At 50.5% G+C, this 57,671-nt stretch carries 45 protein-coding genes and 1 pseudogene (2 of these 46 only partly in view); 6 read left to right on the top strand and 40 right to left on the bottom strand.

What is annotated here, in order from left to right:
• From KZE55_RS00830 to deoC, 3 genes and pseudogenes are all read right to left on the bottom strand, one after another.
• Positions 1 to 628: pseudogene (locus KZE55_RS00830) on the bottom strand (pyrimidine-nucleoside phosphorylase) (it extends 633 nt beyond the left edge of the window).
• Positions 629 to 657: 29 nt separating this feature from the next.
• Positions 658 to 1,851 carry a phosphopentomutase gene (locus KZE55_RS00825; protein WP_222258510.1) on the bottom strand — a complete coding sequence of 398 codons (1,194 nt, stop codon included), beginning with the start codon at positions 1,849 to 1,851 and terminating at the stop codon, positions 658 to 660.
• A 45-nt stretch (positions 1,852 to 1,896) separates the two neighbouring features.
• Entirely contained in the window at positions 1,897 to 2,574 is a 678-nt protein-coding gene (gene deoC, locus KZE55_RS00820; protein ID WP_222258508.1) for a deoxyribose-phosphate aldolase, read from the bottom strand.
• A 310-nt stretch (positions 2,575 to 2,884) separates the two neighbouring features.
• Between deoC and KZE55_RS00815 the strand changes: the two genes are divergently transcribed.
• Together KZE55_RS00815 and yicI are read left to right on the top strand one after the other, a co-directional pair.
• On the top strand, positions 2,885 to 4,189 hold the full coding sequence (locus tag KZE55_RS00815) for a glycoside-pentoside-hexuronide (GPH):cation symporter (RefSeq protein WP_261313262.1): 1,305 nt from the start codon (positions 2,885 to 2,887) through the stop codon (positions 4,187 to 4,189).
• Positions 4,190 to 4,292: 103 nt separating this feature from the next.
• The gene (gene yicI / locus KZE55_RS00810; protein WP_222258506.1) at positions 4,293 to 6,590 is read left to right on the top strand and encodes an alpha-xylosidase; all 2,298 of its coding nucleotides are present in this window, start codon (positions 4,293 to 4,295) and stop codon (positions 6,588 to 6,590) included.
• A 152-nt stretch (positions 6,591 to 6,742) separates the two neighbouring features.
• Here the strand turns inward: yicI and KZE55_RS00805 are convergent, their stop codons facing one another.
• From KZE55_RS00805 to serS, 13 genes are all read right to left on the bottom strand, one after another.
• Entirely contained in the window at positions 6,743 to 7,492 is a 750-nt protein-coding gene (locus tag KZE55_RS00805; RefSeq protein WP_222258504.1) for a DUF1129 domain-containing protein, read from the bottom strand.
• A gap of 68 nt (positions 7,493 to 7,560) precedes the next feature.
• Positions 7,561 to 8,658, bottom strand: coding sequence for a redox-regulated ATPase YchF (gene ychF, locus KZE55_RS00800; protein ID WP_222258503.1), 1,098 nt, complete (start codon positions 8,656 to 8,658; stop codon positions 7,561 to 7,563).
• A 47-nt stretch (positions 8,659 to 8,705) separates the two neighbouring features.
• Positions 8,706 to 8,909 carry a DUF951 domain-containing protein gene (locus tag KZE55_RS00795; protein WP_047768974.1) on the bottom strand — a complete coding sequence of 68 codons (204 nt, stop codon included), beginning with the start codon at positions 8,907 to 8,909 and terminating at the stop codon, positions 8,706 to 8,708.
• 12 nt (positions 8,910 to 8,921) lie between these two features.
• Positions 8,922 to 9,809: a ParB/RepB/Spo0J family partition protein gene (locus tag KZE55_RS00790; protein WP_222258501.1), complete on the bottom strand. Its 888-nt coding sequence runs from the start codon at positions 9,807 to 9,809 to the stop codon at positions 8,922 to 8,924.
• Positions 9,796 to 10,566 carry a ParA family protein gene (locus tag KZE55_RS00785; protein ID WP_222258499.1) on the bottom strand — a complete coding sequence of 257 codons (771 nt, stop codon included), beginning with the start codon at positions 10,564 to 10,566 and terminating at the stop codon, positions 9,796 to 9,798. The genes KZE55_RS00790 and KZE55_RS00785 overlap by 14 nt, the downstream gene beginning before the upstream one ends.
• 12 nt (positions 10,567 to 10,578) lie before the next feature.
• On the bottom strand, positions 10,579 to 11,532 hold the full coding sequence (locus KZE55_RS00780; RefSeq protein ID WP_222258497.1) for a ParB/RepB/Spo0J family partition protein: 954 nt from the start codon (positions 11,530 to 11,532) through the stop codon (positions 10,579 to 10,581).
• 13 nt (positions 11,533 to 11,545) lie between these two features.
• Positions 11,546 to 12,271 (bottom strand): 16S rRNA (guanine(527)-N(7))-methyltransferase RsmG, encoded by a 726-nt coding sequence (gene rsmG, locus KZE55_RS00775; RefSeq protein WP_222258495.1) that lies wholly within the window; start codon positions 12,269 to 12,271, stop codon positions 11,546 to 11,548.
• A 241-nt stretch (positions 12,272 to 12,512) separates the two neighbouring features.
• Positions 12,513 to 13,421, bottom strand: coding sequence for a ribonucleoside hydrolase RihC (gene rihC, locus KZE55_RS00770; protein WP_222258493.1), 909 nt, complete (start codon positions 13,419 to 13,421; stop codon positions 12,513 to 12,515).
• 83 nt (positions 13,422 to 13,504) lie between these two features.
• The gene (locus KZE55_RS00765) at positions 13,505 to 14,707 is read right to left on the bottom strand and encodes a NupC/NupG family nucleoside CNT transporter (protein ID WP_222258491.1); all 1,203 of its coding nucleotides are present in this window, start codon (positions 14,705 to 14,707) and stop codon (positions 13,505 to 13,507) included.
• Positions 14,708 to 15,777: 1,070 nt separating this feature from the next.
• Positions 15,778 to 17,136 carry an amino acid permease gene (locus KZE55_RS00760; protein ID WP_222258489.1) on the bottom strand — a complete coding sequence of 453 codons (1,359 nt, stop codon included), beginning with the start codon at positions 17,134 to 17,136 and terminating at the stop codon, positions 15,778 to 15,780.
• A 295-nt stretch (positions 17,137 to 17,431) separates the two neighbouring features.
• Positions 17,432 to 18,175, bottom strand: a complete 744-nt coding sequence (locus tag KZE55_RS00755; protein WP_222258487.1) for an amino acid ABC transporter ATP-binding protein — start codon at positions 18,173 to 18,175, stop codon at positions 17,432 to 17,434.
• 1 nt (position 18,176) lies between these two features.
• Positions 18,177 to 19,640, bottom strand: coding sequence for an ABC transporter substrate-binding protein/permease (locus KZE55_RS00750; protein WP_222258485.1), 1,464 nt, complete (start codon positions 19,638 to 19,640; stop codon positions 18,177 to 18,179).
• A gap of 276 nt (positions 19,641 to 19,916) precedes the next feature.
• A complete protein-coding gene (serS, locus tag KZE55_RS00745; protein ID WP_222258483.1) occupies positions 19,917 to 21,215 on the bottom strand; it encodes a serine--tRNA ligase in 1,299 nt (432 codons plus the stop codon).
• Positions 21,216 to 21,689: 474 nt separating this feature from the next.
• On the opposite strand from serS, the gene KZE55_RS00740 reads away from it, so the two are divergent.
• Complete coding sequence (locus KZE55_RS00740; RefSeq protein ID WP_222257689.1) at positions 21,690 to 23,300, top strand: IS1182 family transposase; 1,611 nt, start codon at positions 21,690 to 21,692, stop codon at positions 23,298 to 23,300.
• 83 nt (positions 23,301 to 23,383) lie between these two features.
• Here KZE55_RS00740 and KZE55_RS00735 read toward each other — a convergent pair whose 3' ends face one another.
• From KZE55_RS00735 to KZE55_RS00725, 3 genes are read right to left on the bottom strand one after another with little or no spacing between them, the layout of a single operon-like run.
• Positions 23,384 to 24,307, bottom strand: coding sequence for an FAD:protein FMN transferase (locus KZE55_RS00735; RefSeq protein WP_056962107.1), 924 nt, complete (start codon positions 24,305 to 24,307; stop codon positions 23,384 to 23,386).
• Positions 24,308 to 24,316: 9 nt separating this feature from the next.
• Entirely contained in the window at positions 24,317 to 25,552 is a 1,236-nt protein-coding gene (locus KZE55_RS00730) for an NAD(P)H-dependent oxidoreductase (protein ID WP_047768729.1), read from the bottom strand.
• Positions 25,552 to 26,127 carry an NADPH-dependent FMN reductase gene (locus KZE55_RS00725; protein WP_222258481.1) on the bottom strand — a complete coding sequence of 192 codons (576 nt, stop codon included), beginning with the start codon at positions 26,125 to 26,127 and terminating at the stop codon, positions 25,552 to 25,554. The genes KZE55_RS00730 and KZE55_RS00725 overlap by 1 nt, the downstream gene beginning before the upstream one ends.
• A 226-nt stretch (positions 26,128 to 26,353) precedes the next feature.
• On the opposite strand from KZE55_RS00725, the gene rlmD reads away from it, so the two are divergent.
• Positions 26,354 to 27,745: a 23S rRNA (uracil(1939)-C(5))-methyltransferase RlmD gene (gene rlmD / locus KZE55_RS00720; protein ID WP_222258479.1), complete on the top strand. Its 1,392-nt coding sequence runs from the start codon at positions 26,354 to 26,356 to the stop codon at positions 27,743 to 27,745.
• A gap of 63 nt (positions 27,746 to 27,808) precedes the next feature.
• Positions 27,809 to 28,213, top strand: coding sequence for a hypothetical protein (locus KZE55_RS00715; protein ID WP_222258477.1), 405 nt, complete (start codon positions 27,809 to 27,811; stop codon positions 28,211 to 28,213).
• A gap of 66 nt (positions 28,214 to 28,279) precedes the next feature.
• Here the strand turns inward: KZE55_RS00715 and KZE55_RS00710 are convergent, their stop codons facing one another.
• From KZE55_RS00710 to KZE55_RS00685, 6 genes are all read right to left on the bottom strand, one after another.
• Positions 28,280 to 29,011 carry a B3/B4 domain-containing protein gene (locus tag KZE55_RS00710; RefSeq protein WP_222258475.1) on the bottom strand — a complete coding sequence of 244 codons (732 nt, stop codon included), beginning with the start codon at positions 29,009 to 29,011 and terminating at the stop codon, positions 28,280 to 28,282.
• A gap of 20 nt (positions 29,012 to 29,031) precedes the next feature.
• Entirely contained in the window at positions 29,032 to 29,484 is a 453-nt protein-coding gene (locus KZE55_RS00705; RefSeq protein ID WP_222258473.1) for a MarR family winged helix-turn-helix transcriptional regulator, read from the bottom strand.
• 54 nt (positions 29,485 to 29,538) lie between these two features.
• The gene (locus tag KZE55_RS00700) at positions 29,539 to 30,165 is read right to left on the bottom strand and encodes a GyrI-like domain-containing protein (protein ID WP_047769870.1); all 627 of its coding nucleotides are present in this window, start codon (positions 30,163 to 30,165) and stop codon (positions 29,539 to 29,541) included.
• Positions 30,166 to 30,470: 305 nt separating this feature from the next.
• Positions 30,471 to 31,007, bottom strand: a complete 537-nt coding sequence (pyrR, locus tag KZE55_RS00695; RefSeq protein ID WP_047769868.1) for a bifunctional pyr operon transcriptional regulator/uracil phosphoribosyltransferase PyrR — start codon at positions 31,005 to 31,007, stop codon at positions 30,471 to 30,473.
• A gap of 171 nt (positions 31,008 to 31,178) precedes the next feature.
• Positions 31,179 to 31,970: a hypothetical protein gene (locus KZE55_RS00690; RefSeq protein ID WP_222258471.1), complete on the bottom strand. Its 792-nt coding sequence runs from the start codon at positions 31,968 to 31,970 to the stop codon at positions 31,179 to 31,181.
• A gap of 282 nt (positions 31,971 to 32,252) precedes the next feature.
• Complete coding sequence (locus KZE55_RS00685; protein ID WP_222258469.1) at positions 32,253 to 33,551, bottom strand: adenylosuccinate synthase; 1,299 nt, start codon at positions 33,549 to 33,551, stop codon at positions 32,253 to 32,255.
• Between the two features lie 196 nt (positions 33,552 to 33,747).
• On the opposite strand from KZE55_RS00685, the gene KZE55_RS00680 reads away from it, so the two are divergent.
• Positions 33,748 to 34,722, top strand: coding sequence for a GMP reductase (locus KZE55_RS00680; protein WP_222258468.1), 975 nt, complete (start codon positions 33,748 to 33,750; stop codon positions 34,720 to 34,722).
• Between the two features lie 60 nt (positions 34,723 to 34,782).
• Here the strand turns inward: KZE55_RS00680 and KZE55_RS00675 are convergent, their stop codons facing one another.
• The 15 genes from KZE55_RS00675 to KZE55_RS00605 all read right to left on the bottom strand — a co-directional run.
• Complete coding sequence (locus KZE55_RS00675) at positions 34,783 to 36,045, bottom strand: sensor histidine kinase (RefSeq protein WP_222258466.1); 1,263 nt, start codon at positions 36,043 to 36,045, stop codon at positions 34,783 to 34,785.
• Positions 36,046 to 36,051: 6 nt separating this feature from the next.
• Positions 36,052 to 36,711: a response regulator transcription factor gene (locus KZE55_RS00670; RefSeq protein WP_222259822.1), complete on the bottom strand. Its 660-nt coding sequence runs from the start codon at positions 36,709 to 36,711 to the stop codon at positions 36,052 to 36,054.
• An 8-nt stretch (positions 36,712 to 36,719) separates the two neighbouring features.
• Positions 36,720 to 37,328 carry a GTP pyrophosphokinase gene (locus tag KZE55_RS00665; RefSeq protein WP_222258464.1) on the bottom strand — a complete coding sequence of 203 codons (609 nt, stop codon included), beginning with the start codon at positions 37,326 to 37,328 and terminating at the stop codon, positions 36,720 to 36,722.
• 81 nt (positions 37,329 to 37,409) lie between these two features.
• Positions 37,410 to 39,191 carry a glycerophosphoryl diester phosphodiesterase membrane domain-containing protein gene (locus KZE55_RS00660; RefSeq protein WP_222258462.1) on the bottom strand — a complete coding sequence of 594 codons (1,782 nt, stop codon included), beginning with the start codon at positions 39,189 to 39,191 and terminating at the stop codon, positions 37,410 to 37,412.
• Between the two features lie 9 nt (positions 39,192 to 39,200).
• Positions 39,201 to 40,397: an MFS transporter gene (locus tag KZE55_RS00655; protein ID WP_047769853.1), complete on the bottom strand. Its 1,197-nt coding sequence runs from the start codon at positions 40,395 to 40,397 to the stop codon at positions 39,201 to 39,203.
• Positions 40,398 to 40,658: 261 nt separating this feature from the next.
• Positions 40,659 to 40,955, bottom strand: coding sequence for a cupin domain-containing protein (locus tag KZE55_RS00650; RefSeq protein ID WP_047769851.1), 297 nt, complete (start codon positions 40,953 to 40,955; stop codon positions 40,659 to 40,661).
• Positions 40,956 to 40,966: 11 nt separating this feature from the next.
• A complete protein-coding gene (locus tag KZE55_RS00645) occupies positions 40,967 to 41,833 on the bottom strand; it encodes an aldo/keto reductase (protein WP_222258460.1) in 867 nt (288 codons plus the stop codon).
• 114 nt (positions 41,834 to 41,947) lie between these two features.
• Complete coding sequence (locus KZE55_RS00640; RefSeq protein ID WP_222257956.1) at positions 41,948 to 43,297, bottom strand: IS4 family transposase; 1,350 nt, start codon at positions 43,295 to 43,297, stop codon at positions 41,948 to 41,950.
• Between the two features lie 429 nt (positions 43,298 to 43,726).
• Entirely contained in the window at positions 43,727 to 44,389 is a 663-nt protein-coding gene (gene pgmB, locus KZE55_RS00635; RefSeq protein ID WP_222258458.1) for a beta-phosphoglucomutase, read from the bottom strand.
• 19 nt (positions 44,390 to 44,408) lie between these two features.
• A complete protein-coding gene (locus KZE55_RS00630) occupies positions 44,409 to 46,661 on the bottom strand; it encodes a glycoside hydrolase family 65 protein (protein WP_222258456.1) in 2,253 nt (750 codons plus the stop codon).
• Positions 46,662 to 46,749: 88 nt separating this feature from the next.
• Positions 46,750 to 48,096 carry an SLC45 family MFS transporter gene (locus KZE55_RS00625; RefSeq protein ID WP_222258454.1) on the bottom strand — a complete coding sequence of 449 codons (1,347 nt, stop codon included), beginning with the start codon at positions 48,094 to 48,096 and terminating at the stop codon, positions 46,750 to 46,752.
• 190 nt (positions 48,097 to 48,286) lie between these two features.
• Complete coding sequence (locus KZE55_RS00620) at positions 48,287 to 49,462, bottom strand: thiolase family protein (protein ID WP_222258452.1); 1,176 nt, start codon at positions 49,460 to 49,462, stop codon at positions 48,287 to 48,289.
• 311 nt (positions 49,463 to 49,773) lie between these two features.
• Positions 49,774 to 50,712, bottom strand: a complete 939-nt coding sequence (locus KZE55_RS00615; protein ID WP_222258450.1) for a LacI family DNA-binding transcriptional regulator — start codon at positions 50,710 to 50,712, stop codon at positions 49,774 to 49,776.
• Between the two features lie 22 nt (positions 50,713 to 50,734).
• Positions 50,735 to 54,874: a helicase-exonuclease AddAB subunit AddA gene (addA, locus tag KZE55_RS00610; RefSeq protein WP_222258448.1), complete on the bottom strand. Its 4,140-nt coding sequence runs from the start codon at positions 54,872 to 54,874 to the stop codon at positions 50,735 to 50,737.
• Position 54,875: 1 nt separating this feature from the next.
• Positions 54,876 to 57,671, bottom strand: the 3' portion of a protein-coding gene (locus KZE55_RS00605; RefSeq protein ID WP_222258446.1) for a PD-(D/E)XK nuclease family protein. It continues 957 nt past the right edge of the window; only the last 2,796 of its 3,753 coding nucleotides appear in the window; its start codon lies off the right edge, out of view — the gene reads right to left on this strand; its stop codon occupies positions 54,876 to 54,878.

The raw sequence follows: 57,671 nt of genomic DNA, 5'->3' as shown, positions 1-57,671 counted from the left end.
TCTTCATGAAGGCCCCGGCACCGGTTTTAACGTCAATCACCAGGGCGTCTGTTCCCGAAGCTATCTTCTTACTCATGATTGAGCTGGCAATCAGGGGAATCGAATCCACCGTGTCGGTGACGTCCCGCAAGGCATAGATCTTCTTGTCCGCGGGCGCCACTTCGCCAGTGGCCCCAACAATGGCTAATTTTTCCCGGGCGACTTGGTCAATAAAGGCCTGTTCACTGATTTCAACCTTAAATCCGGGAATGGCTTCTAGTTTATCAAGGGTCCCACCTGTATGGCCCAGGCCCCGACCGGAAATCATTGGTACTGGGATGCCGGTAGCGGCAACCATCGCCGCAAGGGGCAGGCTGACCTTGTCACCAACGCCACCTGTTGAGTGCTTATCGACCTTCACTCCGGGAATCTTGCTTAAGTCCAGGTGTTCACCCGAGTGCATCATCTTCATCGTCAGGCTCGTCTGTTCTGCACTGGTCATCCCCTGGAAGTAGATGGCCATTAGCAGAGCTGAGACCTGGTAGTCAGGAATTGATCCGTCAACCACCCCGTCCACGAAGAACTGCAGTTGGTCATCAGTTAAGGTCTTCCCATTCCGTTTAGCGTCAATAACGTCGACCATTCGCATCGTCAGCGCCCCTTTCCTCTTAACCGCGTTTAGTCGTTACTAATTTCCTTGTAGAAGCTGGTCCCGCGTACGGCGTCCACGTTGAAGTTCTCTAAAATGGTTGCCCCGAGGTCAGAGAAGGTCTTCCGTAGGCCGAGTGACTGGTTACTCTTCTTCATCGATGGGGAGTAAACCAGCAGTGGGACGTTCTCACGGGTATGGTCGGTCCCCCGGAAGCCGGGGTCGTTACCGTGGTCGGCGGTGATCATCAGCAGGTCGTCCGGCTTCATTTCCTTGAGAACCGTTCCCAAGCGCTTGTCAAAGTCCATCAGGGCCTGACCAAAGCCCTTTGGATTCCGCCGGTGGCCGTACATGGCATCAAAGTCCACCAGGTTGGTGAAGCAGAAACCAGTGAAGTCCTGCTTCATTACCTCGTCAACGTGGTCCATCCCGTCCATGTTGCTTTCATTGTGGTAGCCCTTGTCAATCCCTTGACCAGAGAAGATGTCGTTGATCTTACCAACCCCGATCACGTCGTAACCAGCTGCCCGCAAGCGGTCCATGTCGGTCTCACCAATCGGCTTCAGACTGAAGTCGTGCCGGTTAGCGGTCCGGGTGAAGTGGTCTTTGTCGGGGCCGACGTATGGCCGGGCGATAATCCGTCCCACGGTGTATTCTGGGACGTTGACCAGGGTCCGAGCGTATTCACAGATCTTGTAGAGTTCCTTGACCGGAATCACGTCTTCGTGGGCGGCAATCTGCATCACGGAATCCCCAGATGTGTAGAGAATCAGTTCACCAGTCTTCATCTGCCGTTCACCGTAGTCGTGGATAACTTCTGTTCCGGAGTAAGGCTTGTTGACAATGACCTTTCGTCCAGAGAACTTCTCCAGCTTATCAACAATTTCCTGTGGGAAGCCGTTCGGGAATGTCGACAGTGGCTTCATTACTGGCAGCCCCATCATTTCCCAGTGGCCGTCCATGCTGTCCTTACCAGCGGAGATTTCTTCCATCTTACCGAAGTCCCCGATGGCGGGGTCAGCGACCGGTACCCCTTCAATTGGCGTATCTCGGAGGTTACTGATTCCCATCTTAGCCAGGTTTGGCAGGGCTAATTTGCCCTTGTAGTATTCACCAACGTGGCCTAACGTATCTGACCCAACATCATCGAACTTATCTGCATCGTGCGCCGCACCAGTACCAACCGAGTCCATTACAATAACAAATACACGTTTATATGACATCTTGACCCCTCCAGTATCCATTCACAATCAGGTCGACAGTAAAAGTTAGTCTTGCTTAGCAGCTTCTTCCAGAATTTTAACGGAAGCGGAAACCCCGAGCCGGTTAGCACCAGCCTCAATCATGTCGTAGGCTTCGGCCAGGCTGTGGATCCCGCCAGCAGCCTTGATCTTAAAGTCTGGACCAACGGCTTCCCGCATCAGCTTAACGTCTTGGGCCTTGGCACCGGAAGTGGAGAAGCCGGTCGACGTCTTAACAAAGTCTGCGCCGCCCTTAACAGTCAACTTGCATGCCCGGGTCTTCTCTTCGTTGGTCAGCAGGCAGTTTTCGATGATGACCTTTAATAGTTTGCCCTTTTCGTGGGTTGCTTCGGCCACAGCCCGGATGTCATCTTCTACGGCTTGGTCGTTCTTTCCCTTCAATTCACCAATATTGATTACCATGTCGATTTCATCAGCCCCGTCTTCAATTGCCTTCTTGGTTTCAAAGACCTTGCTGGCCGTTGAGGTGGCGCCCAGAGGGAACCCAATCACCGTGCAGGTATTGATGTCCGTGCCCTGTAGGCCTTTGTGAACACGCTTGACCCAGTATGGGTTAATACATACGGAAGCGGTATTGTACTTACGGGCTTCTTCAACCGCCTTGTCAATCATGTCAGCAGTGGCCTCAGGCTTCAGCATCGTGTGGTCCATGTACTTGGCTAATTGTGCTTGGGTTAATTTCATTATTTAGTCTCTCCTCTTTTTTGTGAATTCGCTTACATCAAACTACACTCCTAGTTTATCAGTTACTTGAACAATTGCCCATAATATTTGCAAACATTTTTTCAAAAAAGTAAAAGCTTTTATGTACTTCTTAGTAAAATTATTTTTTCCTTAGCAAAGTCTCGGTATCAGTAGTATTTGCTGCCCTCCCTAACCAATTGGCATTAAAAAAGCGTTTACATTTTCAAGCAGGGGTGGTATTCTCAGTTCGTTCGTATGTTAGACTAACTTACAACCCACGCAATCATTTAGTATTGAGGATGTGATTCTATTGAATAACGCTGCTACTGCAAGCGCTGACGTCAAATTACCATGGCGTCAGAAATTTGGTTGGGCAACCGGTGACTTCGCCCAAAAGCCTTATTTACACCACCATTTCAACGTATTTGTTGTTTTCTATACAAACGTCTACGGCTTACCCGCTGCCGATGCGGCAACGATGTTTCTGATTGTCCGCCTGATTGATGCCATCAACGACCCAATCGTCGGGACCTTTATTGATAAGCACACGACCCGTTTTGGTAAATACCGTGGCTACCTCCTTTACATGGGGCTGCCCCTGGCGGTAATGGCCATCCTTTATTTCCACGTGCCAAGCCTTGGCCAAATGGGCAAGCTTATCTACGCCTACGTTACTTACGTTGGCCTGTCTGTTATCTACACGACAGTTAACGTCCCATACGGCTCTTTGAACGCCGCTATGACCCGGAACAACAAGGAACTGGTTTCCATGTCCTCCATCCGGATGGTCCTGGCCAACTTAGGTTCCCTGACCGTTAGTTTCGGTGTGCCGGTCTTTGTTAAGTTATTCTCCGGTGGTCACTACTCTGGTGCCGCTTCTCAGACCGGTTGGTTCTTAACCATGGTCCTTTACGAGATTGCCGGGGCCTTAGTACTGGTATTCTGCTTTAGCCAATCCGTTGAACGAATCCACATGCCCGCCGATACCGAAGCATCGGTTAAGGTTTCTGACCTTTTCCACCAGTTGAAAATCAACCAACCACTGCGAACACTGGCCATCTTCTTCATCATCACCTTTGGTTTGATGTCCATCGTTAACTCCGTTGGGGCCTACTACATGACCTACAACGCCCACAATGCTGGCCTAATGCAATGGTACAACCTGCTGGGAACTCTGCCGGCCTTCATCACGGTGCCCCTCACTCCTTGGTTAAACCGTAAGTTTGGTACCCAGGTCCTAATGCAAGGGAGCCTGCTGGTCACGGTCATCGGCTTTTTAATTATGTTCCTCGTTCCCGCAACGAACATCACCTGGACCTTCATCGGCCGGACAGTTGAAGCCGCTGGGGTCACCCTTTCTACCGGGTTCCAGTGGGCACTGGTTCCCCAAACCATCACTTACGGTGAATGGAAGACCGGCAAGCGGGAATACGGGATTGTCAACGCCATTGTCGGTTTCTTCTTCAAGTTTGGGATGGCCCTTGGTGGGGTTGTTCCTGGCTATGTCCTGGCCGCATTTGGCTTCGCTGCCAACCACACCCAAACTGCCACAGCCTGTTCGGGATTCGGATGGTTACGACCATCATCCCAATCATCGTCACGGTTTTGGCCATGATTGTCTTCGCCTTCTACCGTCTCACTGATGAGAAAGTTGAAAAGATGAACGCCGAAATTGCTGTACGAAACCAAAATAATTAATCTAAGAAAGGAAATTTATAATGAAGTTTACTAATGGTTACTGGTTAACTAAGCCTGAGTACCAAATCAACCACCCCGAAGAAAGTTTCACTGCTAAAAAGGACGATCAACGAACAATGAGCGTCTTCGCCCCTTACAAGCGGATCAACAACCGGGGTGACGAATTAAATATTGGGATGACCACGATTAAACTGACATCCCCACTGGAAGACGTCATCGGGGTTAAGCTGACCCACTTTGACCAGGACACCCACGGGCCATCATTCAAGCTGACCGACCAGCAACCGGACGTCACAATGAACATTGGTGACCAGACCGCCACTTACCAAAGCGGGCGCCTGCAAGTCAACATCCCGCTCCACCAAGAATTCGCCCTCAACTTCAATGCGGACGGCAAGGAAATTACGGCCTCCCGCTACCGTGCCCAGGGTGAAATCACCAATATCAAGAACCACAAGCACTACATGCGTGAGCAGCTGTCCTTGGGCGTGGACTCGCACGTCTACGGTCTCGGGGAACGGTTTGGCAACTTTGTCAAAAACGGTCAAGAGGTCCGGACCATCAACAAGGATGGGGGAACCGGGTCTGACCAGGCTTACAAGAACGTTCCATTCTACATCACCGACGATGGCTATGGGGTGTTCGTCAACCAGCCAAAACCCGTCGACTTCGAAATTGCTTCAGAAAACGTTGACCGAGTCCAATTTAGTGTTGAAGGTGAATCCCTAGAGTACTTCGTCATCTACGGCCCAACCCCACAGGAGATTCTCCACAAGTACACTGAATTGACCGGGAAGATTCAACTGCCACCGGCCTGGTCATTTGGCCTTTGGCTGACAACTTCCTTTTTGACTGATTACAGTGAAAAGACCGTTATGAAGTTTATCAACGGGATGGCAGAACGGCATATTCCGTTGGACGTTTTCCACTTTGACTGTTTCTGGCAACGGGACTTCGAATGGAGCAACCTGACCTGGAACAACGACGAATTCCCCGACCCCGAAGGTTTAATCAAGGAAATCCATGACAAGGGAATCAAGGTTTGTGTCTGGATCAACCCTTACATTGCCCAGAAGAGTGAGATGTTCAAAGAGGGAAAGGCCAATGGTTACCTGGTTAAGCGGACCGACGGTAACGTCTGGCAGTGGGACCTTTGGCAAGCCGGTAACGGGTTCATTGACTTCACCAACCCGGCCGCGGTCAAGTGGTTCCAGGCAAAGCTCAAGGCCCTCCTTGACATGGGCGTTGACTGTTTCAAGACCGACTTTGGTGAACGAATTCCAATGGACGATGCCGTTTACTTTGACGGGTCCGACCCGAAGCGTGAACACAACTTCTACACTTATCAGTACAACAAGGCGGTCTTTGACGTCATCGCTAAGGAACGTGGTATTGACCAAGCAGTTGTTTTTGCCCGTTCTGCCACGGTTGGGTCTCAGCAGCTCCCGGTTCACTGGGGCGGCGACTGCCTGTCAACTTTTAAGTCTATGTCTGACACCCTCCATGGTGGCCTGTCATTCTTAAGTTCCGGGTTTGGATTCTGGAGCCACGATATCGGTGGCTTTGATGATGGTCCTGACACGCCAACGGCAGACCTGTACAAACGGTGGACCCAGTTCGGCCTGCTTTCCTCACATAGCCGGTACCATGGTAGTGATGTTTACCGGGTTCCGTGGAACTTCGACGACGAAGCGGTTGAAAACACCCGGAAGTACGTTGACCTTAAGCTATCGTTGATGCCATACCTCTACACCCAAGCTGCCCACAGCGCCGCCTTTGGTAACCCATTAATGCGGCCAATGTGGTTCGAGTTTGGCGCCGATTACAATACCCACACCATCGCCAACCAGTACATGTTCGGTAGTCAGATCCTTGTTGCTCCCGTCTTTAACCCCGAAGGCAACGTTCATTTCTACCTGCCCGCCGGCAAGTGGACCAGCATCGTCCAAGACGGCGAAAGCTATGACGTTCCCGAAGGTGGTAAGTGGCTCACCAAACACTACGACGAACTTGACCTGCCTGTCCTGGTTCGCGACAATACCATCCTGGTTAAGCACGAGAAGCCAGCCCACGCTGACTACGACTACACGAAGGACGTTGATATCCACCTCTACGATATGCACGAAGGGGCAACAACCATCAGCGTTGTGGACAACCACGGCAAGGATGCCGGCAGCGTCACCGTTAAGCGGGACGGCAACCAATTCAGTGTCACGACAAAGGGCCTGAGTGGCAAGTTAACCGCCTTCGTTCACGAAAACGGCAAGTTGGTTGCCCAAACCGATCTTAAAGAGGGTGAGGCCGAAATCAAACTTTAACCAATTGATATCCCTTAAAATAAATAATACACAGAGTAAGTTAGTGAAAACGACCACCAGCAATTAAATGTTGGTGGTCGTTTTTTAGTATAAAAAAGGCGCTGGTGTTTAAAAATTAAACACTAGCGCCTAGTTAATTCAATTATTACCAACTAACGGCGACGTTGCCGACGACCGTAAAGTCCCATCACGTGGAAGTGGTTTCTGAAGTAGACATCGCCACCGAAACCAGCAACCCCGAAGACAATGTATAACCAACCATTAAGTACTGGGTTGATTGCGTTTGGCAGCAGGCTTGCCAGCATGTACAGCAAAAGCCATGCCACCAGGGCAATTACAATAATCAGAATCCGCCAGATCAGTGGCCGTTTCTTCTTTGCCTGGGGCCGAATCTGCAGGAGAACATAGCTAAATAGCAGCCCCCCGATGATGGCAACCAACAGGATGGCTGTGATTCCGGCGCTTCCGTTACGACTAACTTTAAACGCAACTGGTGATAAGACGTACATCAGTCCGTACATAAAGGTAAAGATGCTGAAGAAGATCAGGGTGTTATCCACCGCTAAAAGCTTGAACGACTCTTTACGAACCGCCTCACTCGTTGGTTTAGGATGCTTCAGTTCGTTGGCGTACGCGGTGGGGGTTCCCAAGAGGGCCTTAGCGGTCTGCCCCTTCTTCTGTCCCGCCAGCAGCTTGTTGATGGTCTCCTGAATCATCGCCGGCTGCTTTTCCTTAGCAACCCCTTGCCGGTTTAGTTGCTTACTTAATTGATAAATAAATTCTTCGTTTTTACGAGTTAACCCGTACTTGGCAAATGCACTGCCGCTTTCCTGGCGCTGCTCTTTTGCGACCTGCTTTTGTCGCTGGCCCGCTTGTGCATTGCGTGGTTGTTCTTCACTCACAGTGAAACTCCTCTCATTTTTAACATTAACAAACGACGGTTAGCCGCACTGCGGTTCCGTCAGGCAAATTAGACATTGAAGCGGAATTCGACAATGTCACCGTCTTGCATTACGTAGTCCTTACCTTCCAGACGGAGCTTACCGGCTTCCTTAACGGCCGCTTCGGATCCCAACTTGTCAAGGTCATCAAAGCTCATTACTTCGGCCCGAATAAAGCCCCGTTCAAAGTCAGAGTGAATAATCCCGGCTGCTTGGGGAGCCTTCGTCCCCTTGCGGAAGGTCCAGGCCCGGGTTTCTGGGCCACCAGCAGTGAAGAAGGTTTCCAGCCCCAAGAGCTTGTAGGCCGCCCGAATCAACCGGTTTAGCCCTGGTTCTTTGACGCCTTCCATCTCCAGGAAGTCAGCCTTGTCAGCGTCATCCATTTCGGCAATTTGTTCTTCAGCGGCAGCAGCAACACCAATCACTTCACCGTCGCCCTTAACATGTTCCTTGATCTGGTCCATATACTTGTTGCCGTCTGGATTTGCCATGTCGTCTTCGGCAATGTTAGCAACGTACAAAACCGGCTTGCTGGTCAGCAGGAAAAGGCCCTTGACGATCTTCTTCTCGTCATCACTAAAGTCGATTGACCGCACACTCTTGCCGTCTTCCAAGACCGGCTTGATCTTGTTTAAAACGTCAAGTTCAGCTAAGGCGTCCTTATCACGGCCCTTAGCTGCCCGCTTAACCTTGCTGAGACGTTTGTTGACGGCATCCAGGTCGGCCATTACTAATTCCAGGTTGATGGTATCGATATCATCAATTGGGTCCACCTTCCCGGTAACACTGGTGATGTCATCATCATCAAATGCCCGAACAACGTGAACAATGGCATCCGTTTGCCGAATGTTTTCCAGGAACTTGTTACCAAGTCCCTCACCTTTACTGGCACCCTTAACAATTCCAGCGATGTCCGTAAACTCAAAGGTGGTTGGGACAATCTTTTTCGCAGGGATAATTTCATTAATCCGGTCCAGCCGGTTGTCGGGAACTTCCACCATGCCAACGTTTGGGTCAATCGTTGCAAATGGGTAGTTAGCCATTTCGGCACCCGCCTTAGTAATCGCGTTAAATAAGGTTGACTTACCGACGTTTGGCAAGCCGACAATTCCTGCAGTTAATGACATGAAAATTCACTTTCCTTTTTTAGTTTATTAGTTAAATTATCCAACATCTAATTATTGGTTTGTGCCGGTCCTTTTTCAAGGACTTTCTTAAAACCCTTATCAAATTTTTGCCGGGTCATCATTACCACATGGCCGCATCCTTCACACTGAATCTTGATGTCGGCCCCGACTCTGGTAATCAACCAGCGGTTCGTGCCACACGGATGAGCCTTTTTCATTAAGACAATGTCACCTTTATCGTAAGCTGCCATAACGAATTCCTCCTAGTCTAATGAAATGTCTAACACTTCTAGTATCCGGGTCAGGTCATCATTAGATGTGTAGGGAATCTCAATCTTCCCGGTCCCCTTCTTCCGGCTCTGGGCAACGGATACCTTCGTGCCAAATTTGCTTTGTAGCTGTGCCTCTGCCTCACGAATGTAAACGGGCTTCCGCCGGCTCTTCCGTTGAGCTCTCTTCTTGGCTGTCCCGTTCATCTCGGCAACAATCTCCTCAAGCTGACGAACCGTCAAGTTCTTATCCATCGCCCGCTTGGCCAGGGGAACCAGCTTCTTCTTGTCTTTCAAACCGAGAATCGTCCGCGCCTGGCCCATCGAGAGTCGGCCGTTGTTTAAGGCGTCCTTGATCATCTTCGGTAGGCCCAAAAGGCGTAAGTAGTTGGCGATATACGGGCGGCTCTTTCCTAACCGACTAGCCACCTGGGCCTGGGTCAGTGAAAGCTTATCCATCAAGGTCTGGTAGGCTTGGGCCTCTTCTAGTGGGGTCAGGTCTTCCCGCTGGAGGTTTTCCAAGACGGCCACTTCCATCATTTGCTCGTCACTCATGTTGCGGACAATTGCGGGAATCGTAGTCTGTTTAGCAATCTTGGAAGCCCGGAAACGCCGCTCACCCGCAATTAACTCGTAACGTTCGATTTGTGGGTCAGGCTGGCGGAGGATTACCGGCTGGAAGACCCCCGTCTTTTCAATCGACTTGGCCAGTTCGTTTAAGGCCGCCTTGTCAAAGGTCCGCCGGGGCTGGTAGGGGTTGGGCCGAATTAGCGTTAACTTAATATCCTGTACGTTTTCACCGTTTTGCGGCTCATCAATGGTATTTTCTTCAAACAGGGCCTCAATGCCGCGGCCGAGGCCACCCTTTTTACGCTTTGCCATTGTTAGCTAACACTTCCTTTGCTAGTTTCTGGTAAACATGTGCCCCCCGTGAACGTTTGTCATAGTCGACAATTGCGAGCCCGTGGCTAGGTGCCTCTGACAAACGGACGTTGCGAGGAATCACGGTCTTGTAAACCCGGTCACCGAAGAACTTCCGCACCTCCGCATTGACCTGCTGGCCGAGGTTAGTGCGCTTATCGTACATTGTGAGCAGCACCCCTTCAATTGCCAGGTTCGGGTTAAAGTGTTTCTGAACCAGCTTAATAGTATTCAGAAGCTGGCTAAGTCCTTCCAGAGCGTAGTATTCACTTTGGACTGGAATCAAAATCGAATCACAGGCCGTAAAGGCGTTGATCGTAAGCAGGCCCAAAGACGGTGGGCAGTCAATTAGGATAAAGTCGTAATTATCCCGGACATCCCCGAAAGCATCTTTCAGGCGAGTCTCTCGGGCCATCAGGTTGGTCAGTTCAACTTCGGCTCCGGACAAGGCAATCGTGGTGGGCGCAATGTCTAAGCCCTTGTGACTAGACGGGCGGATGACACTTTTAAGCGGTTCATCATTAATCAAGACATCGTAAACGCTCTTTTCAATATCCCGCTTTTCAATCCCCAGTCCGCTGGTGGCGTTCCCCTGGGGATCAAGGTCAATTAAGAGGACGCGCTGCCCCTTGTCTGCTAGGCACGCTCCCAGGTTGACACTGGTGGTGGTTTTGCCGACACCACCCTTTTGGTTAGCTAATGCAATTACAGAACCCATTTACAATGCCTCCTACTGTTTCTTCGGAATCTCAATCACCAACTGGTATGACTTGTCATCATTTTTTTCGTGGGTCGTAACCATGAACCCACTGTCCTTTGCCAGTTGAATTGACTTCTTAATCGTATTCAGTGCCAGACGGGCATCGTTGATCTGCTTAGCCGGCTTAGCCTTGCGCTTGGCGCGACTCTTTTTCTTTTTTGCCGAGGCGGATGACTGCTGGGTACCGACTGGTGGTAGGGGTTCGCCGCTTGGAGCAATCGGCGCCAGTTCCCGTTGACGAGCGGCCGCCTTTTGCTTGGCAATTTCCGACGGCAGTGGCCGGCCAAGGTTCTTGGCCACTTCATCTTCCGTTTGCCGAACCGTGAGTCGGTTATTGACGACCTTCATCAGCATGTCACGCTGTTGTTTCTCATCAAGGTCCAGCATTGCTCGCCCGTGCCGTTCCGTGATCCGGTGGTCAAGGATGGCCGTTTGGACCGGCTTGATGAGTTTCAATAGCCGGAGCTTATTAGCAACGAAGGACTGGCTCTTACCCATTCCCTTTGCCAGGGCCGCCTGGGTCAAGTGGTTAAGGTCCATTAACCGCCGGTAGGCCTGGGCTTCTTCTACGGAGCTCAGTTGTGACCGCTGGAGGTTTTCAACCAGGGCCAGTGAGGCAGCCTCATGGTCACTCATCTTTTCAATAATTGCCGGGGCGGTCTCCCATTCGAGGAGCTTCATTGCCCGGTAACGCCGCTCCCCAGCAATGATTTCGTACTTAGCGGGCTCGTATTCACGGACCACGATTGGCTGCAGTAAGCCATGTTCATCAATTGTTTGGGCCAGTTCCCGAATGCCATCCTTGTCGAATACCTGACGGGGCTGGTAGCGGTTAGGAATAATCTGGTCCAGTTTTACGTCAACCACCTTTTGCTTGGTGTCATTATTTTCACTTTTTCCAAAGTTAAATAACGAAAAAGCCATTGCTTATTCCTCCTTACTGAAGTGGTTTCTTATTGGGCAGTCCCGGGCGCCGGGGATACTTGGCTGGGGTTGCGGCTGCTTTTGCAATAATGATAATCTTGCGCTGTTCTGCTGTGCGGGGAAGGTTCAAACTGACTTCCCTTCGGACCCGGCCACCCAACTTTTTGATTGCCACCTGGGCCGCTGCTAGTTCGTCGTCGGCCGCACTCGCCTTATAAGCAAGCATTTCGCCACCGATCTTAACGGCAGGTAGGCACAATTCACTTAAAACCGTTAACCGGGCTACCGCCCGTGCGGTGACAACGTCGTACGCTTCTCGATGCTGACTCTTTTTGTTAGAGAAGGTTTCCGCCCGGTCATGGATCAGGGTCACGCCCCGCAGGCCCAAGCGGTTAACCAGTTCCTGTAGAAAGTTAATCCGTTTATTTAGTGAGTCCACAATCGTCACCTTAAGCTGAGGAAAGGCAATCTTGAGTGGTAATGACGGGAAACCCGCCCCAGCGCCGATGTCGCACAAAGTTAATTTCTCCGTCTGCAGGCGGGGCTCAGCTAGTGCGCCGGTAATTGAGTCATAAAAGTGTTTAAGGTAAACATCGTTTTTCTCGGTAATCCGGGTTAAGTTGACCTGCCGATTGGTGGTTACCAGCAGTTGGTAGTAGAGTTCAAACTGCGCCATCTGCTTATCGTTAATAGTAACCCCCTGATCAGCCAGGGCCATTTGAAATTGTTCTGGATTCATGAGTTAAGCGCTCCTTTTTCGTGAAACATAATTGTTTCACGTACTACTATACTGTAACGTAAAAAGACCGGTCTTTCAACTGTTTGACCTATATAATCACGAAATATTTCCCGGGAAATCACACTTAAAAATGTCCTTTACTTGGTAAATTGAGTCTAACAAAAATCAGTCTTTGGCACCCATCAAAAAACGCGCCAGGCGATTTTTTCGCCAGCGCGTCTGTAACTAATAAATCATATTATTAATTCATCTTGCTTACTTCATCTAAGAACCACTTATTGAAGTAATCTGCATCGATATCGAGACAAACTTCAGCGTTCGTCTTGCCATCATGGTAAGCACCACGAATATCAGCAACGGTTGCCCCAATTGCTGGGCCACTTGTCTGAACGTCGACCCACATCTTCTTCGTGGTAAAGGCTTCAGGATGAAGAAGGTAGAAGATGGTGTTGACATCGTGCATTGGCCGTCCTTCATCTGTTCCGTCATTATAGTGGGTAATTAGGGCGTGCAGCATTTCCCCGGTCTTGTTCATTTTACCCAGTTTTTCAATCGTCTCCTTGGTCAGCAGGGCCTTCAGGGTAACGTCCAGGCCGACCATTACGATTGGAATACCGGCATTGTACATAATCCGTGCAGCATCAGGGTCGGTGAAGACGTTGAATTCGGCAGCACTCGTCATGTTACCACCGGATACGGACCCACCCATGGCAACGATCCGCTTGATGTGGCTCTTAACCTCTGGGTACTCGCTGAACAGTAAGGCGATGTTGGTGTAGGAGCCGGTTGGGACCAGGGTAACCTCGTCTTCAGCAACGATGGCGTCATGGAGGGCTTCAACGGCGGTCTTGTTGATTGGCTTACCGTAGTCGTCCCCGAAGTCGTAACCGGGCATTCCTGATTCACCGTGGATCCGAGCAGCGTCTTCGAATGGCTTGATCAGTGGTTGTTCAGCACCGGCCGCAACCGGAATGTCCTTACCAAAGAAGTGAACTATCTTCAAAGCGTTAGCAGTTGTCTTGTCAACGGTGACGTTCCCGGCAACGGCAGTAACCAGCTTGAGGTCAATTGCCGGGTCGTTGATGGCCATCGTTAAGGCCGCAGCGTCGTCAATTCCGGGATCAGTATCCATAATAATTTTAGTGGTCATATCTATTTCCTCCTAAATATAGTTGCAAGCGTTTTCGAAAATATGGTTAAAAAAAGCAGCTCTTCCAAGCTGCTTTTTAATTTTTACCAAACGAACAGACCAACAAAGGCAGCGGACAGCAAGGATACCAGGATACCAGAAAGTAACAGGTAACCAATGTTGTGAGCGATGTAGTCATTATCTTCCTTGTTAGCCAAGCCCTTGAAGGCACCGATAATCATACCCAGGGTCCCGAAGTTGGCAAAGGAGGTAACGAAGACAGTTAATACGGCCTTCAAGTGTTCTGGGTAACTGTTGATTGAGCCAGAAACCTTACCCATAACAACGAATTCGTTAGTAACTAACTTCATCCCCATGTTTTGTGCCAAGTCCCATGCTTGGTGAACTGGGAGTCCCAGTAACCAGGAGAATGGGAACATGATGCAACCAAGGATACTTTCTAGTGACAGTGGCTTCCAGAATAAGCCTAAGATCTTATCGATTAATGCGGCTAAGGCAACGAAGGCAACAACGTTAGCAATGATGATTAAGATCAGCTTACCAGCGCCCAGGATGGAGTCACCCAAGAAACTGAAGAATGGTTCCTTCTTACCGTTGTCAGTTGCACCAACCTTTTCGATGGTATCTTCTTCCGGTGCTAACTTGACTGGGTTCAACATACTAGTGGCAATCAATGCGTTAATAATGTTGATTGGCACCGCCGTCAAGATGTATTGACCAGGCATCATTAAGATATAAGAACCAAGAATTGAGGCAGTAACACAAGACATTGACATCATGGCCAAAGTCAAGTTACGTTCCTTGCTCATCTTCCGAATCTGCATACCAGAAACGGCCAGCACTTCGGTGTTCCCTAAGAACATCATTTCAACAGCAAAGAAGGATTCGAACTTTGGTTGACCAGTGATGTAGGAAAGTCCCCGTCCAATCCACTTGATAATCCATGGCAAGAAACCAATGTAAGTCAAGATATCGAACAGCGGAACAATCATCAGGATTGGCATCAGTGCGGAACAAATAAAGTTCAGGTTCTTAGTATTGTACCAATCACCTAATGCAAAGACAGTCCCCTTTGCAGATACATCAACGATCCAAACGAAACCGTCGGCAGCAGCCTTAACTCCGGCACGTCCGGCGGAAGAACCCGTCAAAAGCCATGCCAAAATAAGGTTAATAACAATCATGATCCCAACCGTCTTCCAGTTAATGGCCTTGCGGTTCTTTGAGAACAGCCACCCAATAGCGAGGAACACGATCAGCCCAAGAATATTGATTGCAAGATACATGGTCGAAATACACCCCTTATAAAAAAATCCATGTAATAAACTCGTCAACCACACTACTAAAATCGAGAATAATAATTGCTTCTTGTAGTGGATTAACTTGACGATTTAAGGATATCTTAAATTTTGGTGCCTGTAAAGCGGCAAATATTTCAAAGTTTGTGAAATGGTAGCGTTCCCCTTTTAAAATAAAATTGTAAAACGTTTTATGTTTAACAACATTGAAACGTTTTACTAATCAAGAAAACGTTCACAAAGAATTTAAACTTTTTTGTAAGCGCTCACTTTGTTAGCGAAAATGTTTGTCTTATTTCACAAGAAAGGGCGAACCTGTTTAGCAGTTTTACCTGCCACCAAGTTCGCCCGTTAGTACTGAAGAAGCTGGAAAAAAAGCTTCAGAGTGCTCCGTATGGCTAGTATAGGACGATTATTGGCACGGTACGGCTCAATGATTGTCCGTAACTAGACACTAGGAGCACGCTTTTTTTCCGCGATTACTGTGTAATATTCGGAAAAGAGGCTGGTGAGAAAACAAGGTTTTCTCCCAGCCTCCTTGTGCCCCTGCCAAGGAACTCCATTATAGCAAATTCCCCGGGAAATATTTAAACCAAAAAGTGGAGACAACTTAATGTCTCCGTGCTCCCGATGAAGAGGATGATGGACCCAAACTTTTAATTAAGATTCGTTAACGTGTCTTTAATACCTGTTCTTCCGCCAAGGATGAAGAACTTAAAAAGCTTAATCATTTAAGGTTGTAGATATGGCCACTAATTTTTAGCTAACATACTTTTCAAGGAAACTAAAGCGTTTCATGTGGAGTGGGGTGTCGTTAATTATCGTGTTATTAATTAACTAGCTTCAAAGTAGTTTATTATGAGAAGATGTTCGTTCAAAATGACCCATATCCTCTTCACACTTTAAGTATAGTCTCTCCCGTTTTAAAGGTCAAACAAAGCGCGTCAGACCAACGATGAGAGTGGTTTTATAAAGTGGACATTTCCTAAAAAATTACCTAATTAAGAAAAACATTTTAAACTCTTTTTACCGCTTTGATTAATATCTGATGATAAAAATTATTTTTGCTTTTTCCCTTTAGCCGTGAAGTTAAATGCCACTGCCAAGATGGCGAAAATAATGATTGAGAGAATCAATGGAACCCGGGTCGTATCGACGAAGAAGAGGACCACTAAAACGCCTAAGAAAAAGATGATCGTCAGCCAGCTCGTCACTGGGTACCCCGGCATCGTAAAGCGATGAATGCCTTTCGGGTGGGCCTGACGGAACTTCACATGGGCAAAGAGGATGATCAGCCAGGTAAAGATGAAGAAAATCGTAGAAATCCCGGAAATGACGTTAAAGATTCCGGCGGGCATAACGTAGTTCAGGATAACCGTGATGAACAGGATGACCGTCGAAAAGGTCAGGGCCTGAGTCGGTACGGCCTGGGGGCTCAGGCTACCGAAACGTTGGGGCGCATTACCACTCTTTGCCAGGGCGTACAGTGACCGGCTTGTACTAAAGATGGCACTGTTGGTTGCCGACATTGCCGCCGTCAAGACCACGAAGTTCAAGATTCCAGCGGCTGCGGGGATCCCAATTGCCGCAAAGACCTGGACAAAGGGACTGGAGGTCTCCTTAACCCGGAACCACGGGTAAATCGACATCAGAGCAATCATCGAACCGATGTAAAAGAGACCAATCCGTACCGGCAGGGTGTTGATTGCGTTCGGAATGTCCTTTTGGGGGTTCTTTGTCTCCCCAGCGGTCAAACCAACCATTTCAATTCCGACAAAGGCAAACACAACCATCTGGAAGGAAAGGAGAAAGCCTGCTGGACCCGTGGGGAAAAAGCCCCCCTGGTTAACCAGGTTCGCCAGGGTCACGGTCCGGCCGCTCACCCGCGCGTGCATCACGATTAAAACTAGGCCGACGACGATTAGAGCCACGATTGCGAGGACCTTAATCATTGAAAACCAGCTTTCTAATTCCCCAAACAAGCCGACGTTAATCATGTTAATCACCATTAGAATAACCAAGATTAATAGGGGACCCACCCACTGGGGAAGGCTCGGGAACCAGTAACGGAGGTAAATCCCGGTCGCCGTCAAGTCGGCCATCGCCAGGGTCAGCCAGCAGGCCCAGTACATCCAACCGGTGATAAATTCCATCCGGTCACCAAGGTAATACTGGATGGCGTCGATGAACGAGTGCCGGGAAGTGTCCTCTAAGAGCAGCTCACCGAGCGCCCGCATCATGAAGAGAATGAAGACCTCGACAATTAAATACGAAAGAATAATCGAAGGTCCCGCTTCATGGATTGCTGAACCAGAACCCAGGAACAGCCCTGTTCCGATCGCCCCACCAATGGCAATCATCGTGATGTGACGACTCTTTAGTGACCGTTTTAGCTTCTGTTGTTGCTGCTTGTCCATTCTGTAACCTCCTTAAGTTAAATACTGACTATTCGTGGGGGGAAAATAAAAAACGCCCCTGGTAACACACCAGGGACGTTTCTTGACGCGGTTCCACCCATCTTCATAGCCTTACTAGACTACCTCTCGGTTGATAATGGAACCACCCATTTCACGTACATGCCATTTCGCTAGACTGGGCTTGCACCACCTGCCCGGTTCTCTAAAACTAGCGATTAATTAGAAGATGTTAATTATTTTATAATGTTATTTGGAAAATGTCAAACGATTTTCAAAATTAATTTTGAATTGTTCGTTAGACGTTCAGGACCTTGTCCAGGAAGTTCTTGGTGTCTTCTTGTTGCGGGTGGTTAAAGATTTGTTCTGGGGTCCCCTGTTCACGAATATTACCATCGTGGAAGAAGACGACCCGGTCCGCCACCTGCTTGGCAAAGCCCATTTCGTGGGTAACCACAATCATCGTCATCCCCTGCCGGGCAAGGTTCTTCATGACCTCCAGGACGTCCCCGACCATTTCGGGGTCCAGGGCACTGGTTGGTTCGTCAAAGAGCATCACATCCGGTTTCATGGCCAGTGCTCGGGCAATGGCCACCCGTTGCTTCTGCCCACCGGAGAGGGTCTTCGGGTTGACGTTAGCCTTTTCCTTTAAGCCGACCACTTCTAGGTAGTGAAGGGCGTCTCTTTCAGCTTCCTCCTTGGTCTCCTTCTTCAGTTGCACGGGAGCCAGGGTAATGTTTTCCAAAACGGACATGTTCGGGAAGAGGTTAAAGTGCTGGAAAACCATCCCGATATTTTCCCGAACCTTGTTGATGTTCACCTTCGGGTCGGCAATGTCGTAACCGTCAACGTAGACGTGCCCACCGTTTGGGATTTCTAGCCGGTTCAGGCACCGTAAAAAGGTACTCTTCCCGGAGCCAGAAGGACCAATCATGCAAACCACTTCACTCGGCTTAACATTCAGGTTGATCCCCTGGAGGACTTCATTCTTCCCGTAACTCTTGTGGAGGTCCTTTACTTGTACTTTATATTGTTTATCCATATTAAGCCATCCTCTTTTGAATGTAGTTTGATAACCAGGTCAGCAGGGTAATGATGATGATGTAAATTGTCCCAATGATCAACCACATCTTAAACCCTTCCATGTTTTGCGAAATGATCACTGTCCCGGTCTGCGTCAATTCCATGACCCCAATTGCCGAAAGAATGGAGGTATCCTTCAGGGTGATGATGAACTGGTTGACCAGGGATGGAACCATAATCTTGATTCCTTGCGGTGCCACAACCTTGATTAAGGCCTTCCGGTATGGCAAGCCAAGGCTCCGGGCCGCTTCCCATTGGCCAGGGTCAACGGCATCAAAGCCCCCCTTAACGATGGCCCCGATGTAGGCCCCTTCGTCAAGCATTAGTGTCATGATCCCGGCGAGAAATAGTGGAACCTTATGGCCAATCACGTTTGGCAAGCCCATGTAGATAAAGAAGGCCAAAACGATCATTGGTAATCCCCGGAAAATGTAGATGATGATGCTGGAGATTCCGTTGGCAAGTTTACTCTGCATAATTCCCAGGACACCGAGAATCAGGCCGAAGATCATCGCTAAGATAATCCCAACAATCGTCAGTTGGATAGTCATCCATAAACCGTTGAGCAGTGCCGACCGGTTAGCCTTCAGAAGGCCAGGGATTGTCCGGCTAGCAGTGCTGCTCTTGGTTGTCTTATCACTCTTTGTGTACTTATTGACGATTTGCTTCATTTGGCCGGTCTTGTTTAACCAGTCAATCCCATCATTAACCTTCTTTTGCAGTGCCAGGTTCTGGCCCTTTTGGAAACCAACCGCCACTGGCTGGGCATCAATTGGCTTCTTGGTGACGATCTTCAATGGGACCCCGGTCCGGATTCCGTATTGGAGAACCGGCCCGTCGTCAAAGGTGGCATCCGTGTTACCGTTCTTAACATCGTTCCACATCGTGTTTGAAGAGTCGAAGTAACGAATCTTGTACCCGTACTTCTTCTGGTTCTTCTTAACAAAGAGGGCGGCACTGGTCCCGGACTTAGCGGAAACCATCTTACCCTTTAACTGCTTCAGTGAGGTGATCTTACTGTTCTTGGCAACCGCCATCATAACACCGTCTGTGTAGTAAGGTTTGGAGAAGTCAAACTTCTGTTTCCGCTCGTTAGTAACACTCATCCCGGCGATGACGGCATCAACTTGACCGCCTTCCAAGGCTTGCAAGTCACCGTTGAAACTCATTGGCTTGAGTTTGTATTTAAAGTGTTCGTGCTTAGCAATCTTCTTCAACATTTCGATTTCAATTCCGGGATTTTTACCGGAATAGCCGCCCTTGCTATCTTGAATTTCGAAAGGCTCAAACGTGTTGTTCGTGGCAAAGGTGTAAGTCGGTTCGGCGGCAGACACACTCTGTGGTTCGACTAATGACCACCCGAGCGCAATCCCGAGGACTGCGATGAAGGTGGCTAGTATTTTTCTCCAACCTATTTTCCGCATTATCAACCGACTCCTTTTAATCAAATTTTAACGTTACTAAAACATTAGCACCCTACTCGACGAAAGTAAATAGGATTAAGGAAAAAGCGTGTATCTCAAAGATGGTAGCGGTTTAAACGAAATTTAAGTAAGAATTTTAGCCTATTTAACTTTATAAAATTAACGTCATTTTTATTTTGCAGCAATTATTATAATTTTCTTATTTAAATCAAAAAAGCACCGCACTTCCGGATGAAAATCCGGACGCGTGCGGCGCCTGTTAATCATATTAAAGCATTACTTATTACGGAATGGAACGGCGTTTTCCTTGGTAATCTTAGTTACCCCGTGCATGTATGGTACTAAGACATCTGGAATCGTTACAGAACCATCTTCGTTTTGGTAGTTTTCCAGGATGGCGGCAACGGTCCGGCCAACAGCCAAACCAGAACCGTTCAGGGTGTGAACGTATTGCAGGTTGCCGTTTTCGTCCCGGTATTGGGTGTGCATCCGCCGAGCTTGGAAGTCGGTACAGTTAGAACAACTCGATACTTCACGGTACTTGTTCTGAGCAGGCATCCACAGTTCGATATCGTGGGTCATCGCTGCCGTGAAACTCATATCACCAGTAGTTAAGGTGATAACGTGGTATGGAATATTCAACTTCTTCAAGATGTTTTCACCGTTAGCGGTCATCTTTTCAAGTTCATCCCATGAATCTTCGGCCTTGGTGTACTTAACCATTTCAACCTTGTTGAATTGGTGCATCCGAATCAGGCCACGGGTGTCACGGCCAGCGGCCCCGGCTTCAGAACGGAAGCAAGGCGATAAAGCAGTGACGTATACTGGTAGCTCTTCAGTTGGGATGACTTCACCACGCAGGTAGTTGGTCAAGGGCACTTCGGCAGTTGGAATCAAGGTCATATCTTCCCCGTTAACCCGGTAAACAGAGTCACGGAACTTTGGATATTGACCAGTTCCGTACATCGATGCAGCGTTCACGATGTATGGTGGCAAAACTTCGGTGTAGCCGTCCTTCATGTGTTCGTCCAGCATGAAATTGTAAACAGCCCGTTCCAGTTGGGCACCTAAACCAAGGTAGTAAACAAACCGTGCACCAGATACCTTGTGGGCCCGGTCAAAGTCCAGAATCCCCAGGTTAGTCCCAATGTCCCAGTGGTGCTTTGGTTCGAAGTCAAATTTACGGATGGTTCCGACCTTCCGTAATTCAGTCGCCCCTTCTTCCGTCAGGCTAACTGGCACGTCATCATGAGGGATGTTAGGAATTCCAGCCAGCAAGTCGTGCAGCTTCTCGTCATTGGCGTCGACCTTCTTGTCGAGTTCCTTGATATCGGCACCCAGCTTACGCGTTTGGGCAATTGCTTCGTCAGCATTTTCACCCTTCTTCTTGGCTTCACCGATCTTTTCGGAGGCTTCGTTCCGTTGGGCCTTCAGGGCTTCGGTCTTTTGCAGAAGGTCACGCCTCTTCTTATCAAGGTCAAGGACTTCATCAATTTCTTCCGACTTAACGCCACGGGTGGCTAATTTCTTCTTGTAGAAATCTGGGTCTTGACGCATCTTCTTAATATCTAACATAATTCTACCTCCGAATATAAAAGAGCCATTCCATCCTCAAATATTTTGGGACGAAATGGCTCTAGTTCCGCGGTACCACCCAAGTTTGACCTCAATAGTCACCCTCATGATGGATAACGGCCACCAGCCGTGCGGCATTACCCGCCCACAAATTTAACTGCACCGGAGTTTCGGTTAACTGCTCGCACCACCCGCAGCTTCTCTGGTAACCTACTTAAAATGCATTTCGTGTTTGATATTGATTATGATATTATTATATTTTTTCTTATTTGGCAAGGATTTCTTTAAATGTTTTATAAGAAAAATTTATCTCACCTTTAAGAAACGTAATAGAGGCTGGGAAAAAACTCCTAGTCCAAAGCAAAAACCGGATGATGAATTTTTTGAACAATTCATCATCCGGTTTTTATGTACACAGGAAATCGTTCCTGATATGATGTAATTACCACAAAACAACCCAAAGGAGCGATTTTCATGTATCAAAATTATACCATAGGACAAACCGAATTCGTACTAAGCTATAACTATGATTTACCACAAAATCATATTGCGCGGCTAATTAGTGATTTTGTCGACTCGATTCCACAAAATGTGCTATTAGAAGATTCAGGAGCGGCTACCGGCCGCCCTTCATCGCATCCAGCAATTATGCTTAAGATTCTCTTGTTTGCCTACGCACGTCAAACTTATTCTGGAAGAAAGATTGAAATGATGTTGGATGAGAACCTGCCAATGCGTTGGTTAGCTCATGATTATGCTTATAGCTACCATACCATTAATAACTTTCGACGCAGTCAGCACGCTAGTAAGCTAATTAAACATGCCTTTGTTTACTTTACCATGGCTTTGAAAGATCACGGACTAATTCAAAATGATGCAGTTTTTATCGATGGGACCAAGGTAGAAGCCGATGCCAATAAATATTCATTTACTTGGCGACGGGCAGTTGAAAAGTATCACGCTAAGTTAAGAGAAAAGACGAGTAAGCTTTATGAGGAACTAGTAGAAAAACAAGTGGTGCAAGAAATGGCACCCGAGCTGGTTACTTCTGCCGAAGGCATGGAAGTAATGGAACAAGAACTTGCGGAGAAAATCACTAAGTTAGATGAAGAGATTAAGCAAGAACCAAAAATCATCAAAGGTGGTTCAGTTAGAAAACGGCGCCGTCGTTTTCTAAAAAAACTTCGCCATCAATTAAGCAACGACCTAATTCCGCGTGCCAAAAAGTATGAACGTGCCGAAGATATCTTCCAAGGTCGTAATAGCTATTCCAAGACTGATCATGATGCGACTTTTATGTGTATGAAGGAAGATCCGATGATGAATCGGGAGTTAAAGCCCGGCTATAACCTGCAAATCGCTACACATAAGCAATTTGTCCTTGATTACGGGCTCTTTTCAAATCCAACTGACACCAGGACCTTAGTGCCATTCCTTACCCAGTTTCATGCTTTAGATTTCTTTAAGCATATCGTTGCCGATGCCGGTTATGGTAGTGAGTACAATTACACAATGATTCTTGATCAGTTTGAAAAGCAGCCTGTTATTCCATACACAACTTATCAAAAGGAACAGAAACATAAATTTAAAAACGATCCAACTAAATCACAAAATTGGCAGTATAATGCCGAAGATGATTACTACATCGATCATTTAGGAGTTCGCTTTAGCTTTTATCGGTATAGTAGGCGAACCGATAAATATGGTTTCGAACGTGATTTCAAACTCTACCGAGCGGATAAGCACCAACTGTCAGAACAATTGGATGAGTTGGCAAAAACACCAAGTGGTCGGCAACGCTATATGCAGGTTAACCCAACGTGGAATTATTACAAGGCTAAAGTAAAAGCAACCCTCTCAAGTGACGAAGGCAAGGCAATTTATCGTCGACGAAAGTTCGACGTTGAGCCAGTCTTTGGTCACATGAAGAGGGATTTTGGCATACGCCGAACTCATCTACGCGGACAACGGGCTGTGGAAAATGACATTGGGCTAGCCTTGATGGCATTAAATCTAACGAAATTTGGTCAATCAATTAGTCGATTGGCGACTAATTTTATAAATAATTTAAAATCCGGACTATGATTTTTGAATCGATCAAAAATTATAGTCCGGATTTTACTGTTAGAGAACCAAGAATTAATAGTTAATTCCCAGCCTCTATTTTTTTAAATATTGACGTTTACGATATGCTCGTCATTATGGATAAAAACAGCTCCCCGGTTACCCGGTTGTTCTTCCCAGCCGGCAACTGGTTCCTCGTTGAAGAAGAGCCGTTTAGCCTCCACTTCCCCCAGTACGGACCGGTCTGTAAAGACCGTCACACTATTCAGGTCCGTTTCCAAGGGATAACCAGTCCGCGGGTCCAGCAAGTGGTGGTAACGCTTGCCATTTTTCACCAAGAAGCGTTCATAAATTCCCGAGGTAACCGCCGAGCATGCGGACTGGCGAACCGTCTCCATGTTCTGCCCCCGCTTTAGTTGGGGGTCTTGAACACCAATGATCCACTGGCCATCCGGACGACGGGGCGATTTTCCCACAAAGAGGAGGTTGCCGCCTAGGTCAATGATTCCTGCCGGCACCCCGGCGCTTTGCCAGTAGTCACGCAGACGGTCCGCAATGTAACCCTTGGCGATCCCGCCTAAGTCGAGTTCCATCCCCGACTGTTCCAGGTATACCGTCCGGTTCTCATCGTCGAGTAGGACCTGGTAAGGGTCAATCAACCGCAGACGGTCCTTAATCGCGGCATCACTGGGCACATTGGCCCCGCTAAAACCAATCTTCCACAGCTTGACGAGGGGCCCAATCAAGGCGTTAAAGCCAAAGTTCTCCCGGCTGTAGTGAACTGCTAATTTGATGAGGTCGTAGGTCGACTGTGAAACCAACTTCGGTGTCTTACCGGCAGCCTGGTTGACCGACATGACCTCAGAAACCGGCCGGTTAACCGTCAAGCGGTCCTCGTAGCCGTCAATTAGTTTCATCGACTTACTAAGGATTGGGAAATACTGGTCACCGTAAACCGTTAAGACAATCTTGGTACCAAGAGCATGGTGGACCATACTATGCCGTTGGGCCATTAACTCGCTTGCCATCGTGCATTCCTAGTTTTCGGAAGCACCAGTCGTGGCGTCCGCACTTTCGTCGTCAGCGTCAACACTACCGCTTTCTGAAGCTGCAGAAGTGGCGTCACTATCGTCGGCTTGGACTGGTGCCGTTTTCTCTACTGAAGCATTGTCGGCATCGTCATTACCCGTTTCGGATGCCCCGGTTGAAGCGTCAACCGTCTCACTAGCAGCTTCGTTAGTATCGTCGTGCTTAGAAGCACCAGTCGTGGCGTCTGGCTTGTTGTCCCAGGCACCGTTTTCGAAGAGGTTAAGGATGTATTCAACACTTCCCGTGAACTCAATGGTTCCCAGGTAGTGGCCGTCAATGTCACGCAGGGCATAGTATTGGATTAGTGAACGGTGGCCGTTCATCCACAGTGGACGGGTAACGACGTCCTTCTCACCGTCACGGAAACTGTTGATAATCTTGGTGACAATCGGTACAGCCTTCGGTGGGTGGCACTCAGTAATTGGTTCATTTAAGGAAGCCACGCTCCGGACGTGTTCCCGGTTTGGCTTGTCCGAGTACCAGGCAAAGCGGTCAGAACTATCAACCAAGTCAATCTCAAATGGAATTGTACTGAAAATTTGTTGAACTTCTTTTAATGATAGGCGACCCGTTGGGAAATTAATATAGGCATCGCTAATCTTTGGGCGTTTGATTGGCATCTGAACTTCCTCCTCATCGATGTTTTTGAATACCTGAATATACTGAATAAAGTTAGTAAAGCACTTTTCTAGGTTGTCGCGCATGTCTTCATTGATCAGACGGCCATCTTTAGAAAATACGCGGCTAGCCCCACCAATTAATACTTCGTTGCCGGGTAATAAGTTAGCATCACAGTCCGGTGAAATCAGGATTTGCCGCATCTGGACTTGGGAGCGGGCAGATGCTTGACGACCATAAGAAACCCCCACGACCATGACTGGCTTGTGCTTTAGTACTTCAGTATGATAAGAAAGCCATTCCGTGGCACTCTTCAGTGCGGCCGGAATCCCGTGGTCATATTCTGGTGTTGAGAACACGACCCCGTCAGCGGCCTTAACCTTTTGCTTTAACTTCCAGACCTCGGTCTGTTCTTCCAGCGGAACGTCCACACTAAAGGCGGGGAGCTTGCTAATTTCATAAATTTCAATGTCGGCCATTTGCTTAAAGTGCTTCTTCATAAACTTAAGTAAGATCCGGTTGTATGAGAAGTTTGCGTTGGTCCCGACTAAAGCTAAAATCTTCATTAGTCCTTTGCCGCCTCCTTTTTAGCAACCATCCCGTTGATTGCTTCTGCGTATGGCTTAAACTCGCTAATGCACTTATTAAGGAAACTAACTGTCCCCTCATCAGTGATATTGCCATTTTCATCAATCATATCTGCAACGTTGCTCATAAAGAATTCATCACCTTGGAAGACATGGGCATTGACCCCAGGAGAGATCAAGATATCCCGCAATTGAACTTGGGAACGGGAAGAACCCTGCTCATGGGTCGACGCACCGATAATCATTACCGGCTTGTCTTCTAGTGGGTGGAGTTCGTATGACAGCCATTCAATCATGCTCTTCAAAGCAGAGGTGATCGAGTGGTTATATTCTGGACTGGCAATAATTACCGCATCGGCCGCGGCAACCCGGCGGTCAATATCAGCAACTACTTTCGGCGTCTTTCCTTTGTAGTTTTCGTTAAAGAGGGGAACCTTGCGAATGTCAATCACATCGACATCATCAGTATCGCGAAGGTCTTTCGCAATAAACTCTAACAGCATTCGGTTATATGAATGGTTCGCGTTGGATCCTGCAATTGCAGCAATCTTCAAGACATGTCACTTCCTTATAATAATTTATGCAACATTTCACATTGCCATTTTACTATATTTTGGTAAAGAGCGACACCAATCGGCAATAATTATTAGTTACTATTTAAATTATTAGATGATTTTCAAAGATTTGATTATAAAGTCACCCTTTCAATACAGGGCCGGCCGTCACATTCTTAACGGGGAGATGTGCTAAAATAGAGAAACTACTATAAGGAGAGTAAGCATGGCAAAAGATAAAGCTGCGTCACAAGTTGAAGTTAATGTTAGCGACCGTTTTCCCCTGACCATCCGGCGGCTGGGGATTAATGGTCACGGAATTGGTTATTTTAAGCACAAGGTCTGCTTCGTTCCCGGGGCCCTGCCCGGTGAAGTGGTCGTGGCAGAGGTCACTAGAGTTCACCCCCGTTTTCTTGAGGCCAAGATTCATCGGATCCGAAGAAAGAGCAAGTATCGTGTAACCCCCCGCGATAGCTATGCTAATGTGGCTGGTGGCTTCGAACTAGAAAATTTGGCCTACCCGGAGCAATTAAAGTTTAAGCGCCAGGTCGTTATTGATAGTCTGGAAAAATTCCAGCCCTACGGTTACCGCAACTACGAAGTGCGCCCAACCATTGCTGCACCGGAACAGTACCACTACCGGAACAAAGCCCAGTTCCCGGTTCGAATGGTCGACGGGCACGTGGTTGCGGGCCTATATAAGCCCAATAGCCACGACATTGTTGACATGCAGGAGTGTGCCGTCCAAATGCCCCGGACAATGAAAGTTGTCAACACGGTCGTTAAGCTAATTGAGGGCCTTCAAATCCCGGTCTATGATGAGGACCACAACAGCGGGATCATCAAGACAGTTGTGGTTCGCGAATCCTGGACAACCGGTGAAATTCAGCTGACCCTGATTACCAATACCCCTAAGCTGATTCACAAGCACCAGTTACTAGCAGGAATTAAGGACCAGTTGCCAGAAATCATTTCCGTAATGCAAAACGTCAATCCGGGCGACACACCGCTGGTCTGGGGTGATCAGATGATCCACCTGGCCGGTAAGGAAACGATCACCGAGAGCCTAATGGGACTGGACTTTAAGCTCTCTGCCCGGTCATTTTTGCAGCTCAACCCGGAACAAACGGAGACCCTTTATGAACAGGCAGCAGCGGCCCTGGAGCTCGACAAGAACGATACGTTGATCGATGCCTACGCCGGGATTGGGACAATCGGGCTGTCACTTGCCTCCCGAGTTAAGGAAGTCCGGGGGATGGAGGTCATCCCCGAAGCAGTGGCCGACGCTAACGCCAATGCCAAGCTTAACGGCATCACAAACGCCCACTACGAAGTCGGCAAGGCCGAAGACGTGATGCCTAAGTGGCTTGCCGAGGGACACCAGTTTGATGCCCTCGTTGTTGACCCGCCACGGATGGGCCTAGATGAAGCCCTCATCAAGCAAATTCTCAAGGTTAAGCCCCGCAAGTTTGCCTACGTTTCCTGTGGAATGGCATCGCTTGCCCGCAACCTCCGTCGGCTAAACAGTGTCTACCACGTTGATTACATCCAGCCAATCGATATGATGCCGCAGACTGCCCGTTGTGAAGCCATTGTCAAGCTATCATTACGGCATTAAATTAGTGTGACCTCGGCGAGTGTGTTATCATTAATATCTATAAGAAAGAAGTGGAAAAGAGATATGCAAAACCCGTTTGGCAACAACAATAACAACGGTCAAAACCCATTCAATTTAAACAATCTCCCCTTACCACCAAATTACGCAAAGATAGTTAATGATCAAGGTGACATCCGCATCTCCAAGGTGGGGGTCTCATGGACGACCTTGTGGTTTGGTCCGTTTCCGGCCCTCTTCCGGGGTGACTACTATAACTTTATCCTGATGATTGTCCTCGATATCGATTACGCCCTAGTTGCCATGTTCTTTGGTTTGAACTGGCTCTTAGATTTCCCATGGCCGTCACTGGCATTTGCCTTGCTGTACAATATGATGTACTTCAAGCACCTGTTCAACCGCGGCTACCGCCCAGCAGACCAGCGTTCTAAGCAGTTATTGATAAATGCCCGTTACTGGAAGGAAAAATAATTTCCCGGGAAATAAAGAGGCGCTCTAGTATTTGGAAAAATCAAAATACTAGAGCGCCTCTTTATTTTATTTTGTCATGCTATCTGGAACAACCGCAACCGGTTGGCCCTTCGTCAGGTGGAAAACCGGGCTTGGCTGAACACTGAAGTAGCGGTTGATAAGCTTACTTAGTTCTTCCATTGCCTCATTGGCCCGGGTCGACTGCTCCGGATTGACCGCTTCAATCACGGCCACAATGTTTTGTGAATCCGCCGTCAGCATTGTCCGCTGGGCATCCCGCCAGTTTAGACACCGGCAGACAGCACCCTGGTCGTCATAGTAGGCAACCTCACCTGGCAGGGTCGGTTCATCCCCGTCGGCCCCAACCGGCTGGAAGGATTGACCCCCATCAACCTGGCCCAGGTGCATGTCACCGGCAATTTTGTCCCGGTCCTCGATTCCCACCGGGACACCATAAGTCAGGGAAACACTGTTATACACGTCCACTAGGGGGTCAATCGGGTCAAAGTTGCGGCCCTGGTTAACCCGTTTCAGCAGCGCCTCAATCGAAGAACGGGCACCCTTTTTCTTTTTAAACTGCTGGAAGGCGCCCCGCCACTGGTCAACAACCGGGTTCAGGCGGAAGGTCTCGTTCGTTAGAAACTGACCCGCCGCAGCGGTGGCGTCCTTCAACAGTTGCTGACGCTCCGTTAGCTTGGCCTGATCATTGTGGTTATCAATACCGTTTGCATATAGGATATTGACCTGCGCATCTGGGAAGATTTCCCAGAAACTCTGGTCGACAACTACTTTTTGCACAATCTTGCACTCCTCGAACACTAGTATTTCCGTTTGCCACCATGCTTTACAAAGTCCCAGTCACCGTCAATATTGTGGCGGGCCCGACTAAGGAAGTCGTGCAACTGCTCGGCCTCTTTTTCCGTGAACCCCTTAAGGGCAACAGCATTCGAGTGTTCATTTTCCCGAATGATGAAGGGGTAAACCTGCTTTCCCTTTGCGGTAACGTAAAGGTGCTTGATCTTCTTGTTGTCGGGGTCCCGGCGCCGTTCGATCAGGCCGTTTGCCTCTAATTTCTTTACTGCCCGGGCGATGGTGGTACGATCAACTTTTATCAGGTTGGATAACTGTTCCGAAATGATTCCTGGGTGCTCGTAGATCCGAACAAGGTACAGGTACTGCCCCCGCGCCAGGTCAACCTTCTTAAACTCAATGTTGGCGATTGAATCCAGCGCCCGGTCAATCATTCCAATCTCGCGTAAAATATCAACCATGATAAAACTCCTTGCTCAAATACTATAACGATTTTGTTGCAAATGCAATAAAAACTATTTAACGGGTAACCGGAGAACTGTTTTCAGGTTTGCTTCCTGCGTCCGCCGGGGATCAGAAAGGTACAGTTCGTGGTGGTGACGGTGGTCATTAATGTCCAACTGGAGGCCTTTTTTGGCAATGAAGTCATGCAGCTTAGCCACCGTTTCCGGTTCATCATCGTAAGAGCCAATGTGGAGCGCCTGGACACACAGACCTTCGTGCTGAGGTAAAAACTCCACCTTAGAGAAGTCGCCGTCTTTTTTGGCCTGTGCCGTTTGAATCGCCCAGTCAAACGTTGCCCGATCAACAAAGTCAGGCAACCGAATCATCGAAATAAAGTTGAACCGTTCCTTATGCTGGTAATCGACCCCCTTAACACCTTCTTGCCACCAGTAACCCTCAAGTGGCGGGACTACGAAGTCAAAGTATCCCGGAATGTGGTGGTCACCCTTCTTGCTCATCTTAATGGTGTAAGCAACCGGGTACAGCAACTGCAGCGATTGTTGGTACTCACCGTTAGTCTCGTTAGGGTCACCGTGCTCCCGAACTGCCAAGTAATTCATGGCAGGAACATCAATTACCATCGGGCGCTTTCCCGGGTTATATAAGTCTTTCTGCTCTTTTTTAAAACTGTACGCCATAACTGCACCCCCACATCTTGTTGACTCTATTATAATTTAAAAATCACCAGCAAGTGAGCCTGCTGGTGATTTTTGATTTTCTCGGTAACGTGCTCCGGGCCGCCGGACCTACTGTCTAGCTACAGGCCGAACTCGACGCGTTACATAGTCGTTTCTTGGGTTTCATTTCTAATCTCTTTTCCTTCAAGGATAACGTGCTCTGCGGCCGCGCGTCTAGTGCTTAGCATGGCAAAAGGGCCGGACGCTTTTGCGCCCAGCCCTTTTGCCGTGCTAATCATACGGCCCGCTTTTTGGCCGCTCCGCACTCAGTTTCTTTCAATCGTTATATCCTCATGACCGTCATATTCCTCCACAGCAACGTGGACCGTCTCGTCCGCCGCCGTTGGGATGTTCTTACCCACAAAGTCCGGCCGGATTGGCAGTTCCCGGTGCCCCCGGTCTACCAAAACCGCCAGCGAAATCCGCTTCGGCCGGCCCATATCCATCAGGGCATCCAGAGCGGCTCGGACCGTCCGTCCCGTGAACAGTACGTCGTCAACCAGGATAACGTGCTTGTCGGTAATATTAACATCTAGCTGCTTCGTCCGTACAGTTGGCTCAACGTGGTTATCCGGAACGTGCCGGTCATCACGATACAAGGAAACGTCGAGTGCTGCCACTGGAACATCAACGTTTTCCAACTGGTCGAGCCGCTTGGCTAACCGCTTAGCAAGGTAGATTCCCCGGGTCTTGATGCCGACAAAGACCAGGTTCTCGACCCCCTTGTTTTGTTCAATAATTTCGTAGGTAATCCGGGTCAGCGCCCGTTGCATACTAGACCCATCAACAATTTCATGTGCCATTTTTCTGCTCCTCCTTTATCCATCCTCAATTCCATCTTAAAAAAGCCCTCCATCAGCATCGTAAACTAACGGAGAACTCAGTTACTTTCTTCATCGTTCCTTGCTGGTCTCACGGGGCCACTTAAAGGGTATTTACTTTATTTTAATCGGCCAAGAATTAACTGTCAATTATTAGTTGCTAAAGCGGTCGAGCCAGGAGGACAACTTCTGCGAAACCGCGTCCCAAATCTGGTCAAAGCCCGGCTGCTTTTTCAGGTTGTTCACCACGTTAACCCCGTCTTCTGGATCCTGGCGAACTTTGTTGACCACGTTCGTTACCTGAGTTAAGTGCTCCCGGGTGCTAGAATTCTGGGTCTGATCCTGGAGCTGCTGGTTCTGGGACTCAATCTTATCCAAACGGTTGTTCAAGGCCTGCTGGTCGTGATCCTTTTGGTACTGTTGGGCCGCCCCCTTCAGCTGGGCAACCTGGTTTGCCAGCTTCTGGTTATCCGAGCTTAGTTTCGAAATGCTGCTAGAATTCTGCTCAATCTGGCTACTTTGCTGATTATTATTTGCTGCCTGCTCCTGTTGCTGGGCCCGGTTGTGAGCACTGACTCCCCACCATACCAGTAGGAGGATAATCACAACCAGGGCAGCAATTGCCCAGTAGTGCTTCTTCTTGGTCGGTGCTTGCGGTGTTGCTTTAGCTGGTGACTCAACCTGACTGGCTGGCCGGATGTGCAGCGTCACCGACTCCTGGGCGGTCTGCCCGCTAGCATCCATGACGCTTAGTGCGACCGGGTACTCACCCTGCTGGTCAATGTTGACCTGGGTTAAGTTTAGGACAACCTTGTTTGTCAGGTCCTCACCATTGACGCCCGTGGCGTGCACGCCCAACTGGGTCATCAGGTCAGTCTGGTTGATAGTTTGGTGAAGGGGCCAGTCCAGGTAGTGACGGACCATAGTAATTTCAACTTTAGCCATTTATTTAATACCTCGCTTAGATTATTGCCCTAATTATACCGTGTTTATCATAGCAAAAGAAGAAGCTGGAAAAAAGCATCAGAATGCTCCGTATGGCTAGTATAGGGCGATTGTTGGCACGGTACGGGCCAATGATTGTCCGTAATCAATGGACTTGCTTCGCGGCGCTAGACACTAGGAGCACGCTTTTTTCCGCGATTACTATGTAATATTCGGAGAACTAAACGAGGCTGGTGAGAAAACAAAGTTTTCTCCCAGCCTCTTACTTATTAAAATCTTTAATTACTTTTCGGCAATGTCCCATGGGTCCTTAACAATAATTGTTTGGATCCGGTCAGCCCCAACCGAAACGGTGGCCAACGGAACATTGGATAATTCACTAACCCGCTTCAAGTAGTTTTGGGCATTTTCTGGCAGGTCTTCGAACTTCTTAACACCAGTGATGTCTTCGTCCCAACCAGGCAGTTCGTCGTAAACCGGTTCACAGCGTTCCAGCTCCTTCAGGCTAGCTGGGTAGTAGTCGATCTCCTTGCCGTCAAGCTTGTAGGCCTTGCAGATCTTGATGGTCTTCAGGCCGGTCAAGACGTCCAGCAGGTTAAGGCTCAGGCAGGAAAGGCCCGATACCCGCCGTGCGTGGCGCATTGCCACACTGTCGAACCAGCCAACCCGCCGTGGCCGCCCGGTAACGGTCCCGTATTCGTGACCGGTTTCCCGAATTTGGTCACCAACCTCATCAGTCAGTTCAGACGGGAACGGGCCGGCACCGACCCGGGTAGAGTAAGCCTTGCAGATTCCGACAACGGTGTCAATCTTGTTAGGGCCAATCCCAACCCCAGTGCAGACACCACCGGCGATTGGGTTAGAAGCAGTAACGTATGGGTAGGTCCCTTGGTCAACGTCCAGCATTACCCCTTGGGCTCCTTCAAAGAGGACCCGCTTACCGTCGTCAATTGCGTCGTTGACGATCCGGGCAGTGTCGGTGACGTACTTCTTCAGTTCTTGACCGTATTCATAGTAACTTTCAAAAATATCATCAAAGTTGATGGGGTCAACGTGGTAGAGCTTGGTGAACAGTTCGTTCTTTTTTGCCAGGTTCCGTTGTAACTTGATCTTGAAGGTGTCCTTTTCCAGTAAGTCGCACATCCGGATGCCGACCCGGGAAACCTTGTCCATGTAAGTGGGGCCAATCCCGTTCTTGGTCGTCCCAACCTTGTGGTCACCCTTCGCCTTTTCTTGGCACTTATCCAAAAGGATGTGGTACGGGAAGGTAACGTGTGACCGGCTTGAAATCCGGAGACCAGAGGTGTCAATCCCGTTGTCTTGGAGGTAATGCAATTCCTTCAACAAGGCCGGTGGGTTGATAACAACACCGTTACCAATAACCGCTAACTTGTCCTTTCCAAAAATACCAGATGGTACTAACCGCAGGGCAAACTTCTTACCATCAAAAGCGATGGTGTGACCCGCATTGTTTCCACCCTGGGAACGAACGACCACGTCCGCGTTTTGACTCAGGTAATCGGTCATCTTACCTTTCCCTTCGTCTCCCCATTGACTACCAACAATAACAACTGATGACATTATTTTCACCTCATCGTTTATTTTCGTAAAAAGACGTTTTTACTTCACTATCCTACCGAAATTGCCGGCGAAGGTCAATGCTTTTTCGAACAATTTTTAAAAATTACTCAAAAAATGTACGCTCTTATTATTGACGGGTCCCCATCTTTAGTGCATAATAGCATACGGTAATTTTTAACAAAAAGGAGTCATTGCCGTGGAAACGTTCGATTATGATGATATCCAATTAATCCCTAACAAGTGCATTATCAAGAGTAGGAAGGATGCCGACACCAGCGTCAAGTTTGGTCCGAAGACCTTTAAAATCCCGGTGGTTCCGGCCAACATGGAAAGTGTGATTGATGAGGACCTGGCCGTATGGCTCGCCCAAAACGGCTACTACTACGTAATGCACCGGTTCGAACCGGCCGACCGCCTTGGTTTCGTCAAACGGATGCACGAACGGCAGCTCTTTGCTTCCATCTCCGTGGGTATCAAGGATGCGGAGTACGACTTCATTGACCAGTTAAAAGCCGAACATTTACTTCCGGAGTACATTACAATCGATGTTGCCCATGGTCATTCGGATTTTGTCATCAAAATGATTAAGTACATTAAAAAGCAGCTTCCCGGTAGCTTTGTCACGGCCGGGAACGTTGCCACGCCGGAAGCGGTCCGGGACCTGGAAAATGCCGGGGCCGATGCCACTAAGGTGGGGGTCGGGCCCGGTAGGGCCTGCATCACCAAGCTAAAAACTGGTTTTGGAACAGGTGGCTGGCAGCTCGCCGCCATCCGTCTCTGTGCAAAGGCCGCCCGGAAGCCAATCATCGCCGATGGGGGGATCCGCCACAACGGCGACATTGCCAAGTCTGTCCGTTTCGGGGCCTCAATGGTCATGATCGGTTCAATGCTGGCCGGTCACCTGGAGTCCCCTGGCCACGTCATCACGATTGATGGCAAGCAGTATAAGCAGTACTGGGGTTCCGCCTCTGAAGTACAGAAGGGCGCCTACCGGAACGTGGAAGGCAAGCAGATGCTGGTTCCGTTCCGGGGCTCCATTAAGGACACCCTGCAGGAAATGCAAGAAGACCTCCAGTCCTCGATTTCCTATGCCGGGGGCCGCGATCTCGAGTCCATCCGCAAAGTTGACTACGTAATCGTCAAGAACTCCATCATGAATGGTGACTATTAGAAGCCGTGTTACTTAAACATCAAAGGTCCTCATACCAATTTCGGTGTGAGGACCTTTTAATTATTTCTTTTTATTATTGACCGCCTTAAACGCCGCCACAAAAGAAATTTTTCCATCAGCGTAGTGGGCGCTAATCTTGCCGCCAAAGTTACGAACGATCATCTGGGCCATCGACAAGCCGATGCCAAAGCCGGCCTTTTTGTTAACTGTCCGGGCCTTGTCTTCCCGGTAGAAACGCTCAAAGAAGCGGTTGAAGTCGACCTGGTCGCCCTTGGCATAGCTGTTGGTCACCGTCAGGATAACCCCCTTCTTCCGCTTGCTTAGCCGGAGGGCGACACTAACTTCGCCATCCGGGTCACAGTACTTGTTGGCGTTATCCAGGAGGATGCTGACCAGTTCATAGAAGTAGTTCTCGTCGGCGTTGATCATCAGCCCTGGGGCCACCTGCTTACTGAAGTGATGGCCATCCCCTTTGGCCACGTTGGCCATTCCATCAGCCACCTTGTTAGTAACCTGGCTGACGTTAACGGGCTCAATGGTAAAAGTTGGCTGCTCCTGCAGGCGGGCCAGGGAAACCAGGTGGTTGATCAACTCGGTCAACCGGCGGACCTGCTGCTTGGTGCTAGTCGTCAGTTCACTCTCCCCGCTGGTCAGCTCCTGCATCTCCGTGTTAGCCTCAATCACCGTCAACGGGGTCTTCAGTTCGTGCCCGGCGTTGGTGATGAATTCCTTTTGCCGGTGTTCGGCCTCAATGATTGGCCGGATTGCCCGGCGGGAGAAGAGGATCAAGATGGTGGTATAGATAACCAAGCTAATAACACCGAGCAATAGGCCGACATAAATAATTGCCCAGGTCTTGGCCATTAAGAGGCTTTCGTCCAAAAAGACAATCGTGGTCTGGCCCTTGACGTGCTTGCGCTTATAGGCATAGACCGTCTGCCGGTAGAGTACTTGTCCCTGGCCTTTTTGCCGCTCCTGCACCCGCTGGGCCAGGCGCTTAATTTCAGCGGGACTGACCGACAGGATATGCTGGTTATCAATCCTGATCGGTCCCTTGCCATCCGGGATGGTCGCGCTAAAGAAGCGGTACTGGGATAGGCTTTCCCGGGTAAAGTGCGGCTGGGGAATAATCGCCGGCTGGTTCTTCACCTGGCCCCGCGGCATCTGCCCTTCGTTATTGACCAGGATGGTCAGGACAGAATTAACTTCCCGCCGGGACTGAAAGTAAGTGATGGCACTCAGGCCACCGATGATGGGGATAATCACCAGGATTAGCGCACAGGTGGAAAAAACGATGAACCGGTTACGAAAGTGCTGAATCATTTAGCATCACTCCTTCAGCATGTAAAGGCCGCCCTTTTCACCCGCAATCTGGGCGTGCGACTGAATCGAGGATAGCTTCTGACGAAGGTAGGAAATGTTAATCCAGACGTCCTCTTCGTCCGCTTTCTCGTTTCCCCACACGTTATCAAGAATAGCGGCTGGGGACAGGGGCTTACCAGCATTACGGATCAAGTACGCCAGCATCTGCGTCTCCTCCCGGGTCAGACTGATGGAATTGCTGCTTTCCATCACCTGCTCCTCGCTATCCAGGGTGAGGTCGTCAAAGTGGAGGGCCTGTTTGCTCGTAGTCGTCCGCCGCTCCAGTGACCGCAAGCGCGCCAGGAGTTCCCTGAGCGAGAAGGGCTTGGTAATATAGTCATCCGCCCCGGAATCAAGGCCGTTGACCCGGTCATCGACTTCGGCCATCGCCGTCAGCATGATCACGTAGGTCTGGTTACCACTTTCCCGGATTTCCTTGAGGGCCGTGATTCCATCCTTAACAGGCATCATGATGTCTAAGATAATCACGTCATAGGCGTTCTCCTTTGCCAGGTCAACCGCCTTTTGCCCGTTATCAACGGCGTCCACTGTATAGCCGCTGCTGGTCATAGCCATCTTTAATACCCGGGCCAGCTGTTCTTCATCTTCTGCTAGCAGAATTCGCATGTCCTCACCTATCCTTCTTGAATTAGCTGTCGAATCGTCTGCATCTGGACATCGCAGGAGGCGAGCTGGTCGGCGCACCGCTTCAGCTCCTTGCCGATTCGTTCAGGATTCTTGATGTTGTGCTTGTACTTCAATTCGTGTTCCAGACTGGCCCACGAGTCCATCGCAATCGTCCGCAGCTGGATTTCCACATAGAAGTGCCCTGGTTGGTGGCCATCCACGTCTTCAAACGGGGCCACCACGTCCAAAATCAGGTGATAGCTCCGGTAACCGTTGGGCTTAGCGTTAGTAATGTAGTCCTTTTCCTTGACGACCGTGCACCAGTCCGCCTGCCGAATCTGTTTCAGGCAGCGGGTGATGTCACTGATAAAGTTACAGACCAGCCGGACCCCAACGGCATCATGGCACTGGCGAAGGGCCGCGTAGGTGGTCACCGGATAATCCTTCCGGTGGCACTTTTCCACCATGCTATCCGGGTCCTTCACCCGCCCAATCAGGTGCTCGTATAGTTTGGGCTGGTGGTCATCCAGGGTCTGCTGGTTCAGTTGTTGGATTTCCTGTTCGACCCGCGTCAAGACCGCGGACAGACTTTGTTCGTATGGTCCATAGATTGACACTGTAATCACCATTCCTTTTATTAACTACTAAATTATACCAGTGCTTTATTACAATCTGACGGTCCTTTTCTTAAGATTCCCTTACGGCGCGAATTCCGTGCTCGTCGGCACGACCATAATGTAGTTCAAAATCCGCTGAGCATAGCTTTGGTGTCCCTCGTAGCTGGCGATGGCCTGGTTGAGTTCCACCAGGTTGTCGGTAATGATGCCGTCGACGTTCTTGTACATCATCTGCTTCATCACCTGATCATCGTTGACCGTCCAGGCGTAGACGCACTTGTGCTGAAGGTGGGCCAGGGTGATGAAGTCGTAAGTCAAGGTCGAATACTCCATTGAGTAGCCGTTGGCAACCGTGTTCGGGTAGGTGAAATTATAGGGCTGAACGTAGAGGACGTCCAAGTGGGGGTCGTACTTCTTCAGGCCCGTAACCACGCTGTAGTCCAGGGAATGGAGCTGGTCGTGGTGGGCAACCAAAGTGGGCCCGTACTGCCGGACGAAACGCCGCAGCATCCCCGCCGAATCCTGCGGGGTCGTCTTAACTTCGACCAGTAGCTTCTGGTGGAGGCGGTCAGCTGTTTTCAGGTAGTCATCGAAGCTGGCAATCTTGGCCTGGTGACCGTTTTCCCGGGCAGTCAGCTTGGTCAGCTGGCGGAGGGTCAGCTGGTGGGGCGTCTTGTTGACCCCGGTCAGTTCCTTCAGATTTTCGTCGTGGAGGACGACAAACTGGTGGTCCTTAGTTTCGTGAACGTCCATTTCAATGTAATCCGGATGGAGGCGGTGGGTCTTTTCCATCGCCGGAATGGTGTTTTGGACCCCGTTTTCGTCCGCCACGCCCCGGTGGGAGACGGTCACTGGCCGCTGGTCCTCGCTACCGCTGAGGTAGAGGGCGTTACCAACAACGGTGATAAACGTAAGCAGGCCGACCGCAACAACGGTGACCGCCTTCAATCCCCGTGAGGTTGCAAAGTGGTCCCCACTGGCCGGGCCGACAAATTGCTTGAAGACAACGTTGATCGTGACGGTCCCGACCCAGGCCGCAAAGAGCTCACTGCCAAGTTGGACCACCAGCATGTCGAAGATTCCAAAGTAATACGCGCCCTTACCAAGGAAGTGGTCCGCGGCAAACTGAGCGCCCACCGTCGCGGCATACAGGATAGCAGCGATGATTGCTCCTGTCAGGCTCACCACGATGAGGCGGGCAATTGCCGGCCACCATTTACCGCGCCGGGTCTGTCGCCAGCTTGCCCTGAGGGCCGCTTTGGGCCGCTGGCCTCGGTAAACCATCAGGGGCAAGGCATAGAGAAAACGGACGCCCAGGATGATCATCACCGCGTAAAAGGCCAGGAGGACAGTGAGCAGCAGGTCACTTCGCGTCAGGTAGTCCAGGATAAACTGGGGGATTTGCACCTTCGCAAGCAGCGGGGTCCGAAAGACCAGGTCAGCGAAGGGAACCACCAAGACAAAATAACCCAGTAAGACCAGGAGGGAGCTCATGCGCAAGTCCTTCAGCCGGGCCAAGGTGGCCCTGATCAACCGGCGGGCCCCCAGCTGCTCCGTCCTAATCTCCTTGACTCCTAACAGAATCATGGCAAACTGGCCGTAAACTACCAGGAGGATAGCAACCAGCTCTGCCAAAAGGACCAGGACAACAATGGGGTGGTGGGTCACAATCGTCACCACATTTTGGTAGGAGACAAAGGGGATCTCCCCCGCCTGGAGGGCAAAGGTCGTAATCAGGCGAAAGATGGGAATCCAAATTAACTGGATGATTAGGTCCACGCTAATGAAGAGGGTCAGGTATGAAATCCAGTGGCGGTAAAACTGCCGGTTTGCGTGTTGAAGTTCTTGCCAAATCTTTTTCATCGTCGACCCCTACTCTATGTCCTGGTGCTTAACAACCGCCCCATTAAGCTTCTTGCGGTTGCCGAGGTAAATCAACAGGATCAGCGGAACAATGATTAGCATTACCGGATAGAAGAAGGCAACCGGTAGGAAGTCGTCGATTAACCCCCCGAGGATTGGGCCTAGTGACATCCCGATGTCCAGGCCCAAGAAGAAGGTCGCACTGGCCAGCCCCCGTTCGCTTTGGGGCGCGAGCATCATCGCCGTTGACTGGCAGACCGAATAAATGGTCCCGTAACCAAAGGCCATCCCCGCAGCGGCCAGGGCCATTTCCCAGTTCGTGTGCATTACTGCCAGCATTACCAGGTAAAAGGCGGTGGCCACTAAACTGGCAACCAGCCAGATCCCAAAGCGGACCGTGTCGAACTGGTTCCGCAAGAAGAGCCGGATGGCCAGAAGGACGATCGCGTAGATCAAGAAGTAGGCCCCGACAGCAATCGGCAGGTGGCGCTGTTCGGTGTAGCTGACGATATCCGCCTGGGTGGCGAAGTACGGGATGGCAAACAGGGCAATCATCGCCGCAATGGGGATAGAATCGTGTTGAATGATCTTCAGGTGGAAGTGCCCCTTATCGATTGGTCCCTTGGCGGTTGGCAGCGCCCGGTTGTGGACGAATTGGATGGTGACGACCACCATCAGGGCGGCCAAGGCGGAGATAATGATTGCGAGCCGGTAGCCAATGACCGGGTAGATATCAATTGAGATTGCCGGGGCCAGCGACATTGCCAGGGCGTTCATCAAGCCGTAGAAGCTCATTGCCTCCCCCACATGGGAGAAGGGTACCAAGTAGGAAAGCCAGGTCGTCATGCAGACTGTGCACAAGACGTAGCCCAGCCCGTTGACCAACCGACAAAGCAAAAGAACCACGCTATTTGGCGTAAAAACGTAGCCCAAGACCCCAATGAAACTCAGGGCCCCACCAACAAACGACAGTTGGTACTTGGAAAAATGGTCGGTCAGGTTCCCGGCAATTGGCCGCAGGAACATGGCAACGATACTCATCATCCCCACAATTACCCCCGCAAAGGCCCCACTGGCGCCAAGACTCTTCGCGTAGCCGTTGATCAGGGGGTTGCAATACATGTTACTAAACATAAAGAAAAACGATGCGGCCATGACCAGCACAACGTCCTTCGTAAAAATGTGCTCTTTCTTCTGCTTTGCCATTTAATAGCCTTCCTTACTCTGAAAATACTATTTCTACCATAGCACAGAAAAGAAGCTGGGAGAAAACTTTGTTATCTCACCAGCCTCTTTCATTTTTCCGAATATTATGCAGTAATCGCGGAAAAAAAGCGTGCTCCTAGTGGCTAGCGCCGCGAAGCAAGTCCATTGATTACGGACAATTGCCGGCCCGTACCGTGCCAACAATCGTCCTATACTAGCCATACGGAGCACTCTACTGCTTTTTTCCCAGCTTGTTTTTAACTATTGCAACTTCGACTTAATTACCATTACTTCGGTATCGTCGACTGCCTTAAGGTCGTGCCATTCACCGGGAGCCATCTTCACGATATCCCCGGGTACCAAGGTCTCATGGTGGTCGTGGTCAACGTCGCCAAAGATAACCTTCCCCTTGATGGGTACCACAATAACGTCGTACGGAACGTGGTGCTTAGGGACAGCCTTGCCCGCCGGAATCACCAGGTGGGTAACGGTTTGACTGGCTGTCTCGACGATGTTTTCCGCCAGGTCAACGTTGGCGTCGGTTTTAATAAACTGCATCGCGATTCCTCCTAGAAGTCCACGTCGTCAGGGTCAGCACACTGGCCGCCAAGGTTTGGCAGGGCCTCAATCTTCTTCATATCCTCATCGCTGAGTTCAAAGTCAAAGAGCTGGGTGTTTTGGACCATCCGTTCCCTGTGGGTGGACTTTGGCAGTGGGAGGACGCCCCGCTGAATCAACCAACGCAGGGAGATTTGGGCCGCCGTCTTACCGTACTTGTCGGCCAATTGGAGCATCGTCTTATTGGTCATGACCTTGGCGCCCTGACCACCCAGCGGTGCCCACCCTTCGACCAGGATGTTATGAGCTTGCAGGTACTTGACTTCCTCAACGTGTGGCCAGCCGGGGTGGACCTCAATCTGGTCAACCGCTGGGGCCACTTCTGCGGTCCGCATCAGGTCCACAATGTGGTGGGGCATGAAGTTACTGAGACCGAGGGCCCGAATCTTTCCTTCATGGTAAGCCTCTTCCATTGCCCGCCAGGTTTCGGCGTTAATTTCGGCCGCCTTGGTTCCAAATTGCTTCTGGTTAGCTGGCCAGTGGATCAGGTAGAGGTCCAGGTAGTCGAGCTGCATCCGCTGCAGTGTTTCGTCAATGGCCTGCTTAGCCTTCTCGTAGCCGCGGTGGTCGTTCCAGAGCTTGCTGGTGATGAAGAGGCGGTGCCGGTCAATACCGGAGTCCTTGATTCCCTTGCCGACCGCTTCTTCATTGCCGTAGACGGCCGCTGTGTCGATCAGCCGGTAGCCAACGTCAATCGCATCGGCAACTGCCTTTTCTGCAACGTCAGCGGGAGTTCTGAACGTCCCGTAACCAACGCAAGGAATCTTCACCCCATTGTTCAAGTGGTAAATAGAGTTAATATTCTTTAATTCGACCATAAGTACCATCCTTTCTCGTTTACTTGTATTATATAACTTTTGGCTGAAACTTGAAAGCACGAAAACTAGCCGGAGCTGCGTCAGCTTCGGCTTTTCTCAGCCTAAATTAGACTTTTAGATGCCAGTATTCAATGCTTTTTGGATCGTTATTGGCAACTGAGCTATGAATCGATTAATGATGTCATCAATGTGATCAGTTAGGCTGAGCTCAGCTCGACCCAGTTCATGAAATAAGTAGACCAATGCGTCCATAAAACGAATATCTGGCAGTGCTTGATTCATAATGTAAAAGAGTCCACCAATTGTGCGATCATCAGTATTAAGTCGTTCTTGCCAAGCCAATAAGTCATAAGTAATCATGGTGACGGCAATATAACCACATTGACCGTCGTAACTTTGAATTTGTGATCGATTAAGAGCTAAATACTGCTTAGCAGCTTTGAAATAGGTCTCAATTTGCCAGCGGCGTCCGTACAATTGAATGATTTCTTCTGGCCGCATAGCTAAGTTAGTGGTCGCTAAAACTAGGTAGTCCTGACGGTGCCCCTTTTTGGATACAAAAACCACTTTTAGCGGAAACTGATGGCCATGATATTGGGCTTGAATGACACTGCTGTAAAGATAGTGATGCCGACAATTCATTTTAGAAGCTGCTAAACGTTGATAAAGACCCTTAATGCTATAGTGACGACCACGATATCGATAATAGACTTTTGCGCTGCGTTTGAGCATACCCACACCAAAAAGCTGAAGCTGAGCGAGTTGCCAAAACATCTTCGGCGAACTGTACCAAGAATCAAAAAGGACGTATTTAGCTGACACGCCTAGTGTTTGCGCTTGTCTAATCAATTCTAGAGCCACTTGGTTCATTGGGCGTTGAGCTTGAGCCCTTCTTTGACCGGCAATTTGACGTTGGTCAGTAATCTGCGCTAAGCATCCAATCAGATTAGCAGGCTGGTGAGTTGACATTAAAGCAAAATTAATAGGCAAAAAAGTATTACCATCACTCCAACCGAGAGTTAAGCCACGGTAACCATTTACATACTCGTGCTTATCGTGGTCATAGGTCTTGGCTAATAATTCAGTCTTTTGGGACCAACGACGTGCTAACAGAGTATCATCAAGCACTAATGCCAAACGACGTCGACCATCAATAAACGGGGTTAAGATGCGAATTAATTGAATCGCTACTAAACAGACTAATTTCTGCCAGTTAATACGGCCATCATTCAAAACATTCCGTGCCGTTCTTGGGGTAAAATGGCAATCTGGATGAGCACGATTGATCGAAAGACGCTCAAAATGAGCTGTCATTAACCAAGCTACGATCATTTTCAATGAACATAATGAGTGACGCTTAAAATTCACCCTGTGAGTTAGCTTAGCTAGACCAATTAGGCTTAAGAAGTGAGAAATAATGTTTTGAGAATCGTTTTCAGTACTGAAATGGTTTATAATTTGCATAGCGCAAGACTCTTTTCTACTTTGATTTTGACACTTAAAGTATAGCGTAAGAGTTCTTGCGTTTTTTATTTTTTTCGTCCAAAAGCCCTGAACCACAATGATTTCATTGCAATTCAGGGCTTTCAAGTTTCAGACTTTTGGTTAGTAGCTTGGGTTATTTCTCGAATGTTACATAATAATCGCGGAAAAACCAAATAGGCTTGCTTCGCATCGAAGCGTGCTCCTAGTGGCTAGCGCCGCGAAGCAAGTCTATTTGATTACGGACAATCGCCAGCCCGTACCGTGCTAACGATCGTCCTATACTAGCCATACGGAGCACTCTGATGCTTTTTTCCAGCTTCATCAAAAAAGCCGACCAGGCAATGCTGGTCGACTTTTAGTTAAGAAGCAAACGGTAATAGTTAGATTGATAGGTTGTATAGAGAGTTGTTAGCCCATTTGCTTCTTAATAGCAGCCAGTGAAACTTCACCGGTTTGGTCAAACTTGACGTCAGCATCCTTTAAGGAAGCTCCAAAACCAATTGAAGTCTCACCCGCCCGGTTAATGGATTCAATCCCTGCTTGGGCATCTTCCAAACCAGTAACCTGGTTAGCCGGGAGGTTCATCAATTTAGCAGCTTCACTGTAAATCTCTGGGTCTGGCTTGCCATGGGTAAGCTTGGCAGGGTCAACAATCCCTTCAAAATAATCCGTAATCTGTAAGTACTTTAATACCTTAGGAGCGTTCTTGGATGCGGAAGCTAGCACGATGTGGTAACCGTTAGCCTTCAATTCATCCAAGAAGGCCTTCATTCCGGGTAGAATATCTGCCGGAGTTAGGGTTTCAACTAATTTAATGTAGTTATCGTTCTTTTCCGTTGCCAAGGCAACCTTTTCGTCCTGGCTGTAGTCATTTTCGTGGCCACCGGCCTTCAGGATTAGTTCCAAAGAGTCCATCCGGCTAACACCCTTCAAGCTGTCCGCCAGTTTTTGAGTCCACTCTGTACCAACCTTGTCTGCTAACTGGTGCCATGCTTGGCCGTGAAAACGGGCCGTATCGGCAATCACACCGTCGAGGTCAAAGGCAAAACCTTTTAAATCTTCAAAACTCATTCTTAACTGCCTCCCAGAATTACTTTAATTCCAGTTTCTTACCGTCAAGGTCAATCGTGATTGGGTCACCGGATACCAAGTCAATCTTGGTCCCGTTCTTATCAACAGTTACCTTCAAGATCCGGCCACGGAACATTTGACGGAATTGGTAGGAGTTCCATTTCTTTGGCAAGAATGGTGCGTAGTGGAGTTGTCCATCACGAACCCGCATCCCAGCAAAGCCTTGAACGATATCCAGCCATGAACCAGTCATGGAAGTAATGTGCAGACCATCGGCAGTATCGTTGTTGTAGTTGTCCAGGTCGAGCCGTGCGGAACGTTCGTACAGTTCAACGGCCTTGTCTTCATAACCAATGTCAGAAGCGATGATGGAGTAAACCGAAGCGGACAGGCTTGATTCGTGAACGGTGTATTGTTCGTAGAAGTCAAAGTTGTGCTTCTTCTGTTCCTTCGTAAAGTCATCGATGAAGTCCCAGAGGCCTTGGATGACGTCACCCTGCTTGACGTATGGTGAACGCAGGATCCGGTCCCATGACCAGTGTTGGTTCAGTGGCAGTTGGTCACTAGGGATTTCAGAAATGGGGGTCAGGTCCTTGTCCATGTAGCCATCGTTTTCTGGGAAGATGTCTCTTTGCTTATCATATGGCAGGTACATGTTGTCAGCAATACCCTTCCAACGCCGCTTCTCGTCTTCGGAAACGTTCAGCTTCTTAGCCACGTCGGCGTCAACTTCATCCAAAATTTCCAGGGTGTACTTCAGCGTCCACCGGCAAAGCAGATTAGTGTACCAGTCGTTGTTAACGTTGTTGTCGTATTCATCCGGACCAGTTACGGCGTGGAGCATGTACTTGTTCTTGTTTTGTGAGTAGTGAACCCGGTCAGCCCAGAACCGTGAAATTTCGGTCAGGACCTTAGCACCTTCGTGGAGAACGTAAGACTTGTCGCCGGTGTACTTCGTGTACAGGTAGATTGCGTAGGCGATGTCACCGTTCCGGTGAATTTCTTCGAAGGTGATTTCCCATTCGTTGTGGCATTCAATCCCGTTGAAGGTTACCATCGGGAAGAGGGCCCCCTTCAGACCTTGTTGTTGGGCGTTGACGTAGGCACCATCGAGTTGCTTGTAACGGTACATCAGCAGGTTACGAGCAATCTCTGGGTTAGCAACCCCCAGGTAAACCGGGATACAGTAAGCTTCAGTGTCCCAGTAAGTGGCACCACCGTACTTTTCACCAGTGAAGCCCTTTGGTGAAATGTTGAGGCGGTAGTCTTCACCGTAGTAAGTGGAGAAGAGTTGGAAGAGGTTGAAACGAATCCCTTGTTGGGCCCCTTCGTCACCATCAATTTCAACATCAGACTTGGTCCACCGGTCAGCCCATTCCTTCACGTGAGGGTCCAGCAGGTCGTCGTAGCTTTGGCCGTCGAACTGGTCGCTTAATTCGTCCAGGTGCTTTTCAATCTTTTCTTCGGTATCGAAGTCCCGTGAAGTAACAACCACGGTCCGCTTTTCGAAGTTAATTTCCTTACCAGCAGCCACCGTTCCGGCAAAGGTGTTGTAGGCGTCCTTTTCGTCCGTCCCGTCGCCTTCGTGGTCCAGGTCGGTCTTGGTCGTGCTTTGCATGCCGACGATGAACTGTGGCGTGCCGAAGTCGTTCTTCTTAGTCATGGAAGTTAATTCAGCACGTTCGCCCTTCGCTTTCTTGTTGAGGACGTTCCAGAATTGTTCGTCGTAGTTGGCGTCTTCGTTGTAGACGTCCGCATCAATCATGCTGGTAATTTCAACCTTCGCGTCACCGTTACCACGGTTCTTGATGTGGAGGCGTTGACCAACTAATTCCTTTTGAACGGCGGAAACAAAACGTTCAAAGTGGAAGTACATTTCCGTGCCACCAATTTCAACCGTGAATTCACGGGTCAGAACACCGCGCTTCATGTCAAGGTCCAGCTTGAAGTCCTTTGGCGTCTGCTTAGCCAGGTCCAGTTGTTCGCCGTTGACCTTGATGATCAGCTTCATGAAGTTAACCGCGTTGATCATCTTACCGAAGTACTTTGGATAACCGTTCTTCCACCAACCAACACGGGTCTTGTCAGGGAACCAAACTCCGCCAAGGTAAACCCCTTGCATGTGGTCTGCAGAGTACCCTTCTTCAAAGAAGCCCCGCATTCCGAGATTTTCGTTTGCCAAACTCGTCATGGATTCTTGGAGACGTTTGTCTTCTGGGTCCCACTTCTTCGTTGCAACGTGCCACGGAGCAATTTCGAATGTTTGTTTCATTGAATTCAAGTCCTTTCTCTATCAAAAAGGGGTGTATCATCTACGTCCCTATTATAATTTTTTGTTAATAAATTTACATTAATCAGGCTTATTCAGCGTAAGTTTCCTTGATTGCGCCAACAGCAAGGGCACCACAAGCCATCACAATCCCGGCAAGGATGAACATGTTAACTTGGGAACCACCCAGCAGTGGGAACAATGCGAAACTCAGCAGGGAAGCAACGATTTGTGGGAAACAAATGGAACCGTTGAAGAGTCCCAGGTAAGTTCCCATGTGCTTACCAGACAGTGCGTTTGTAACGATGGTCAGTGGGTAGGTGTTCATTCCGGCCCATGCAATCCCAATCAAGATGTATGAAACAATCAGCGCACCTTGAGAGTGAATGAAGAAGACGGAGAGAAAGCCCAGGGCACCGAGCAACAGACTACCAGCGTAACCCGCCTTGTGGTACTTGTTAGGAACCTTAGCCAAAACGTATGACCAGATAACGGCCGCAATTGATTGAACGGCGGCTAAAACACCGTACCAGTTACCGGCAGCTTGGTAGCCGGCGGAAGTAGCGTTGGTCGTGTTCCAGACGTTCTTGGCAATTGCCCCAGCGGAGTAAGTCCAGAGGTACTGGAATGCGAACCAGCAGAAGAATTGAACCAACGTAACGGTCCAGAAGGCCTTTGGGGCGTGCTTCAGCAGCGTGAACCAGTTACCACCCTTGGCGTTATCTTCTTCAGAAATACCGTGGTACATAGCATAAGTAGCAGGGTCATATTCGTGAACCCGGAAAACAGTGAACAGACTAGTAATAATTAACAGTGCGGCACCAACGTAGAATGAAATGATAACGGAGTCTGGAACAACACCCTTCTTGGCAGTGTTGGCTACCCCGAACCAAGTCAACAGGAACGGGAAAACGGCGGCCAAAACGGCACCAGTGTTTGATAAGAAACTCTGAATCCCGTAAGCATAACTCTTTTGGTCATCATTAACCATATCCCCAACCATCATTTTGAATGGCTGCATGGCAACGTTAGAGGACAGGTCCAAGAAGGCCACCGTAATGGCACCGAAACAGAGGGCCGCAAGTGACCCATACCCAAATCCGAAGCTACCAGAGTTAGGCAGCAGTAACATAACAATGACCGCAACAATCATCCCTAACAGGAGGTAAGGAAGACGACGACCACCAAGCTTTGGTGCCCAGGTACGGTCAGAGTAGTAACCAATGATTGGTTGAACAATGATCCCGGCCAGTGGTGGTAGGATAAAGAACCACCCTAAATTGTTTGGGTCGGCCCCAATAGTTTGGAAAATCCGGCTCATTTGTGAACTTTGCAAAGTGAACGCGGTCTGAACACCTAGGAAACCAAAGTTAATCATCCAAATGGTTGACTTTGATAGTGTAGGTAATCCAGCCGTAGCAGGCTTTTCTTGACTCATTACTAACAACTCCTTTAACTACACAACAATCTATCAACGCGTTTTGAAAACGCTTTATATATTATTACAATGTTAAATATACCAAATGAAATAATTTTGTGCAACCGTTTGCGCATAATTTATTTAACCGTTTTCATTATGAAAGCGAAGAAAAAGCCGTGGTCACAGGATTTTGGCCACGGCAAATTTTTTAATTTTTTATCAATGTTGCAACGCCCATGCCCCCACCAACACAGAGGCTAGCGATTCCAGTATGCTTGTGCAGGGCCTGCAGTTGGTGGACTAGGGTTACCAGTATCCGGGCTCCAGAACAGCCAAGGGGGTGTCCCAAAGCGATTGCCCCGCCATACGGGTTGACCTGTTCATCCCTTAGTCCCAAAAGGCGCTGGCAGACAATTGCCTGACTGGCGAAGGCTTCGTTCAGTTCAACCACGTCAACTGTGTCCGCGGTCAGCCCCGTCTGCTCCAGCAACCGACTAATGGCGTAATAAGGGCCTAATCCCATGACATGGGGATCTAAACCGACCAAGGCGGACGCTTCCCAACGGGCCAGGGGCTGGAGATTCATCTTCTTAACAGCTGTCTTGGAAGCCAGCACAACTGCCGCCCCACCATCGTTGAGGCCGGAAGAGTTCCCCGCCGTCACTGTCCCGCCAGCTTTAAAGACGGGTTTGAGCTTACCCAAAGCCGCCATGGAAGTGTCCGGCCGGGGAGATTCGTCCTGGCGAACAACCGTTGTCCCCTTCTTGGCCTTCACCGTGACGGGGACGATTTCCTTATCAAAGGAGTGATTCTGCTGGGCGGCCACCGCCAACTGGTGACTACGCAAGGCAAAACGGTCTTGCTCTTTCCGGCTAACCTGGTATTGGCCACTCACGTTTTCGGCGGTTACCCCCATCGGATAGCCGCCCCAGGCATCATTTAAGCCGTCTCTTTGCATGGCATCGACCAGGCGGCCGTCACCAAAGCGGTAGCCCTGGCGTGCCCGTTCCAGGAGGTAGGGGGCTCGGGACATGCTCTCCATCCCACCGGCAACGATGACCTGAGCCTGACCGGACTGGATTAAGCTCGCTCCGAGGTTAATACTTGACAGGCCAGAAGCGCACACATCATTCACAGTAATTGCCGGGATGGACTGGTCCAGGCCCGCTGCAATGGCTGCCTGGCGCGCTGGATTCTGTCCATTCCCCGCCTGGATAACATTGCCCATCAGGACCTGGTCAACAGCGGCCGGGTCGATAGTGGCGGCTTTGACTGCCGCACGGATGGCCGCTGCCCCGAGTTGAACAGCGGGCACCGCTGCTAAGGCCCCACCGAACTTGCCAATTGGGGTTCGCTGGGCCGCAACAATGTAGACTTCTTCCATTTTTCATTTCCCTCCAGCTAAATATCTGCCTATTAAGTTTAACGATTTAGTTGGGGGACTGCAAATGATTGCAATTGAAAATAAGCTGAGGCAGGGAAACGACTAAGCTTCTCAGCGTCCTGTCCGGCTAATATAGAACGGGGGTTGGCGCTAAAAGCGTCAGCCTTCGTTCATCAAGTAGACTTGCTGCGCTGCGTTAGACGCTAAGGACGTGCTTACGACGCGAAGCTCCACGGAACTATTGTTATAGCAAAAGAAGCTGGGGAAAGTATCAGTACGCTCTGGTGCTTTTTCCCCAGCTTCTCTAAACATTAATCATAAATCTTAAAATCCACAATCCGGTGGTGGTCATCTCGCTCAAATAACAGCTCCACGGCCGCCTGACCCAGCTTCCGTGGTTGCATGTCGACCCGTTCATTGTCTTTGAGTAGCATCCCCACTAGCCGGCTATTGTTGTAGCAAGCAATGGGGTAGCCCAGTGACTGCAATTGGTCATTGATTCGGACCAGTAACAGGTCATCCGAGCAGAGGAAAGAATCAATCTCCGGGTGCTTGGTCAAAAAGTCCTCAACCGTGGTCCCATTCTCCTGGTAATACCAGACTAGCGGCTTAATTCCCCGGCTTTCAAGGCATTTCTCGTAGCCCTGCCGCCGGGACTGCTCGTAGACCCAGTTGTCGGCAAACTGCAAGAAGGCCGGGCGCTTAGCAGGATGGTGGGCCAGCAGGTGGGCGGTGGCCTTTTCCCCCGCCGCTACGTTGTCGTTATCAACATAGCGGTCAGGGTGGTGGTCCGTTGGGTGCCCAATTACCACAAAGTCAAGCTTATTCTTGCGGAGGTAGCTGGTTACTGGATCGTTCTCAATTGTGTAAAAGACCAGGAACTTATGGACCTTTGACTGGGTAACCATCGACTTGACGCTCGCTAAGAGGTCATCAGCCGTTGGCGCGATGGCCACCACCATCTCATAGTGGCGGGGTTTTAGGGCCACACTGATCCCCCTCATCAAGTCGATATGGAAGGGGTTGGCCGGGGCTGTGTCACTCGTTACCGGGAAAATCAGCCCCACCATGTTTGACTCACCCCGGGTCAGATTTTGGGCGTTATAGTTTGGCAAGTAGCCCAGCTGGTCAGCAATCTCCTTTACCCGTTGCCGGGTCTTGACACTAATCCGCGGGTTATTGTTCAACGCCCGCGAAGCAGTTGAGACTGACACGCCTGCTGCTTGCGCAATATCCTTAATTGTTGCCACGGTTTACTACCCCCACCTAATTTCAAATTGCTATGAACTGTCCTGATTCTACCAGATACAGGCCCATTTCGACAACCGGCACCGGTTCCATCAGGTTGAGTGCCTGCTTGTAAAGGTTCAGCTGCCCCCGGTAACGGTCAACAATCTGCTGGGTCGCAATTGCCGGGTCACTGTCGGCGAGGTGGTCGGTCTTGTAGTCCACCAGGGTGATCCCGTCATCGGTCACCAGGTAGCCGTCAATGATCCCGTGAATCAGGACCTGTTCGTTATTCTGCGGTTTAATTTCCTTGAATAATTCAGCACCGTTCATCACCATCGCAAACGGTGCTTCCCGGTGGTAGCCGCCCGGTGTAGCAAGGATTTTCTTCCCAACGGCCGTTTGGAAAAAGCGACTGATCCCGTCCCGGTTGATCTTCGGTGCGACCGCCGGGGCAATCAGCTGGTCACTAACCAGCTGGTCAATGAGGGCCCTAATGGCTGCGACCGTCACCCCGGCCTTCGTCAACGTCAGTTTCTGGAAGACCAGGTGGGTAGCCGTCCCAATGCTGGTGGCCGCCGGGGTCTGCTCTTCTTGCTTGATAAAGTCGGGCACTGCGAAATCATTGTTGAAATAGATTCCCTGGGCCTGCTTTTCCCGTTGTTGGCGACGGTAGTCCCACTGGGCCTCACCGGAATCATCCGGGTATTCGAAGAGGCGCTTGACGTCCGTAACCGACTGGTAGGCCGTCGTCTTCGTAGCCACCGGGTATGGGTAGTGAAAATCCAAGGCCCGGAGTGCGGCCTGCTCATCACCAGGCGCCGGCTGCGGGGCGTTGGCCGCGTCAACTGCTGATGCGGCCTGCCCTAGTTCCGCCAGTTGCCGGTTGACGTCCGCCGCGGTAAGGGTCCGGACCGTAAAGCGCTGGCCATTGAAGAGGGCGGCTTCCCGGTCATAGTTGGCCAAAGCTCCCTCTTCTAAGCTCATCCCCGTGGGGGCCACCTGCTGGGCGCGAAACTGTTTCGACCGGGCGAGGGCCATCCCAATCCAATCCATGAAGGACCGGGCGTTGACCCTTAGCTGGGGCCCCAACAGGGTACCCGTAGACTGGAAGGCCTTTTGCCACTGGTTCCACGCCCCGGTCAGGGTTTGCCGGCGGTTCTCCTCGTTAAAGGAGCCGGTGATCACGAGGCGCTGCTCTGCCCGGGTGAGGGCCACGTACAGGACCCGCAAATCCTCGGCCCGTTCACCCTGGCGAACCCCACTGATGATCGCCTGGCGCTGGGGCGTGTCGTACTCAACCCGATCACGGTCGACGTACTCGATTCCCACCTTGTTGACTGCGTCTACAACGGCCGTCTCCTTGGTTGACTGCTGGTTAAAGCCATGGGTTGCGTCAATCAGGAAGACGATGGGGAACTGGAGACCCTTGCTACCGTGGATGGTCATCACGTTGACTGTATCGTCAGCCAGCTGGGTGGGCGCCACCCCCAGGTCCTTGTCGTGTTCCTGCATCTTTTCGATAAAGCGAATGAACTGGTACAGGCCCTTGAAGCTGCTCTGCTCGTAGTCGTGGGCCCGCTGGTAGAGGGCGTGCAAGTTGGCCTGGCGTTGGGCCCCGCCGGGCATGGCCCCGACATAGTCCAGGTAACCCGTCTGCTTGTAAATTTGCCAAATCAAGTCAACTAGGGACTGCTGCTGGGCGGTCTGTCGAAAGCCCGCCAGCTGGTCAAGGAAGCGGCGGACTTTGTCGTACAAGAGCTGAACTGTCCCGTCCCCCTTCAGCAAAGTCGGCTGGACAAGGTGGCGGCTGGGGTCTTCGTAGTTAACCTTGAATGTCCGCAAGGCCGTGTAGTAGTTGGCCGAACGGTTCTGCAGGCGGATAAAGGCCAGTTCGTCAGTCGTCAGGCCCACCAGCGGGGACCGCAAGACGGCCACCAGGGGGATATCCTGCTGGGGGTTGTCGACAAGGCGTAGGAGGGCCATCATGACCCGGACCTCCGTCGCCTGGAAGTAGCTCTCAACGTCGTGAACGGTCAGCGGAATATCAAGTTTGCTGAACTCTTCCATCAGGGTGTTGTTGATGGTCTTGGTCCGCTCGAGGAGGACGATGTCGCCGTAGTTGATTGGCCGCATCCTACCATCGCTGAAGATTTGCTCCTGGTTGGCCACCATCTGCTTAATCCGCATCCCCACCATCCGGAGCTCGCCGGCCAGCTTGTCATCCTCGTGGTCCTCTTCACCGGCATCCGGATCCGCGTTGGCGTCGTAGAGCATGATCTCCGTCGGCTGCGGCTGGTTATCCGCATTTTCGTCATAGTAGGTGGCGGCGTACTTCAGGTGAGCATCCTCGTCGTATTCGATTTCCCCTACATCAGCGCCCATCAGCTGGGCAAAGAGGAGGTTGGTGAAGTCCGTGATGTTTTTCATCGACCGGAAGTTTTCGCCGAGGACGATTGCCTCGTCATCCGCGCCGTCCTGCCGGTAGCGCTGGTACTTATGGATGAATAGCGACGGGTCGGCCTGCCGGAAACGGTAGATGGACTGCTTTACGTCCCCCACCATGAAGAGCTTGTGCTGGTTTTCTCCCGCCAACCGCATCAGGATGGCCTCCTGCAGGCGGTTCGTGTCCTGGTACTCGTCGACCATGATCTCGCGGTAGTGATCCTGCAGGTTGGCAACCAGTTCCTGCCACTCTGGCTGGTCCGCCGGTGGGGTCAGAATCTGGTAGGCATAGTGCTCCAGGTCGCTGAACTCCAGGACGTGACGACGGAGCTTGACCCGTTGGTAGGCGTGCTGGAAGGCAATCGTGGTCTGGGTTAGCTTAACCAGCAGGCGGCGGGCCGCACGTGAAACGTGGCGGAGCTGCTGCTCATCGTAGCTGAAGAAGTGGTCCAATAGGCCGTTAAAGTGGTCCTTGACGGCCTTTCGCGACTTGGTTAGTGACTGGTGGACCGCCTTGGCAAGGTCGTCATCTCTGGGTGCCCGGGCCATCGTCTTGAACTTAGCACCCGTGAACATTACCCGGACTTTGTCCCAGGAGTCTGGCGTCAGTGTGGCCTTCGCCTGGGCAAACTGGGCGAGGTCGTTTTCAAGGGAGGCAATTGTCTTGTCCGCCAGCTGGGCGGCCTTCGCCCGGTCTTTTAGCTTGTTAAAGGCGGTGGTGAATTGCTGGATAAGGTCCAGAGCCGCTTGGCGATTGTCGACCTGGGCCACTTGTTTTGGCCAGTCCTTCTTGAGCTGGTTACGCTCCTTATTGAGGACCGTAAATTCTTCGTAGCCCGCGCTCCCCTTCTTGGGACGGCCGCTAAAACTGCCGAAGCTGACCTGACCCAGGATATTTAAAATGTCCGGAGCGGTCATCTTGCTAGGGTCCAGGACGACCTTGAGACGGTTGACCAGGAGGCGGTCACTTTCAAAAACTGTCACGTCCTTGTCCAAGCCGTCCTGTTGGGCCCGCTGCAGCAACTCGTAAAAGTCCCGTTCCATCTGGTCAAGCTGTTGACTGACGAGGGGCCGCAACTGGTTGGTGAAGAACTTGGATTTAAGGATATCATCACCCAGGTCATAGGCCGCCGGCAAGCTGTTGAGCCACTCCTCTGGGTCCGGCTGGGCATTGGCAATCTCGGCGAGCTTCAGGACCAGGTCGTTTAGGCCCTCATCGTCCCGGTCGCCCGAAAAGTTGAGGACTAGTTGGGCAAAGGAGGCCGCGTCCGGCGTGGACTCATCAGCCTTTTCGTAGAAGTGCTCACTCACATCTCGCCAAACATCTTCCTGCAAGAGAAGCTGCTCGGTAGCATCGGTTAACAGGCGGAACTGGGGGTCCAAGTCAATCAGGAAGTAGTAGCGCCGAATCAGCTTCAGACAAAAGGCGTGGATCGTACTGATGTCGGCCAAAGGCAGGCGGTTGATCTGGGATATCATCTTGTCGCGCAAGCGGGGCTCTTGCTGGGCGACCTCCTGCAGGCGGTGACGAATCTTGTCCCGCATGTTCTTGGCAGCCGCATCGGTGAAGGTCACCATCAGCATGTTATCGATCTGGGCCCGGCCATCCTTGATCAAGTCCACGGCCCGGTTAACCAGGACCGCAGTCTTTCCGGACCCGGCTGAGGCCGACACAATGATGTTTTGGTCCCGGTCACTAATTGCCTGGCGCTGGGCAGGGGTAGGGTTAAATGTTGCCATTTTACTGTTTTCCTCCCTTTTCATCGTCCTCGTTAAACTGCTTAAACTCCTCTTCCGCCAGCCGGGCACTCAACAGCCGGTAGTTTTGCTGGTCGAGCATGTTATCAAACTGGTAAATGTCCTGGAAGTCAGTGTAGTCCAGGCCGGTCTTCCACTTGCTCCCTTCTAGGAGGCGGTAGGGCCGCAGGGCGACCCGCCCAGCCAGGATATCATTCCCGGCATCGATGATTAGTTGCTTGTTACGGTTTTGCAGCCAGGTCAGCTGGTCAGGCGTGACCAAGAGGGCGTCCTTCTTCGCTGAGATAGCCTCGTCCTTATTCATCTTGAGCGGGTAAACCAGGGACTGGTGGGCCAGGTTCTTGTCCAGCTGCTTTAACAGGGCCGGGTCATTTAAGAGGAGGCCCTTGTACTGGTGCTGCTGAAGCCGCAGGGCGGTCAGGTCCGCGTCATCCTTAAAATTGGCCGCCTTGATCAGGGGGTTGCTAAGGTGAAGGTAGAGGGCCCCGGCGAGCTGGAGGTCAGGACGAGACGTCCGGAGGCGCTGAGGCAGCTGGTCCCGGTTAGCCGCAATGGCGTTTAGATAGGACAGCAGCTGGAGGGAAAGGCCGTAGTACGCCGCGGTCAGGTCAAAGGTCCGGTTACCAGACTTGTAATCCACCACGGTTAAATAGTCGGTCTGGTCCTGAGTCAGTTGGTCGACCCGGTCGATTCGTCCCCGAAGGTAAATATGAGTGTTACGCGGTTTCAGGTCGTATTCTAGCGGCCGTAAGTCGTCCTTCTTAGCAGCTCCCAAGCGCCCGAAGCGAATTTCGGTATCCAGTGGACGGGCGGCCGTGTACTTGGCCTGGTAGCACAGGACCGTCAGCATCGTCTTCACGATCCCGGTGAGCTGCTTGTACTGGAAAGCCGCCTGAAAGGAGCTGGCCATCAAAATCGACAGGTCCGACTGGTCCTTCTTGGCCACGTCCAGGGCCGTCTTGATCAGGTCATTTAATCGGTCCGGATCACTGGCCAGTTGGGCAAAGTCAAGCTGGACGTCCTGGTTAACGGCACTGACAAACCACTCCATTGCCTTGTGGAAGAAAGTCCCAATCCGGTCCACGGACATGGTCAGCTGGTCGCGTTTCTGCAGGCGCAGGCCGTACTTGAGAAAGTACTCGTACGGGTTGACGTAGTAATCCTGTAGCTGAGAAATCGATGAGTAGAGGATGTTTTGACCGTGGCTGTGCCGGAGGTAGAGGGCCGCGGCCAGTTGTTGATCAAGGTCATCGACCCGGTTGCGGTAGTTAAAGCCGGCCGCAACAAGGCGGAGGTGGGCCGCCAACTTTTGTCCCCGTTCCTGGGCCCGGGCATCGGCAGCACTGCGGTCCCTGGCCGTCAGGTCAACAAGGGCCTGCCGGACCCCCTGCCAACTAGGGCTAAGAACATAGTGTCGTTTAGCCGTCCGGGCGTCGTTGCGGGCCTGTCGTTCGACCTGGACTAGTTTGCTGATCGTCGCGGCCGGGGCACTCAAGTACGGGTGGGCGTCCGCTTGGCCGACAGTGCTCGTTACCAGTGGAAAGTTCTGAACGGGTTGTTTGAAGTACTGGGCCATGGCGTCTAGGTATGGCGACCGGGTCAATGGGGCCCCCTCGCTGTTTTCGGCTGGTGCGGTCATGATTAGCCGCTGGGTCCCCGTCAGCATCCCCGAGTAATGGAGGAAGCGTTCGTCTTGCAGCTGGTTTTTGGTCCCGTTCGGTAGGTATTGGGTCGTATCGTCCAGGTAGTCATCCAAAATGGCCTTGTCGTCATCGGTCAAAAGACCCTCTGTCGGCTGAATCTCCGGCATAACGTCATCCGTCGACCCGATCAGGAAGACAATCTTGCGGTCCTGGTTCTGGACAATTCCCGTTTCCGAAATCATCACCTGGTCCATCGTGGCCGGAATCTGCGAGTACTGGGCAGCAGCAAAGCCGGCCTGGAGGAGCTCGCTAAAGTTAGTCAAGGTCGTCGTGAGGTTATCCGCGGTGACGGGCGTGTCGCCGAGGATTTGGACGTATTCATCAAGAATTTGGCAAAAGGTGGCCCAGACCTGCTGGGGCTGGCGGGCCAGGTCGAGGTTCTTATCGCTCTGATACTTCTGCCAGTCAGCGAGGCGCTTGGTGACCCCGTTGTCAACCAGGAACTGATAGAGGCGACCAGCGAGCTCCCGTCCGGTCTTGATATCCTTTAGCTCTTTCAAAAAGGCAATCACCTGGTGGGCAACAAAGCCTTGAACGTGGGTCAGCTGGGCTTGGAGGTTATCAGTTGGCGAATCCGCACTCCCACTAACTTGCCAGAGGACTGAATCCGCCTTTTCCCAGGTACCGCGCCCGTCGATTGCCCGCTTCAGGCACCAATTTTCGGTTGCAAAGACGGCGTCCTGGTCCAGGGGCTGGTAGTCCCCCGTCTGCGGGTTGTACTCCGCAAAGAGCCAGGTCTTTAAAAGCTGCATGATGTCGGTTGTCCGGTAGCCATAAAGGGGCAGGTTAAAGAGCGCCGTCAAAAGGGTCACGAGGGGGTGGTTATCCATCCGCCGCTCGTGGTCGTTAAAGATAGGGATTTCGTGGCTCGCAAATACCGGGGCAATCATCGTCTGATACCTGTCTAGGCGCCGACTCAAGATTAGGAAGTCCCGGTAGCGGTACTTCCCGCTCAGGACCAGCTGGCGAATCATCGTCGCTACCCGGTCCAATTCCGTGCGCCGGTTAGCTGTCGTGATGAATTGCAGATCATTTGGGTCCGTCGGTTGGGTCCCATCAGCAAGGTTCAACGGGCG

Source organism: Limosilactobacillus panis, from assembly GCF_019797825.1.
In the GTDB taxonomy this organism is placed as follows: domain Bacteria; phylum Bacillota; class Bacilli; order Lactobacillales; family Lactobacillaceae; genus Limosilactobacillus; species Limosilactobacillus panis_A.
This window is presented reverse-complemented; position numbering and strand designations above follow the sequence as displayed.

Excerpts from the sequence above, each read along its gene's own strand:
- KZE55_RS00825 (WP_222258510.1), bottom strand. The coding sequence starts at position 1,851 with ATGTCATATAAACGTGTATTTGTTATTGTAATGGACTCGGTTGGTACT.
- deoC (WP_222258508.1), bottom strand. The coding sequence starts at position 2,574 with ATGAAATTAACCCAAGCACAATTAGCCAAGTACATGGACCACACGATG.
- yicI (WP_222258506.1), top strand. The coding sequence starts at position 4,293 with ATGAAGTTTACTAATGGTTACTGGTTAACTAAGCCTGAGTACCAAATC.
- ychF (WP_222258503.1), bottom strand. The coding sequence starts at position 8,658 with ATGTCATTAACTGCAGGAATTGTCGGCTTGCCAAACGTCGGTAAGTCA.
- KZE55_RS00795 (WP_047768974.1), bottom strand. The coding sequence starts at position 8,909 with ATGGCAGCTTACGATAAAGGTGACATTGTCTTAATGAAAAAGGCTCAT.
- KZE55_RS00790 (WP_222258501.1), bottom strand. The coding sequence starts at position 9,809 with ATGGCAAAGCGTAAAAAGGGTGGCCTCGGCCGCGGCATTGAGGCCCTG.
- KZE55_RS00785 (WP_222258499.1), bottom strand. The coding sequence starts at position 10,566 with ATGGGTTCTGTAATTGCATTAGCTAACCAAAAGGGTGGTGTCGGCAAA.
- KZE55_RS00780 (WP_222258497.1), bottom strand. The coding sequence starts at position 11,532 with ATGGCTTTTTCGTTATTTAACTTTGGAAAAAGTGAAAATAATGACACC.
- rsmG (WP_222258495.1), bottom strand. The coding sequence starts at position 12,271 with ATGAATCCAGAACAATTTCAAATGGCCCTGGCTGATCAGGGGGTTACT.
- rihC (WP_222258493.1), bottom strand. The coding sequence starts at position 13,421 with ATGACCACTAAAATTATTATGGATACTGATCCCGGAATTGACGACGCT.
- KZE55_RS00765 (WP_222258491.1), bottom strand. The coding sequence starts at position 14,707 with ATGTATCTTGCAATCAATATTCTTGGGCTGATCGTGTTCCTCGCTATT.
- KZE55_RS00760 (WP_222258489.1), bottom strand. The coding sequence starts at position 17,136 with ATGGACAAGCAGCAACAACAGAAGCTAAAACGGTCACTAAAGAGTCGT.
- KZE55_RS00755 (WP_222258487.1), bottom strand. The coding sequence starts at position 18,175 with ATGGATAAACAATATAAAGTACAAGTAAAGGACCTCCACAAGAGTTAC.
- KZE55_RS00750 (WP_222258485.1), bottom strand. The coding sequence starts at position 19,640 with ATGCGGAAAATAGGTTGGAGAAAAATACTAGCCACCTTCATCGCAGTC.
- serS (WP_222258483.1), bottom strand. The coding sequence starts at position 21,215 with ATGTTAGATATTAAGAAGATGCGTCAAGACCCAGATTTCTACAAGAAG.
- KZE55_RS00740 (WP_222257689.1), top strand. The coding sequence starts at position 21,690 with ATGTATCAAAATTATACCATAGGACAAACCGAATTCGTACTAAGCTAT.
- KZE55_RS00735 (WP_056962107.1), bottom strand. The coding sequence starts at position 24,307 with ATGGCAAGCGAGTTAATGGCCCAACGGCATAGTATGGTCCACCATGCT.
- KZE55_RS00730 (WP_047768729.1), bottom strand. The coding sequence starts at position 25,552 with ATGAAGATTTTAGCTTTAGTCGGGACCAACGCAAACTTCTCATACAAC.
- rlmD (WP_222258479.1), top strand. The coding sequence starts at position 26,354 with ATGGCAAAAGATAAAGCTGCGTCACAAGTTGAAGTTAATGTTAGCGAC.
- KZE55_RS00715 (WP_222258477.1), top strand. The coding sequence starts at position 27,809 with ATGCAAAACCCGTTTGGCAACAACAATAACAACGGTCAAAACCCATTC.
- KZE55_RS00705 (WP_222258473.1), bottom strand. The coding sequence starts at position 29,484 with ATGGTTGATATTTTACGCGAGATTGGAATGATTGACCGGGCGCTGGAT.
- KZE55_RS00700 (WP_047769870.1), bottom strand. The coding sequence starts at position 30,165 with ATGGCGTACAGTTTTAAAAAAGAGCAGAAAGACTTATATAACCCGGGA.
- pyrR (WP_047769868.1), bottom strand. The coding sequence starts at position 31,007 with ATGGCACATGAAATTGTTGATGGGTCTAGTATGCAACGGGCGCTGACC.
- KZE55_RS00690 (WP_222258471.1), bottom strand. The coding sequence starts at position 31,970 with ATGGCTAAAGTTGAAATTACTATGGTCCGTCACTACCTGGACTGGCCC.
- KZE55_RS00685 (WP_222258469.1), bottom strand. The coding sequence starts at position 33,551 with ATGTCATCAGTTGTTATTGTTGGTAGTCAATGGGGAGACGAAGGGAAA.
- KZE55_RS00675 (WP_222258466.1), bottom strand. The coding sequence starts at position 36,045 with ATGATTCAGCACTTTCGTAACCGGTTCATCGTTTTTTCCACCTGTGCG.
- KZE55_RS00670 (WP_222259822.1), bottom strand. The coding sequence starts at position 36,711 with ATGCGAATTCTGCTAGCAGAAGATGAAGAACAGCTGGCCCGGGTATTA.
- KZE55_RS00660 (WP_222258462.1), bottom strand. The coding sequence starts at position 39,191 with ATGAAAAAGATTTGGCAAGAACTTCAACACGCAAACCGGCAGTTTTAC.
- KZE55_RS00655 (WP_047769853.1), bottom strand. The coding sequence starts at position 40,397 with ATGGCAAAGCAGAAGAAAGAGCACATTTTTACGAAGGACGTTGTGCTG.
- KZE55_RS00650 (WP_047769851.1), bottom strand. The coding sequence starts at position 40,955 with ATGCAGTTTATTAAAACCGACGCCAACGTTGACCTGGCGGAAAACATC.
- KZE55_RS00645 (WP_222258460.1), bottom strand. The coding sequence starts at position 41,833 with ATGGTCGAATTAAAGAATATTAACTCTATTTACCACTTGAACAATGGG.
- KZE55_RS00640 (WP_222257956.1), bottom strand. The coding sequence starts at position 43,297 with ATGCAAATTATAAACCATTTCAGTACTGAAAACGATTCTCAAAACATT.
- pgmB (WP_222258458.1), bottom strand. The coding sequence starts at position 44,389 with ATGAGTTTTGAAGATTTAAAAGGTTTTGCCTTTGACCTCGACGGTGTG.
- KZE55_RS00630 (WP_222258456.1), bottom strand. The coding sequence starts at position 46,661 with ATGAAACAAACATTCGAAATTGCTCCGTGGCACGTTGCAACGAAGAAG.
- KZE55_RS00625 (WP_222258454.1), bottom strand. The coding sequence starts at position 48,096 with ATGAGTCAAGAAAAGCCTGCTACGGCTGGATTACCTACACTATCAAAG.
- KZE55_RS00620 (WP_222258452.1), bottom strand. The coding sequence starts at position 49,462 with ATGGAAGAAGTCTACATTGTTGCGGCCCAGCGAACCCCAATTGGCAAG.
- addA (WP_222258448.1), bottom strand. The coding sequence starts at position 54,874 with ATGGCAACATTTAACCCTACCCCTGCCCAGCGCCAGGCAATTAGTGAC.